General features: G+C 36.1%; 44 protein-coding genes (2 of these 44 only partly in view). 32 read left to right on the top strand and 12 right to left on the bottom strand.

What is annotated here, in order from left to right; all coding sequences use genetic code 11:
- Positions 1–131 carry the 5' portion of a hypothetical protein gene (locus M4I44_RS05630; RefSeq protein ID WP_017494620.1) on the bottom strand. It extends 421 nt beyond the left edge of the window, so only the first 131 of its 552 coding nucleotides appear in the window; it begins with the start codon at positions 129–131; its stop codon lies beyond the left edge, outside the window.
- Positions 132–247: 116 nt separating this feature from the next.
- On the opposite strand from M4I44_RS05630, the gene M4I44_RS05625 reads away from it, so the two are divergent.
- The 7 genes from M4I44_RS05625 (at position 248) to M4I44_RS05595 (ending at position 10,466) form a co-directional block, all read left to right on the top strand.
- Positions 248–3,022 (top strand): 2-oxoglutarate dehydrogenase E1 component, encoded by a 2,775-nt coding sequence (locus M4I44_RS05625; RefSeq protein ID WP_249966748.1) that lies wholly within the window; start codon positions 248–250, stop codon positions 3,020–3,022.
- A gap of 83 nt (positions 3,023–3,105) precedes the next feature.
- Positions 3,106–4,341 (top strand): 2-oxoglutarate dehydrogenase complex dihydrolipoyllysine-residue succinyltransferase, encoded by a 1,236-nt coding sequence (odhB, locus tag M4I44_RS05620; RefSeq protein WP_017494618.1) that lies wholly within the window; start codon positions 3,106–3,108, stop codon positions 4,339–4,341.
- A gap of 216 nt (positions 4,342–4,557) precedes the next feature.
- Complete coding sequence (locus M4I44_RS05615) at positions 4,558–7,023, top strand: TonB-dependent receptor (protein WP_249966747.1); 2,466 nt, start codon at positions 4,558–4,560, stop codon at positions 7,021–7,023.
- 58 nt (positions 7,024–7,081) lie between these two features.
- On the top strand, positions 7,082–7,414 hold the full coding sequence (locus M4I44_RS05610) for a hypothetical protein (protein ID WP_017494616.1): 333 nt from the start codon (positions 7,082–7,084) through the stop codon (positions 7,412–7,414).
- Positions 7,415–7,432: 18 nt separating this feature from the next.
- Positions 7,433–7,735, top strand: coding sequence for a hypothetical protein (locus tag M4I44_RS05605; RefSeq protein WP_249966746.1), 303 nt, complete (start codon positions 7,433–7,435; stop codon positions 7,733–7,735).
- 3 nt (positions 7,736–7,738) lie between these two features.
- Positions 7,739–9,298, top strand: coding sequence for a PepSY domain-containing protein (locus M4I44_RS05600; RefSeq protein WP_249966745.1), 1,560 nt, complete (start codon positions 7,739–7,741; stop codon positions 9,296–9,298).
- A gap of 55 nt (positions 9,299–9,353) precedes the next feature.
- On the top strand, positions 9,354–10,466 hold the full coding sequence (locus M4I44_RS05595) for a PepSY domain-containing protein (RefSeq protein ID WP_249966744.1): 1,113 nt from the start codon (positions 9,354–9,356) through the stop codon (positions 10,464–10,466).
- 207 nt (positions 10,467–10,673) lie between these two features.
- Here the strand turns inward: M4I44_RS05595 and M4I44_RS05590 are convergent, their stop codons facing one another.
- Complete coding sequence (locus M4I44_RS05590) at positions 10,674–11,021, bottom strand: toxin-antitoxin system YwqK family antitoxin (RefSeq protein WP_017494612.1); 348 nt, start codon at positions 11,019–11,021, stop codon at positions 10,674–10,676.
- Between the two features lie 210 nt (positions 11,022–11,231).
- Positions 11,232–12,227 (bottom strand): TlpA disulfide reductase family protein, encoded by a 996-nt coding sequence (locus tag M4I44_RS05585; protein WP_249966743.1) that lies wholly within the window; start codon positions 12,225–12,227, stop codon positions 11,232–11,234.
- A gap of 157 nt (positions 12,228–12,384) precedes the next feature.
- Between M4I44_RS05585 and aspS the strand changes: the two genes are divergently transcribed.
- From aspS to M4I44_RS05495, 18 genes are all read left to right on the top strand, one after another.
- Complete coding sequence (gene aspS, locus M4I44_RS05580; RefSeq protein WP_017494610.1) at positions 12,385–14,136, top strand: aspartate--tRNA ligase; 1,752 nt, start codon at positions 12,385–12,387, stop codon at positions 14,134–14,136.
- 402 nt (positions 14,137–14,538) lie between these two features.
- The gene (locus tag M4I44_RS05575; protein ID WP_007137066.1) at positions 14,539–14,733 is read left to right on the top strand and encodes a cold-shock protein; all 195 of its coding nucleotides are present in this window, start codon (positions 14,539–14,541) and stop codon (positions 14,731–14,733) included.
- A 241-nt stretch (positions 14,734–14,974) separates the two neighbouring features.
- Positions 14,975–15,340: an NADH-quinone oxidoreductase subunit A gene (locus tag M4I44_RS05570; protein WP_026109777.1), complete on the top strand. Its 366-nt coding sequence runs from the start codon at positions 14,975–14,977 to the stop codon at positions 15,338–15,340.
- 161 nt (positions 15,341–15,501) lie between these two features.
- A complete protein-coding gene (locus tag M4I44_RS05565) occupies positions 15,502–16,050 on the top strand; it encodes an NADH-quinone oxidoreductase subunit B (protein ID WP_017494608.1) in 549 nt (182 codons plus the stop codon).
- Between the two features lies 1 nt (position 16,051).
- Entirely contained in the window at positions 16,052–16,573 is a 522-nt protein-coding gene (locus tag M4I44_RS05560; RefSeq protein WP_017494607.1) for an NADH-quinone oxidoreductase subunit C, read from the top strand.
- A 24-nt stretch (positions 16,574–16,597) separates the two neighbouring features.
- Positions 16,598–17,836, top strand: a complete 1,239-nt coding sequence (locus M4I44_RS05555) for an NADH-quinone oxidoreductase subunit D (RefSeq protein ID WP_249966741.1) — start codon at positions 16,598–16,600, stop codon at positions 17,834–17,836.
- A gap of 148 nt (positions 17,837–17,984) precedes the next feature.
- Entirely contained in the window at positions 17,985–18,515 is a 531-nt protein-coding gene (locus M4I44_RS05550; RefSeq protein ID WP_026109776.1) for an NAD(P)H-dependent oxidoreductase subunit E, read from the top strand.
- Between the two features lies 1 nt (position 18,516).
- A complete protein-coding gene (gene nuoF, locus M4I44_RS05545) occupies positions 18,517–19,884 on the top strand; it encodes an NADH-quinone oxidoreductase subunit NuoF (RefSeq protein WP_017494604.1) in 1,368 nt (455 codons plus the stop codon).
- Between the two features lie 86 nt (positions 19,885–19,970).
- The gene (locus tag M4I44_RS05540; RefSeq protein WP_017494603.1) at positions 19,971–21,002 is read left to right on the top strand and encodes a 2Fe-2S iron-sulfur cluster-binding protein; all 1,032 of its coding nucleotides are present in this window, start codon (positions 19,971–19,973) and stop codon (positions 21,000–21,002) included.
- 3 nt (positions 21,003–21,005) lie between these two features.
- Entirely contained in the window at positions 21,006–22,058 is a 1,053-nt protein-coding gene (gene nuoH / locus M4I44_RS05535; RefSeq protein WP_017494602.1) for an NADH-quinone oxidoreductase subunit NuoH, read from the top strand.
- Between the two features lie 156 nt (positions 22,059–22,214).
- Positions 22,215–22,760: an NADH-quinone oxidoreductase subunit I gene (locus tag M4I44_RS05530; protein WP_026109775.1), complete on the top strand. Its 546-nt coding sequence runs from the start codon at positions 22,215–22,217 to the stop codon at positions 22,758–22,760.
- On the top strand, positions 22,761–23,300 hold the full coding sequence (locus M4I44_RS05525; protein ID WP_017494600.1) for an NADH-quinone oxidoreductase subunit J: 540 nt from the start codon (positions 22,761–22,763) through the stop codon (positions 23,298–23,300). It abuts the gene before it with no gap.
- A complete protein-coding gene (nuoK, locus tag M4I44_RS05520; protein WP_017494599.1) occupies positions 23,300–23,620 on the top strand; it encodes an NADH-quinone oxidoreductase subunit NuoK in 321 nt (106 codons plus the stop codon). The genes M4I44_RS05525 and nuoK overlap by 1 nt, the downstream gene beginning before the upstream one ends.
- Before the next feature lie 6 nt (positions 23,621–23,626).
- The gene (gene nuoL / locus M4I44_RS05515; protein WP_249966739.1) at positions 23,627–25,510 is read left to right on the top strand and encodes an NADH-quinone oxidoreductase subunit L; all 1,884 of its coding nucleotides are present in this window, start codon (positions 23,627–23,629) and stop codon (positions 25,508–25,510) included.
- 10 nt (positions 25,511–25,520) lie between these two features.
- Positions 25,521–26,960 carry a NuoM family protein gene (locus M4I44_RS05510; RefSeq protein WP_249966738.1) on the top strand — a complete coding sequence of 480 codons (1,440 nt, stop codon included), beginning with the start codon at positions 25,521–25,523 and terminating at the stop codon, positions 26,958–26,960.
- A 68-nt stretch (positions 26,961–27,028) separates the two neighbouring features.
- Complete coding sequence (locus M4I44_RS05505) at positions 27,029–28,420, top strand: NADH-quinone oxidoreductase subunit N (RefSeq protein ID WP_070906116.1); 1,392 nt, start codon at positions 27,029–27,031, stop codon at positions 28,418–28,420.
- Between the two features lie 166 nt (positions 28,421–28,586).
- On the top strand, positions 28,587–29,360 hold the full coding sequence (locus M4I44_RS05500) for a Bax inhibitor-1/YccA family protein (RefSeq protein ID WP_249966737.1): 774 nt from the start codon (positions 28,587–28,589) through the stop codon (positions 29,358–29,360).
- Between the two features lie 671 nt (positions 29,361–30,031).
- Entirely contained in the window at positions 30,032–32,881 is a 2,850-nt protein-coding gene (locus M4I44_RS05495; protein ID WP_249966736.1) for a T9SS type A sorting domain-containing protein, read from the top strand.
- 84 nt (positions 32,882–32,965) lie between these two features.
- On the opposite strand, the gene M4I44_RS05490 is transcribed toward M4I44_RS05495, so the two are convergent.
- Positions 32,966–33,709, bottom strand: a complete 744-nt coding sequence (locus M4I44_RS05490) for a hypothetical protein (protein WP_249966735.1) — start codon at positions 33,707–33,709, stop codon at positions 32,966–32,968.
- Between the two features lie 108 nt (positions 33,710–33,817).
- Entirely contained in the window at positions 33,818–35,371 is a 1,554-nt protein-coding gene (locus M4I44_RS05485; RefSeq protein ID WP_017494592.1) for an aldehyde dehydrogenase family protein, read from the bottom strand.
- A 181-nt stretch (positions 35,372–35,552) separates the two neighbouring features.
- Between M4I44_RS05485 and M4I44_RS05480 the strand changes: the two genes are divergently transcribed.
- Positions 35,553–36,512 (top strand): MBL fold metallo-hydrolase, encoded by a 960-nt coding sequence (locus tag M4I44_RS05480; RefSeq protein WP_249966734.1) that lies wholly within the window; start codon positions 35,553–35,555, stop codon positions 36,510–36,512.
- Between the two features lie 58 nt (positions 36,513–36,570).
- Here the strand turns inward: M4I44_RS05480 and M4I44_RS05475 are convergent, their stop codons facing one another.
- On the bottom strand, positions 36,571–37,110 hold the full coding sequence (locus M4I44_RS05475) for a 3-hydroxyanthranilate 3,4-dioxygenase (RefSeq protein WP_249966733.1): 540 nt from the start codon (positions 37,108–37,110) through the stop codon (positions 36,571–36,573).
- 128 nt (positions 37,111–37,238) lie between these two features.
- Positions 37,239–38,339: an endonuclease/exonuclease/phosphatase family protein gene (locus M4I44_RS05470; protein WP_249966732.1), complete on the bottom strand. Its 1,101-nt coding sequence runs from the start codon at positions 38,337–38,339 to the stop codon at positions 37,239–37,241.
- A gap of 228 nt (positions 38,340–38,567) precedes the next feature.
- Here M4I44_RS05470 and M4I44_RS05465 point away from each other — a divergent pair, with 228 nt between their 5' ends.
- The 3 genes from M4I44_RS05465 to M4I44_RS05455 all read left to right on the top strand — a co-directional run bounded on the left by M4I44_RS05465 (position 38,568) and on the right by M4I44_RS05455 (position 40,768).
- The gene (locus M4I44_RS05465; RefSeq protein WP_249966731.1) at positions 38,568–39,467 is read left to right on the top strand and encodes an LD-carboxypeptidase; all 900 of its coding nucleotides are present in this window, start codon (positions 38,568–38,570) and stop codon (positions 39,465–39,467) included.
- A gap of 166 nt (positions 39,468–39,633) precedes the next feature.
- Positions 39,634–39,993: a YraN family protein gene (locus M4I44_RS05460; protein WP_249966730.1), complete on the top strand. Its 360-nt coding sequence runs from the start codon at positions 39,634–39,636 to the stop codon at positions 39,991–39,993.
- 118 nt (positions 39,994–40,111) lie between these two features.
- The gene (locus tag M4I44_RS05455) at positions 40,112–40,768 is read left to right on the top strand and encodes an aspartate kinase (protein WP_068841546.1); all 657 of its coding nucleotides are present in this window, start codon (positions 40,112–40,114) and stop codon (positions 40,766–40,768) included.
- Positions 40,769–40,835: 67 nt separating this feature from the next.
- Here the strand turns inward: M4I44_RS05455 and mfd are convergent, their stop codons facing one another.
- Together mfd and M4I44_RS05445 are read right to left on the bottom strand one after the other, a co-directional pair.
- Positions 40,836–44,201 carry a transcription-repair coupling factor gene (mfd, locus tag M4I44_RS05450; RefSeq protein ID WP_249966729.1) on the bottom strand — a complete coding sequence of 1,122 codons (3,366 nt, stop codon included), beginning with the start codon at positions 44,199–44,201 and terminating at the stop codon, positions 40,836–40,838.
- Positions 44,194–44,820: a hypothetical protein gene (locus tag M4I44_RS05445; protein WP_249966728.1), complete on the bottom strand. Its 627-nt coding sequence runs from the start codon at positions 44,818–44,820 to the stop codon at positions 44,194–44,196. Before M4I44_RS05445 ends, mfd begins: the two co-directional genes overlap by 8 nt.
- 309 nt (positions 44,821–45,129) lie before the next feature.
- Between M4I44_RS05445 and M4I44_RS05440 the strand changes: the two genes are divergently transcribed.
- Entirely contained in the window at positions 45,130–46,068 is a 939-nt protein-coding gene (locus M4I44_RS05440; RefSeq protein ID WP_017494581.1) for an L-threonine 3-dehydrogenase, read from the top strand.
- A 194-nt stretch (positions 46,069–46,262) separates the two neighbouring features.
- Here the strand turns inward: M4I44_RS05440 and M4I44_RS05435 are convergent, their stop codons facing one another.
- From M4I44_RS05435 to M4I44_RS05425, 3 genes are all read right to left on the bottom strand, one after another.
- Complete coding sequence (locus M4I44_RS05435) at positions 46,263–46,610, bottom strand: helix-turn-helix domain-containing protein (protein ID WP_249966727.1); 348 nt, start codon at positions 46,608–46,610, stop codon at positions 46,263–46,265.
- 235 nt (positions 46,611–46,845) lie between these two features.
- Positions 46,846–48,726 carry a M1 family metallopeptidase gene (locus M4I44_RS05430; RefSeq protein ID WP_017494577.1) on the bottom strand — a complete coding sequence of 627 codons (1,881 nt, stop codon included), beginning with the start codon at positions 48,724–48,726 and terminating at the stop codon, positions 46,846–46,848.
- 62 nt (positions 48,727–48,788) lie between these two features.
- Positions 48,789–50,423, bottom strand: a complete 1,635-nt coding sequence (locus tag M4I44_RS05425; protein WP_249966726.1) for a S8 family peptidase — start codon at positions 50,421–50,423, stop codon at positions 48,789–48,791.
- 512 nt (positions 50,424–50,935) lie between these two features.
- Here M4I44_RS05425 and M4I44_RS05420 point away from each other — a divergent pair.
- Positions 50,936–55,054, top strand: a complete 4,119-nt coding sequence (locus M4I44_RS05420) for a leucine-rich repeat domain-containing protein (RefSeq protein ID WP_249966725.1) — start codon at positions 50,936–50,938, stop codon at positions 55,052–55,054.
- A gap of 149 nt (positions 55,055–55,203) precedes the next feature.
- Positions 55,204–57,671, top strand: partial view of a T9SS type A sorting domain-containing protein gene (locus M4I44_RS05415; RefSeq protein WP_249966724.1) — the 5' portion only. The gene runs 2,359 nt beyond the window's last position; 2,468 of the gene's 4,827 nt are visible here — the first part of the coding sequence; its start codon is at positions 55,204–55,206; its stop codon lies beyond the right edge, outside the window.

Raw genomic sequence — 57,671 nt, 5'->3', positions numbered from 1 at the left:
TGAACTTTCTCCCAAAAATGATTGCTGTTGTCTATGACATATTTTTGCTGTGCAAATGCAGAACTCGAAAATGAGACGGCCAAAATCACAAAAAAAGTTTTGAAAACGATTGAAATTTGATTTTTATCCATAGTTGGGTCTATTTTTAACAAATTTTTACGTAAAAGTACGTAAAAAAAAGATTTAAATAAATGTGATTGTTGTACTTTTGCGATTCTATTTAACAAAAAGTATATTCACTCATATTATGGATAGGTTTTCATTTTTAAATGCAGCGCATACAGAGTTTTTCGCACAATTATATGATCAGTATTTAGTAAACCCAGATAGCGTTGAGCCAAGCTGGAGAAGTTTTTTTCAAGGTTTCGATTTTGGACAAACGACTTATAATGACGAAAATCCGGTTCAACGAATCGTTGAATACGTAACAAACGACAACGTAGATTGTAGTTTAGTTTCTGATAAATTACAAAAAGAATTCAATGTCCTAAAATTAATCGATGCTTACCGTACTCGCGGGCACTTGTTTACTAAAACAAACCCTGTTCGTGATCGCAGAACATCGTCTCCAACTTTAGACATTGAAAATTTCGGATTAACAACTGCTGATCTTTCAACAGTTTTTGATGCTGCTCAGGCAATCGGAGTAGCTCCTTCTACACTACAGGACATTGTTACACGTCTTCAGACTATTTACTGCCAGCACATTGGTATCGAATACATGTACATCAGAAATCCCGGCGTTGTAAAATGGATCCAGGACAAATTGGCTGTAAACGTAAACCAGCCTAACTTCTCTTCTGACGAAAAGAAAACAATCTTAAATAAATTAAACCAGGCCGTATCTTTCGAGAACTTCCTACACACTAAATATGTAGGTCAAAAACGATTCTCATTAGAAGGTGGTGAATCTATCATCCCGGCTTTGGACGCTTTGATCGAGCAGGCTGCTGAAAAAGGAGTAGAACAATTCGTAATGGGAATGGCTCACCGTGGCCGTCTGAACGTTTTGGCTAACATCTTCGGAAAATCAACTCAGGATATTTTTGGTGAGTTTGACGGTAAAGATTACGATCAGGAGTATTTTGACGGTGACGTTAAATACCACTTAGGTCTTACTGCCGACAAAAAAACAAGAACAGGAAAAAACATCAATATCAATTTAGCACCAAACCCTTCTCACTTAGAAACTGTTGGAGCTGTAATTGAAGGAATCACAAGAGCAAAACAAGACAAATACTATCCGAACGATTTCTCTAAAGTATTACCTATTGCCGTTCACGGAGATGCTGCAATCGCAGGTCAGGGAATCTTGTACGAAATCATTCAAATGTCATTGCTTGACGGATATAAAACAGGCGGTACTATTCATATCGTAATCAACAATCAGGTTGGTTTTACCACTAACTATTTAGATGCACGTTCGTCTACGTACTGTACAGATGTTGCCAAAGTAACGCTTTCACCAGTATTACACGTAAACGCTGATGATGCTGAGGCTGTTGTACATGCCGTTTCTTTTGCATTAGACTACAGAATGCAATTTGGACGTGACGTATTTATCGATTTATTAGGATACAGAAAGTACGGTCATAACGAAGGTGATGAACCTCGTTTTACACAACCTGTCTTGTACAAAATCATTGCAAAACATAAAAATCCAAGAGATATTTATGCAGAGAAATTATTGTCTGAAGGCATAATCGATGCCTCTTATGTAAATGCTTTAGAAAAAGAATACAAATCTGCTTTAGAGGAAAACTTAGAAGCTTCCCGTAAAAAAGATTTGACTATTATAACTCCGTTCATGCAAAATGAATGGAATGGATTTGTTCAGGTAACAGATACCCAAATGTTAGGAAAAACAGATACTACTTTTGACAAGAAGGAACTGGATTCTATCATCAATACAATCTCAACGTTACCGGCAGACAAGAAATTCATCAACAAGATCACTAAAATTGTTACCGACAGAAAAGTAGGATACGACAACAACACTCTTGATTGGGGAACTGCAGAAGCATTGGCTTACGGTTCACTTTTAACAGAAGGATTTGACGTTCGTATTTCCGGTCAGGACGTAGAGCGTGGTACATTCTCTCACCGTCATGCGGTAGTTAAAGTGGAAGATTCTGAAGAAGAAGTAATTTTACTGGACACTATAGCGAACAAAAAAGGAAAATTCGGCGTTTTCAACTCGCTTTTATCTGAATATGGTGTTCTTGGTTTTGATTATGGATATGCGTTAGCGAATCCAAATGCTTTAACGATCTGGGAAGCACAGTTTGGAGACTTCTCTAACGGAGCCCAAATCATGATTGACCAGTATATTTCTTGTGGAGAAGACAAATGGAACAACCAAAACGGTATTGTTTTATTATTGCCTCACGGATATGAAGGTCAGGGAGCGGAACACTCTTCTGCAAGAATGGAACGTTACTTACAACTTTGTGCAAGACACAATATGTATGTTGCCGATTGTACAACACCGGCTAACTTCTTCCACCTGATCAGAAGACAGATGAAAACGAAATTCCGTAAACCATTGGTAGTTTTCTCTCCAAAAAGTTTATTACGTGATCCAAGATGCGTATCTACTGTTGAGGAATTAGCAAACGGAAGCTTCCAGGAAACAATCGACGATACTACAGTAAACAAAAAAGACGTAAAATCTTTAGTATTCTGTACCGGTAAATTCTACTACGACATTGTAGCTGAAAGAGAAAACAACGGAAGAAATGATGTTGCAGTGGTTCGTATCGAGCAATTGTTCCCTTTCCCTGTAGAGCAAATCAAAGAAATCATCGCACAATATCCAAATGCTGACGATTACGTTTGGGCACAGGAAGAGCCTAAAAACATGGGAGCTTATAGCTTTATGTTGATGAACTTTGACCTTGTGAAATGGAGATTAGCTTCATTGAAAGCTTACTCTGCTCCGGCATCAGGAAGTTACACACGTTCAAAACGTCGTCATGCCGATGCTATCAGAATGGTATTCGATAAAAATTTATTCAGATAAAAAACAATGTTTCAAGTTTAAAGTTTCGGGCCCCTACAAAACCTGAAACTTTAAACAAAATAAACTTTAAACAAAGAAATAAGATGATTTTAGAAATGAAAGTCCCTTCACCAGGGGAGTCTATAAAAGAAGTTGAAATCGCAACTTGGTTAGTAAAAGACGGCGATTATGTAGAAAAAGATCAGGCTATTGCTGAAGTTGATTCAGACAAAGCTACTCTTGAACTTCCTGCTGAAATGAGCGGAGTTATTACGCTTAAAGCAGAAGAAGGTGATACAGTAGCAGTAGGTGCTGTAGTTTGTTTAATCGATACTGACGCAGCTAAACCATCAGGATCTGCTCCGGCTGCTGAAGCTCCAAAGGCAGAAGCACCAAAAGCGGAAGTAAAAGCTGAGGCACCAAAAGCTGCTCCGGTTCAGGCTCCGGCAGCAACCAGTTACGCAGCAGGAACTCCTTCTCCGGCAGCAAGAAAAATATTAGACGAGAAAAACATTGCTCCGGCTTCAGTTTCAGGAACTGGTAAAGGTGGAAGAATCACTAAAGATGACGCTGTAAATGCAGTACCTTCAATGGGAACTCCAACAGGAGGAAGCCGTGGAACTGAGCGTACAAAATTATCTATGTTGCGTCGTAAAGTAGCAGAGAGATTAGTTTCGGCTAAAAACGAAACAGCTATGCTTACTACTTTCAACGAAGTAAACATGACACCAATCAACCAAATTCGTAACGAATACAAAGATGCTTTCAAAGCAAAACATGGTGGTTTAGGTTTAGGATTCATGTCATTCTTTACAAAAGCAGTTACAAGAGCTTTAGAATTATACCCTGATGTTAACTCTATGATGGATGGTGACTACAAAATTGCTTACGATTTTGCTGACATCTCAATCGCAGTTTCAGGACCAAAAGGATTAATGGTACCAGTAGTTCGTAACGCTGAATTATTAACTTTCCGTGGAATCGAGGCTGAAATCAAAAGATTAGCGCTTAGAGCACGTGACGGTCAAATTACCGTTGACGACATGACAGGAGGAACTTTCACTATTACTAATGGTGGAGTTTTCGGAAGTATGTTGAGTACTCCAATCATCAACCCTCCTCAGTCAGGAATCTTAGGAATGCACAACATCATCGAGCGTCCAATTGCTGTAAACGGTAAAGTGGAAATTCACCCAATGATGTACGTTGCACTTTCTTACGACCACAGAATCATCGACGGACGTGAGTCAGTTGGTTTCTTAGTAGCTGTAAAAGAAGCTTTAGAGAATCCATTAGAGTTATTGATGAATGGAGATGCTAAACGCGCTTTAGAATTGTAATTGTAATACTTTTCAACAATCATACAAAACCTGCTTCTTAACTGAAGCAGGTTTTTTTTCTTAATATTAACTTAAAATCGACTTAAGATGTTAAAAAATTAAACAATAAAAAATTTTACCCTTTAAAAATTGTTTTATTTAGAATAAATAAGAATAGTTTGTTTGATTTGTATTCTGCACTTAAATTTGCACTATTAAAATCAATTCTAAATAATAATGAAAACCAAATACACAACAACAATTTTGGCTTTTCTCTTTGTACTGCTTGCAACTCCAACCATGTGGGCACAGCAAAGAGCAAGCATAAAAGGACAAATTAGCCTCACTAACAATCAGGCCGCAGATAATGTGACCATTATCTTAAAAGGGACCAAAATAGGAACCAATACGGACAGCAGAGGTTTTTACGAAATTAAAAACATCAAACCGGGAAACTATGTGATTAAAGTTTCTGCGGTTGGGCATTCTTCAAAAGAAAAAAGTATTTCTCTTAATGGCGGAGACGAAATAATTGAAGATTTCACAATCAGTTCCAATTCTGAACAACTGGACGAAATTGTAATCAACGGTCACGGAAAAAAGAATCCATTAGCCCGCAAAGAAAACCAACAAGTATCAAGATTACCTCTTAAAAATCTTGAAAACCCACAAGTTTATTCTACTATTACAGGCGAATTACTAAAAGAACAAGTCGTAACCAATATCGACGACGCTCTTAAAAACGCACCGGGATTAACCACACTTTGGGCTTCTACAGGACGTGGAAATGATGGTGCAGGCTACTTTTCTCTAAGAGGTTTTGCTGTTCAGCCTACCATGATTAACGGATTACCAGGATTAACAAACGGAAGCCTTGATCCTGCAAATATCGACAGAATAGAAGTCATCAAAGGACCATCAGGAACCTTGTTTGGAAGCAGCCTTATTTCTTACGGAGGATTAATCAATATTACAACCAAAAGACCTTACGATCATTTTGGAGGAGAAATAAACTACACTACAGCTAGTTACGGATTAAACAGAGTTACTGCCGACGTCAACACCCCATTAGACGACGAGCACAAAGTAAACCTGCGCATCAATTCTGCTTATCACAATGAAAATAGTTTTCAGGATGCCGGATTTAAAAAATCATTCTTTTTTGCCCCTTCTCTGTCTTACGAAGTAAACGATAAACTTTCGTTCTTTGTTAATACTGAATTCATGAACAATAAAGCGACCAATCCAACCATGTTGTTTTTAGACAGAGGGACACCTTTAAGAGTTCACAATATGAAAGAACTAGGTTATGATAACAAACGTTCTTATACCAGCAACCAGCTTGCTATAGAAACGCCTTCTTACAATCTGCAAGGACAGATGATTTACAAGTTTAATAACGAATGGACTTCTCAAACTGTTATTTCAAGAGGATCATCAAGATCAGAAGGCTACTATTCTTACTTATACGAAGGAACTAAAGGTTATCCAAAAGTCACTGAAGGTATTGTGTTAGGACGTTTTATAAACTACCAGAATTCCACCACACTAACCACCGATATACAACAAAATTTTATTGGTGACTTTAAAATTGGTAAGTTGAGAAATAGAATTGTTGCCGGTTTTGACTACTTCAACAACGCTACAACAGACAACGGAACAGGATATATTGCCAATGGAAGCATCTATATTGGTAACGCAAGTTTACAAACCGTAAACGAAAATGTTTTCAAAATTACCGACCCTACAAAATACATTACAACCGGTGATAACGGAAATTTATCAAAAGCCGGAACTGACGATCTTTTGGCAAAGGCAAAGACAAACAACAACAAAACAAAACAGGAAGTGTACAGTGTTTATGTTTCTGACGTAATCAACTTTACCCCTGCATTGTCTGCAATGGCTAGTGTACGTGTAGACCGTTTTATGAACGCAGACAACGGAGGATACAATCAAACTGCTTTTTCTCCTAAATTCGGATTAGTGTATCAGCCGATTTTGGATAAAGTTTCTGTTTTCGCCAATTATATGGATGGATTCTCAAACGTCGCCCCGGGTGAAGACCTAAATGCCGGCGTAAGAACTCCAAGAATTTACAACCCGGAACATGCCAATCAATTTGAAGTTGGTACCAAACTGAACCTTTTCAAAGACAAACTTTACGCCACTTTCAGTTACTATGATATCAAAGTTACCGATCAGGTTTACAGCATCAGAACCGATGCCACAAACTCTACTTCTTACCAAAATGGAGGTCAGAGAAACAAAGGTTTCGAAGCTGAAATCGTTTCTAACCCTGTTGCCGGTTTAAATATTGTATTTGGATACAGCTATAATGATGCAGTACTTACAGCTGGTGATTCTGAATTTGTAAACTTCAGACCGGAAAGCGCAGGAGCAAGAAATTTAGCGAATCTTTGGGCCAGCTACAAATTTTTGGAAGGACCGTTACAAGGATTCGGATTAGGTTTTGGAGGAAATTATGTGGGTGATAACAAAATCATGAACAGAAAAACAACCGGAGCATTTACGATACCTGAATATACCGTATTAAACTCTTCTATTTTCTATGCTGCAGAGAAATTCACTTTAACCTTAAAAATGGATAACATTGCAAATGCAGATACTTATGATGGATGGTCTACGATTCATCCAAGAAACATGAGAAGTGTAGCAGCAAGTTTCGCTTATAAATTCTAATAAAAATCAAAAAAACACCTTTCTTTACAGGAAAGGTGTTTTTTAAATTTCATCAATCATGATCACAATTGCAAGTCTTATTGTTTTTTTAGCTTTTTACACGCTGTACTACACCTCGAAAAGAGCCACATTATCGTATGATTTAGGCTTTGAAAAATGGATGAAAAGCAATCCTAAATCAACCAGGTTTTTAGGCCTGGGGCTTCTTTTACTGGCTTATGCGCTCTGGCTGTTCACACAATCTTTGTGCTGCGGAACCCTAATGTTCTTTATTCAGCTCATGACCATTGGGAGTTTGATCATCATTTTGGCTCCTCTAAAAAAAATAAGCCGCTTTACTATTCTCGGTTTTTTTATACTTGCAGCTCTACTGGAATTTTATTACTACTAATTCATTTCTAATTAAAATATGCCGGCCAATCCAAAATATTTAACCCAATCCAAATGGCAAAGATTTGCCAAAATTACAGCTGCCATATTAGGCGGCTACTTTGTTTCAGTCACCTTTCATTTGGCTTTAGCAGCCTGGTTCAGCCGTGCCGATATATTGATGACAATGGCTTTTAGCGGATTCATCCTCTGGGTAGCCCTGATGGTCGTTGCCTTTCTGGCTAAAAACGGATGGAAAATATGGGGAATCTACATCCTTATTACTTTCCTTTTCTCTCTTTTAATATACCTGGGTCAAACCTACAATCCAATAGCAAAATAATCCATGAACAATCGTAATTACAACATCTATTTTCATACCCATACCGTTAGCGGAATTGTGATTAGTGTAGTGCTTTTTGTGATTTTTTTCGCAGGGTCCTTTTCTTTCTTCAGAGATGAAATCATCAATTGGGAAAGAAATGAATCTACTGCTTTAACCAAAGAAATCCAGCTCGACTATACTTCAGCTTTACAAAAACTAGACAAAGAATACGTCTTACACGGAAGAAATATTACCATTTCGAAACCAAGTACGGAACGACGAGTGGCTGTTTATATGGAAGGTACAAAAGATACTTTGGCCCCTAAAAAACAACAAGAAGGATCGTTCTTCTACCTTGATACCAAAACCTTCAAAACCTTTACTTACGAAGATTCTTATTCTTTAGGAGAGTTTTTATACCGCTTGCATTTTCTGGCACAAATTCCTTATCCGGTTGGATATTACCTTTCGGGTTTCACCGCTTTGTTTTTTTTATTTGCCATCGTAACCGGGCTTTTACTGCATTGGAAAAAAATCGTCTCTAACTTCTATATCTTCCGCCCAAAAGAAAAACTAAAAACCTTATGGACAGATGCGCATACCGCCTTAGGAATGATTGGTTTGCCTTTTCAATTTGTATATGCCGTAACCGGAACCTTTTTCATGATTAAACTCTTAATTGTGGCACCGGCAGTAATGGCTTTATACAAAGGCGATCAGGACAAATTATACAAAGAACTGGAATATAAGGATCCTGAGTACAAATTCGATAATAAAAAATTAGCAGCCCCATTTAATATTGATCAGCTTGTAGCGAAAACAAAAAGCAGCTGGAAAGATTTTGAAATTACCCGAGTTTTCATTCAGAATTACGGAGATGCCAACATGCACGTTCTGGTAGAAGGCCAAATGTTAAGTCATAAAAAATTCACCGGAATTGGAAAGATTGTGTATCGAATTGCGGACGGAAAAGAAATGGCCCGAAAAAATCCGATTACCCAAACAAGCTATTTAGATGTCGTAAAAAATGTGCTATACCGCATACATTTTGGCGATTACGGAGGTTACGCTCTCAAAATTGTAAGTTTCGTTTTAGGTATAATTACCTGTTTTGTCATCATTTCGGGAGTTATGATTTGGTTAGTCGCCAGACAAAAAAACAACTTACCCGAAAAGAAAAGACGCTTTAATGCCGGAGTCGTTCGTATTTATTTGGCCATATGCCTGAGCATGTACCCGATCACGGCCTTTGCTTTTATTGCTGCTAAAATATTCCACCCTCTTACTCAAGATCAGTTATACATGGTTTACTTTATAGGATGGCTTATTCTTACCGTATTTTTCATCCTTAAAAAGAATGATGCTTTTACCAACAAATACTGCTTAATTTCAGGAAGTATACTAGGTTTTTTAATCCCAATTACAAACGGAATTGTCTCCGGAAATTGGTTTTGGACCTCTTTCATGCAGAACAGAATTCAGGTCTTCTTTGTGGATGTTTTTTGGATATTCCTGGCCTCCATAACCCTTTATGTCGCCTATTCATTAAAACCTAAAAACGAAGCCGTTTCTAAAAAATAAATAAAATTACTTGCTCCCCATTGATTTTGCGTATAATTTTGCGTTTTACGATAAAATGGGATTCAAAACACAAATACGATTTCTACACAAATGGCTCGGATTAATTTCCGGGCTTATTGTTTTTATTATCAGTATTACGGGTTGTATTTTTTGTTTCCATGATGAAATAAAAGACATCACCCGCAAAGAATGGCGAATCGTTGAACCTCAGAACAAACCTTTTGTTCTACCCTCCGTATTAAAGGAAAAAGCCAAAGAGATTCTTCCAAATTACAAATCGAGTATGGTTTCGTATTACGGAAAAAATCGTTCTGCAATTGTTTACACCTATGCTGATATCGAAAACCGATACCTCTACTTCAATCCCTACACAGGAAAACACCTGAAAACCGAAGATCCCGATACCGACTTTTTCATTATTGTCGAGCGCATTCATTTGTATTTACTCCTACCGGATTATATAGGAAAACATATCATTGGAAGCGCAACCATCATCTTCATTTTATTAGTAATTTCAGGACTCATTCAATGGTGGCCCAAACGAAAAAGCGATCTCAAACGAAGCTTTACTGTAAAATGGTCCGCTAAATGGAGACGTGTCAATTACGACTGGCACAATACTTCCGGATTTTACATTTCGATAATTGCCGTAATTATAGCCATAACAGGTTTAACTTTTACCTACGAATGGGTAGGTGACGGAATCTATAGTACGTTCAATTTTGGGGGAGATAAAACGCTGGAAATAAAAGTCCCTGTGATCGATACCACTAAATTCAATAACAACTCCGTTACTGCCGTCGATCGCGCTTTTACAACAACCGCAAAACTTCAACCCGATGCCGAAATGTATTTTGTTACCTTTCCACAACAAAAAGGCAATATCATCGAAACAGGAGCTTATCCGCATGCTTTACGATACGACCATCAAAGCAACTATTATTTTCATCCGAACACCGGAAAACTGATTCAAAGCGAACCGTTCCAAAAGAAAACGTTGGGTTTACAGGTTGTCGAAATGAACTATGGAATTCATACGGGACAAATCTTAAACCTGCCCGGCAAAATTATGGCCTTTATCGTAAGCTTAATTGCAGCCGCACTTCCTTTAACCGGTTTTATCATCTGGTACGGAAGAAATAAAAAATCTAAAAAAAGCAGCGCATAAAAAAGAACTCTCCTCCATTTTATTGACTTATTTATCCACGAGTTTTTTTAACTCCCGGAGATTTAGCAGATTTAGATTGTTTTGCAGTATACCAAACAAAAATATCTGCTAAATCTGCGGGAGAAAACTAAAATACCGAAATACAAAGACATAAAAAAAACCGTCTCGTTAAAAACGAGACGGTTCTATAAATCATTCGAAATCTTATTAATTTCTATTGGCTAAAGCATTTTTCTGCAAATTCTTAACAGATGTTACTTTGCTGTTTTCATACGCCACTTCGCAAAGATTTTTGTCATTGAAGAAAATCCATTTTCCGGTTTTTACTCCTTCCGTGTATTCTCCAACAGCCATCTTATTTCCTTTTGTATCATACGATACCCAAACACCATCTAACTTACCGTCTTTGAAGAAACCCTCTTGTTGAACACTACCATTTTCATAGTAATACGTAGCTTTTACTCTATTTCCAACAGCTTCCAATTCCGGTTTTATCTCTTGTGCAACTAAAATTCCAGAGAACAATATTGCAACTAAAATTACACACTTTTTCATATCTTTAGGTATTAATGTTATCAAATCTTTATCAAATATAATCAATTGTTTACATTAAAAAAACTTTTACTTAACAATTTGGTAACATTAGATGAAAGCTTAACATTGGAAATTTTTCAAAAACAAAAAAACCAAAGCTTAAGCCTTGGTTTTACTGCTATTTCCTAAAAAAATATAAAACTTTTATAAACTTGTAATTTGAAACATAAGTTACTTTAATAAGGCATCTAATTGCGTCTGAAGTTCTGGAGATGAAGGTCTTTCCGCATCACTGCTCACTACTTTACCGCTTGGATCCACAATAATAAATCTTGGAATTCCGGTAACACCATAGCTAGTTACAAACTCAGATTCCCAGTCTTTATCAGCAAACAATTGAATCCCTCCCAGCTTCTTATCCGTCACAAACTTCTTCCATTTTTCATTATCCTTCGCTTTATCAACAGATACACTCACGAACTCAATATTTTTTCCATGATACTTTTCTTCCAGTTTTTGTAAATACGGAATCTCAGCTCTGCATGGCGCGCACCAGGTAGCCCAAAGATCAATATAAACATACTTTCCTTTTAAATCAGAAAGCTTTGTCTTTCCTCCTTTATGGTTTTCATAATTAAAATCAGGAGACAAAGTTCCCTTCATCTTATTGGCTTTCGCTACACTTTCATATTCACTAACCGCATAACGATTAAAACTTTCAAATTTCTTTTTCAGAGCCGTTGTAAACTCAGCATCAAAATTACCTTTCTCTAAACTTGCCAGATCCGTTTTCAGCTTTGCTTCCAATAACGATGCAAATTCTGTAGCTTCCTTAACAAAAGCCTCCTTTTGAAACTTCTCATCATTTAAAGCCTGCTGAGCCAAAAAATTACTTTCCTCAACCCCTTTACCTTTATACACAATTGTTTCATCAAACTCCTTAGCGTCCATTGTCAGATTAACATCCGAATTCGGTTTTAAATACAAGTTAGAACCTTCCGTTCCATCTGAAAACATATAAAACCCTTTAGGAGCATCAAAAGAAGCCACAAAAATTCCCTTTTTATTAATTGGAATCACCTGTTTAAAATTATCCTTTCCTTTTATCACTAAAGTATCACTGTTTCTATTCGCAATCTTAGCGGTAAATTTAATTGGGCTCTTGGTCTGACCGATCACACCCAAGGTGCTGCAAATCAACAAACCGGTTATTAAAAATTTGTTCATATCAATTAGAGTTTAGATTTTGTAATCCAAATCTAGCGAAATTAGCCTCTCAAAATTTAAGAATTAACAAAATATTTCAAATTTCTAAGCATCAAGTTATCACTTTACTATATTAATTTGAATTTTGTGTTTACTTTTGCAGTCTAAAATTTTGATCATGTATAGAAGTCATAATTGTGGCGAATTAAACGCCTCAAATATTAACACGGAAGTTACACTAGCGGGTTGGGTTCAAAAATCACGCGATAAAGGATTTATGAATTGGGTTGATTTACGTGACCGTTATGGAATTACACAACTTATTTTTGACGAAAGCCGTACGGATAAAGCGGTTTTTGAACTTGCCAAAACATTGGGAAGAGAATTTGTAATTCAGGTAAAAGGAACCGTAATTGAGCGTGAAGCCAAGAATAAAAATATTCCAACTGGTGAAATCGAAATTTTAGTATCGGAACTAACCATTCTGAATGCCGCTTTAACACCTCCTTTCACAATCGAAGATGAAACGGATGGTGGTGAAGATATCCGAATGAAATACCGTTACTTAGACATCAGAAGAAATCCTGTAAAAAACAGTTTATTGTTCCGTCATAAAGTAGCTATGGAAGTTCGTAAATATTTATCGGACTTAGATTTCTGCGAAGTAGAAACTCCATACCTTATCAAATCAACTCCGGAAGGAGCCAGAGATTTCGTTGTACCAAGCCGTATGAACGAAGGACAATTTTATGCCTTGCCACAATCACCGCAAACCTTCAAACAATTATTGATGGTGGGTGGAATGGATAAATATTTTCAGATTGTAAAATGTTTCCGTGACGAAGATTTACGTGCGGACCGTCAGCCTGAGTTTACACAAATTGACTGCGAAATGGCCTTTGTGGAGCAGGAAGACATCTTAAATATTTTTGAAGGACTGACCAGACACTTACTAAAAGAAATCAAAGGCATTGAAGTAGACAAATTCCCAAGAATTACCTACGACTATGCTATGAAAACATATGGAAATGACAAACCGGACATTCGTTTCGGAATGGAATTTGGTGAATTAAACGAGTTTGCACAACACAAAGAATTTCCGGTATTCAACGCTGCAGAATTAGTAGTAGGTATTGCCGTTCCGGGAGCAGGAAACTATACCCGTAAAGAAATCGATGCCTTAATTGATTGGGTAAAACGTCCTCAGGTTGGAGCATCAGGAATGGTATATGCCAAATGCAACGACGACGGAACTTACAAATCTTCTGTAGATAAATTTTACGATCAGGATGATTTAGGCCAATGGGCAAAAATCACGGGCGCAAAACCGGGAGACATGATCTTTGTACTTTCGGGACCTGCCAATAAAACCCGTGCACAGCTTTCGGCACTTCGTATGGAACTGGCAACCCGTTTAGGCTTGCGTAATCCGGAAGTATTTGCACCATTATGGGTCATTGATTTTCCACTATTGGAATTAGACGAAGAATCAGGGCGTTACCATGCAATGCACCACCCGTTTACCTCTCCAAAACCGGAAGACATGCAATTGCTGGAAACTGAACCAGGGAAAGTTCGCGCAAACGCCTACGATATGGTGTTAAACGGAAATGAAATTGGCGGAGGTTCGATTCGTATTCACGATAAAGCAACACAGCAATTAATGTTCAAATATTTAGGCTTTACTGAAGAAGAAGCCAAAGCACAGTTTGGTTTCTTAATGGACGCCTTCCAGTTTGGCGCACCACCACACGGAGGTTTAGCTTTTGGATTAGACCGTTTAGTAGCCATCTTAGGAGGTCAGGAAACCATCAGAGACTTTATTGCATTCCCAAAAAACAATTCGGGACGTGATGTGATGATCGATGCTCCTGCCGCAATCGATGAAGCTCAATTAAAAGAACTTGCTATAAAATTGGATTTGAAATAATTTTTATTCTTTTTTTTAGAAAATAAAAAACGACAACTAAAAGTTTCAGTTGTCGTTTTTTTATGCATTTTGTCGTCATTTTACCCTTTTTTCGTGTTAATAAAATCTTAAAACGCAAAAGGAAACCCTAGTAAATACAGGCTTTTTCCCACAAAAACAAGTCTTAAAAAAACAAACTCCGCTTAATATATGAAATTTTTGTAAAACATAAGCTACTTTTTTAACATTTAATTATAATAATTAATGATTCTCAAATAAAGTATACACATACCAAATTTGATGCAATATAAATAGCGAAAAGACTGTTAATCAATAATTTTTACAAAAATTTAACAGGTATATGTCTTTTGTATGAATTTATATGTTACATTTGCTTTATTATAAATTATTATTACAATTACAATGCGTACAGGTACAGTAAAATTTTTCAATGAGTCTAAAGGTTATGGATTCATTACAGACGAAGAAACAGGAAAAGACATCTTCGTTCACGCTTCAGGAATTAACGCGGAAGAATTACGCGAAGGAGACCGTGTAAGCTACGAAGAAGAAGAAGGAAGAAAAGGGAAAGTTGCTGCTAAAGTAGCAGTAATCTAAGAAAAATATAGCAATTTATTTTTTTTGCCTCTGAATGGTTTTCAAAACGTCCCGAAGTATCGGGGCGTTTTTTTTTGCTCAAATCTTAAAAAAATACTAAAATCCTTGGATCTTATTTATAATCAATAAAAATTAGCTGTTAACGCGGTTTCAGGGTACACTTAAATCATTTTTTAGCTTGTGATTTACAGAGTTGAAAGTTATCTTTGTGGCTTATTCTTTAAGTAAAAAAGCTAAGTTTATGCAATCTGATCAATACAGTTACATTCCTATTTTAATGCAGTTCATTTTGGCTGTGGGTTTTGTCGCAGGAACCATCGTTATTTCCGGAAAATTAGGTCCAAAAAGAAGTTCTGAAGTAAAAGATAAAAACTTCGAATGTGGTATCGAATCTGTTGGAAACGCGCGTATTCCTTTTTCTGTAAAATATTTCCTTGTAGCCATTTTATTTGTACTGTTTGACGTAGAGGTAATTTTCCTTTACCCATGGGCAGTAAACTTTAAAGAATTAGGCGTAGAAGGAATGCTTAAGATGATTGTTTTCATGTCGCTTCTTTTAGTGGGTTTCTTTTATATCATCAAAAAGAAAGCTTTAGACTGGGAATAAAGAAATTTTAGATTTTAGATTTCTGATTTTAGATCTAAGCATCTAAAATTAAAATTTAAAATTTAATCTTAAACTAAATTTAATACTGATTTAAAAAAATTGATTTTACTTTTTAAGGTTTCAACAATCTAAAATCTAAAATCAGAAATCTAAAATAAAAAATGAGCGATTCAAATGTAAATATGGTTGCGCCGCCGGAGGGAGTTACTGGTGAAGGTTTCTTCGCTACAAAACTGAATGATGTTGTAGGTTTGGCAAGAGCCAATTCATTATGGCCACTACCTTTTGCAACCTCATGCTGTGGTATCGAATTCATGGCAACAATGGCTTCACATTACGATTTAGCACGATTTGGTTCTGAGCGTGTGAGTTTCTCTCCTCGTCAGGCAGACATGCTTTTAGTAATGGGAACTATTTCAAAAAAAATGGCACCTATTTTAAGACAGGTTTACGAACAAATGTCTGAACCTCGCTGGGTAATTGCTGTTGGAGCCTGTGCTTCATCAGGCGGAATCTTCGATACTTATTCTGTTCTACAAGGAATTGACAAAGTAATTCCAGTTGACGTTTACGTACCGGGATGTCCTCCAAGACCGGAACAAATTGTTGACGGAGTAATGAAACTTCAGGAATTAGTAAAAAGCGAATCTGTAAGACGCAGAAGCTCTCCTGAATACCAAGAATTACTAGCTTCATATAATATTACTTAAGATGGCTTTAGAAAATACCCTGATCCAAGATAAACTTACAGAAACATTTGACACAAGTGTTTTTAACTTTCAACAGGAAAGAGATATTTTTTCATTGGAAACTACCGCTGATAAAATCACTGCCCTGATTCTTTTTTTAAAAAACGATTCCGATTTACGCTTCCACTTTCTAACTGATTTATGCGGTGTTCATTATCCGGACAACGAAACGGATCGTCAGTATGCTATTGTTTATCATTTGCACAACTGGTACGAAAACAAACGTATTCGAATCAAAGTATATCTAAACGGTGAAAAACCGGAGATCAAAACCATTTCAAATATTTTCCTGAGTTCAAACTGGATGGAAAGAGAAACATACGATTTCTTCGGAGTCAATTTTATTGGACACCCACAATTGAAACGTATTTTGAATATGGACGAAATGGTGTCTTTCCCAATGCGAAAAGAATTCCCAATGGAAGACAGCGGAAGAACTGATAAAGACGACAGATTCTTTGGAAGAACAACAACAAATTGCTAAAAATAAATAATTCAACATTATAAAATGTCAGAACTATTATTATCACCAGAGCATCGATATGCTAAAATAATTAAGGACAGGCTAAACGAAGACGGAAGTGAACTTTCGGTACTGAATTTAGGTCCTACACACCCGGCGACTCACGGTATTTTTCAAAATATCCTGTTGATGGATGGTGAAAGAATACTTGAGGCTGAACCAACAATCGGTTACATCCACAGAGCTTTTGAAAAAATTGCCGAAAATCGCCCTTTTTACCAGATTACCCCTCTTACTGACCGAATGAACTATTGCTCCTCTCCTATTAACAATATGGGATGGTGGATGACTATAGAAAAACTATTAGGAGTTGAAGTTCCAAAAAGAGCTCAGTATCTTAGAGTAATTGTAATGGAGCTGGCCCGTATTACAGATCACTTAATCTGTAACTCGATTCTGGGTGTAGATACTGGTGCTTATACTGGTTTCTTGTACGTTTTTCAATTCAGAGAAAAAGTTTATGAGATTTACGAAGAAATTTGTGGAGCTCGTTTAACAACAAATATGGGAAGAATTGGTGGTTTCGAAAGAGACTGGTCACCTGAAGCTTTCCGCAAACTAGACGTCTTTTTAGAAGAATTCCCTGTTGCCTGGCAAGAGTTTGTTAACCTATTCGAAAGAAACAGAATTTTCCTTGACAGAACCGTAAACGTTGGTGCTATCTCAGCAGAACAAGCAATGGCTTACGGATTTACTGGTCCAAACTTACGTGCAGCGGGAGTTGATTATGACGTTCGTGTAGCACAACCTTACTCCTCTTACGAAGATTTTGATTTTGTTGTCCCGGTTGGAAAATCAGGTGATACTTACGATCGTTTCTGTGTTCGTAATGCTGAAGTTTGGGAAAGTTTAAGCATTATTCGTCAGGCTTTGGCTAAAATGCCGGCAGGAAACGAATACCATGCAGAAGTTCCTGACTACTACCTTCCTCCAAAAGAAGATGTTTACACTTCGATGGAATCTTTAATTTATCACTTTAAGATTGTAATGGGAGAAGTTCCTGTACCGGTTGCAGAAATTTACCACCCGGTTGAAGGAGGTAATGGAGAAGTAGGATTCTATTTGGTTACAGACGGAAGCCGAACGCCATACAGATTACATTTCAGAAGACCTTGTTTTATTTATTACCAGGCTTATCCGGATATGATTAAAGGATCTTTACTTTCGGATGCAATTGTTATTCTATCCAGTTTAAATGTAATTGCAGGAGAATTAGACGCGTAAAGATATTGTAGATTTTAGATTGCAGATTGTAGATTGAAAAATCTAAAATCTAAAATCAGAAATCTAAAATTAAAAAAGATTGCAGAATATGGGTTATGGACAAAGATTGAAAAAATCTGAAATCCAAAATCTAAAATCTAAAATAAAAATGGAACGAAAACATTACAAACAAGAAATAAACATGACTGAAGCGTTGATGTCCCGCATCAATGAATTGATCAGTCATTATCCTGAAGACAGAAGAAAATCAGCTTTGTTACCTGTTTTACATGAAGTGCAGGACGCTCATGACAACTGGTTAAGCATTGAGTTACAGGATAAAGTTGCCGAAATTTTGCACATCAAACCAATTGAGGTTTACGAAGTGGTTACTTTTTATACCATGTACAACCAAAAACCAATTGGAAAATACATGTTCGAATTTTGCCAGACTTCTTGTTGTTGTTTAAATGGTGCTGAGAATTTAATGGATTATACTTCTGAGAAATTAGGCATCAAAATGGGAGAAACCACTCCGGACGGAATGTTTACCATTGCCGGTGTAGAATGTTTAGGCGCTTGCGGATACGCTCCGATGATGCAGTTGGGAGATTTCTACAAAGAAAAATTGACAGAAGAAAAAATCGATCAGTTAATTGCTGATTGCAGAGATGATAAAATAATATTACACGATAAATAAGATGTCACAGAAAATATTATTAGATAAAATCAACATTCCGGGTATCAAAACCTACGAAGTATACCGCCAAAATGGTGGATATGCCTCTGTAGAAAAAGCTTTGAAAACACTTACACCGGATGAAGTTACTGAAGAAGTAAAAAAATCAGGATTACGTGGTCGTGGTGGTGCAGGTTTCCCTGCCGGAATGAAATGGAGTTTTATTGATAAAAAATCAGGAAAACCAAGACACTTAGTCTGCAACGCCGACGAATCTGAACCGGGAACTTTCAAAGATCGTTATTTGATGGAATTTATTCCTCACCTATTGATCGAAGGAATGATTACCTCAAGTTATGCCTTAGGCGCTAACCTGTCTTATATCTACATTCGTGGAGAATATATGTGGGTTTTCAAAATATTAGAAAGAGCCATCGCCGAAGCTAAAGCTGCCGGTTGGTTAGGAAAAAATATATTAGGTACAGGTTACGATTTAGAGTTACACGTTCACTGTGGAGCCGGAGCTTATATTTGCGGAGAAGAAACTGCACTTATCGAATCTCTGGAAGGTAAAAGAGGAAATCCTCGTATTAAACCACCTTTCCCGGCGGTTTCAGGACTTTGGGCCAATCCAACAGTGGTAAACAACGTAGAAACTATCGCTACTGTGCCATGGATTGTGAACAATTCCGGTGACGATTATGCAAAAATCGGAATTGGCCGTTCGACAGGAACTAAATTGATTTCGGCTTCAGGACACATTAAAAACCCGGGAGTTTATGAAATTGAATTGGGTTTAAGTGTTGACGAATTCATGAATTCTGATGAGTACTTAGGCGGAATGTCTTCCAGCAGACCTTTAAAAGCGTTTGTTCCGGGAGGATCTTCGGTGCCTATTTTACCTGCTGAATTAATTTTTAAAACAGCAAACGGTGAAGACCGTTTAATGACTTACGAATCTTTAAGTGATGGTGGTTTTGCTACCGGATCGATGTTAGGTTCAGGAGGATTTATTGTGTACAACGACACCGCTTGTGTGGTTCGTAATACCTGGAATTTCGCCCGTTTTTACCACCATGAATCTTGCGGACAATGTACGCCTTGCCGTGAAGGAACAGGATGGTTAGAAAAAATATTATGGAGAATCGAGAACGGCCAGGGCCGTGAAGAGGATATCGAATTATTGTGGAGCATCCAGAGTAAAATCGAAGGAAATACGATTTGTCCGCTTGGTGACGCAGCCTCATGGCCGGTAGCCGCAGCGATTCGCCACTTTAGAGATGAATTTGAATATCACGTTCGTTTCCCGGAGAAAATTAAAAATAGAGATCACTTTGTTGCTGAACCTTTCTCACAAGTGAAGCATTTAGTAGGCAAACAAACAGTTTAAAAATATAGTTTAAAGTTTTAAGTTTTTTTAGTTTCAAGTGAAAGCCTGAAACCTGAAACCTGAAACTAAAAAAACAAAAGTAAGAGATGAAAGTAACCATAGACGGTCAAAGTATAGACGTAGAGCCAGGAACAACAATCCTGCAGGCTGCACGTATGATTGGTGGAGATTTAGTTCCGCCAGCCATGTGTTATTACTCAAAATTAAAAGGCAGCGGTGGAAAATGTCGTTGTTGTTTAGTTGAAGTTTCGAAAGGTAGTGAGGCTGACCCAAGACCAATGCCAAAATTAATGGCATCTTGCGTAACAGGATGTATGGACGGAATGGAAGTGAACAGTAAATCTTCTGATCGTGTAACAGAAGCCCGTAAATCGGTAACGGAATTTTTATTGATCAACCACCCGCTGGATTGCCCTATTTGTGATCAGGCAGGAGAATGTGATCTTCAGAACTTAAGTTTTGAGCACGGAAATCCAAAATCACGTTTTATTGAAGAAAAAAGAACGTTCGAACCGGAAGATATCGGTCCGAATATTCAACTGCATATGAACCGTTGTATCTTATGTCAAAGATGTGTACAAGTTGCGGATCAATTGACAGACAACAGAGTTCACGGGGTATTAGATCGTGGAGATCACGCTAATATTTCGACCGGAATTTCTAAAGCAATCGACAATGAATTCTCAGGAAACATGATCGACGTTTGTCCGGTTGGAGCTTTAACCGATAAGACTTTCCGTTTCAAATCAAGAGTATGGTTCAACAAACCTTTTAATGCTCACAGAGAATGTACGACTCCGGGATGTTGTGGTAAAACAACCGTATGGATGTTTGGAGGAGAAATTCAGCGTGTTACCGGTCGTAAAGACGAGTACCATGAAGTAGAAGAATTCATTTGCAACAGCTGTCGTTTTGACCATAAAAATGTAAGCGACTGGGTAATTGAAGGACCAAGAGAATTTGAAAAAGATTCTGTAATCAACCAAAACAACTACACTCAAAAATTAGAGAAAGTTGAAATCGATACAGAGAAAAATATCCTTTTAGGTAGAGATATTGATCGTAAAAAAATTAGTATGGCTGCAATTCCATTAACTACTAATGATAAAAAATCTTAAGAAATGGAAAGTGCATTTATTATAGAAAAAAGTGTCGTTATTGTTGTCGTTTTTGCGATTACTATGATTATGGCGATGTATTCTACCTGGGCTGAGCGTAAAGTTGCTGCTTTTTTACAGGACCGTGTAGGACCAAACCGTGCCGGATGGGGAGGATTATTACAACCTCTTGCTGATGGTATGAAATTATTCTCGAAAGAGGAGTTTTTCCCAAATACACCAAATAAATTTTTATTTATCGTAGGACCCGGAATCGCAATGAGTACGGCTTTAATGACCAGTGCTGTTATTCCTTGGGGGGACAAATTACATGTTTTTGGCCGTGATGTTTATTTACAGGCGACTGATATCAATATCGCGTTATTATATATTTTTGGTGTTCTTTCTGTTGGAGTTTATGGTATCATGATTGGTGGATGGGCTTCTAACAATAAATTCTCTTTGATGGGAGCTGTTCGTGCAGCTTCACAAATGGTTTCTTATGAAGTAGCCATGGGATTATCGATGATTGCTTTATTGATGATGACCGGAACTTTAAGCTTAAAAGAAATTTCCTTACAACAACAAGGAATGAACTGGAATGTTTTTTACCAGCCGTTATCTTTTCTAATCTTCTTAATTTGTTCTTTCGCTGAAACCAACAGAACTCCTTTTGACTTAGCAGAATGTGAAAACGAATTAATTGGAGGTTATCATACCGAATACTCCTCGATGAAAATGGGATTCTATTTGTTTGCTGAATATGCGAGTATGTTCATCTCAGCTACTATTATCTCGGTATTATTCTTTGGTGGATACAATTATCCCGGAATGCAATGGATGGTTGATAATGTAGGGGTAAACGCAGGAAATATTTTAGGTATCGTAGTCTTGTTTGTTAAAATATGTTTCTTCATCTTTTTCTATATGTGGGTACGTTGGACGATTCCAAGATTCAGATACGACCAATTAATGAATTTAGGCTGGAGAATTTTAATTCCGCTTTCCATTATTAACATTATGATTACGGGTGCTGTAATATTAAGACACGATATCGCAGCAGCTTTAGGATTCTAAGAACCGTAATGCCCTAGCCCTGATAGCAGCGGCATCCTTTTGTGGTGGGGTTCACCACAAAAGATAAAGCGGATAGCAGGATTAGCTTAAAAACAAAAATAAAACAGATTTAATTTGTATCATACAAATAGTGAATCGTAAATCATACATTAAAAAATGTCAATAGAAACTATATCATTATCGGGTAGAAAAAAGGTGGTCTCTAACAAGGAGATGACTTTTATGGAACGATTGTATCTTGTGGCGATTGTAAAAGGATTGTTTATCACACTTAAACACTTATTCAGAAAAAAAGTGACGATTCACTACCCTGAACAAGTGCGTGAAATGAGTCCGGTTTATCGTGGTCAGCACCAATTGAAACGTGATGAACAAGGTCGTGAAAACTGTACTGCCTGCGGATTATGTGCTTTATCATGCCCTGCAGAAGCGATCACAATGAAAGCCGCTGAGCGTAAGGCAGATGAGAAACATTTGTACAGAGAAGAAAAATATGCTTCAATCTACGAAATCAATATGTTACGTTGCATTTTCTGTGGTCTATGTGAAGAAGCCTGCCCAAAAGACGCCATTTACCTGACGACTTCAAAAGTTTTGGTACCTTCAAGCTATGAAAGAGAAGATTTCATTTTTGGAAAAGACAGATTAGTGATGCCTCTTGACGTGGCTATCAAAAATGCTCAACTTAATAATGCTAACTAAATGATACATATTCCCGATTTTGCACACGCAACAACTGTACAAATTATATTTTGTTTCTTAGCGTTTATTACGGTAATTACCGCTTTCCTGACTATTTTTAGCAGAAACCCAATTCACAGTGCTATTTATTTAGTGATTTGTTTTTTCTCTATTGCCGGTCATTATTTACTATTAAACTCTCAGTTTTTGGCTATCGTACACATCATAGTCTACTCGGGAGCAATTATGATTTTATTCCTGTTTACGATCATGTTGATGAACCTGAACGAACAAAAAGAAGTGCACCGCCCTAGAATTACTCGCTTAGGTGCCATTGTCTCTTTTTGTTTGATTTGCATCGTATTAATCGCAATTTTTATCAACTCTAAACCAATTGTTGGCGAATACGACTCAACCGGTGAAGATTTCCAATCAATCAAAGTATTGGGTAAAATTTTGCTGAACGAATATATGGTTCCGTTTGAATTTGCTTCAATCCTGCTTTTAGTAGCCATGATTGGAACTGTATTATTGTCTAAAAAAGAAAAATTAAATAAATAATGGGTAATATATTAAATCAAATAGGTATTGAAAACTACATCTTTTTGAGTGTTGTACTTTTCTGTATTGGTATTTTTGGTGTATTGTACAGACGAAACGCTATTATCGTTTTCATGTCTATCGAAATCATGTTGAATGCTGTTAACCTTTTATTTGTTGCTTTTTCAACTTACCATCAGGATGCGCAGGGACAAGTCTTTGTGTTCTTTTCGATGGCAGTTGCTGCAGCAGAAGTTGCAGTTGGATTGGCTATTTTAGTTTCGATCTTTAGAAATTTAGGTTCGATTAGTATCGATAATTTAAAAAATTTAAAAGGATAAATAAAAATGGATACCAATTTAGCTTTACTTTTAGTTTTATCTCCTTTTTTAGGATTTTTAATCAATGTTTTCTTTGGCAAGAGCTTAGGAAAAACCGTTTCAGGAATCATCGGAACTGCTGCTGTAGTGGTTTCTTTTGCTGTTACTCTTTTCTTTTTCAATCAGGTGAGCCAAACCAAACAAGCGCTTCAGGTTACTTTATTTGACTGGATTCAAATTAGTAATTTAAAGATCAATCTTGGATTTTTATTAGATCAGTTGTCTTTACTTTGGTTGCTTTTCGTAACCGGTATCGGATCGCTGATTCATTTATACTCTATCAGCTATATGCACGACGATGAGAATATGCACAAGTTTTTTGCTTATTTGAATCTGTTCGTTTTCTTCATGATTACTCTTGTAATGGGAAGTAACTTATTAGTTTTATTCATCGGTTGGGAAGGTGTTGGACTTTGTTCCTACTTATTAATTGGATTCTGGCACAAAAACCAGGATTACAATGATGCTGCGAAAAAAGCATTCATCATGAACAGAATTGGAGATTTAGGTTTATTAATCGGAATGTTCATACTAGGTTCAATGTTCTCAACTTTAGATTATGCTACTTTAAAAACCGCAATCGCAGGAGCATCGAACTTAAATATCCCATTGCTTTCATTAGCTGCTTTATGTTTGTTTATTGGAGCTTGTGGTAAATCAGCACAAATTCCATTATACACCTGGTTGCCTGATGCGATGGCAGGACCAACTCCGGTATCTGCATTAATTCACGCTGCGACAATGGTTACAGCAGGTATCTTTATGATTACCCGTTTGAATTTTGTATTTGATTTAGCTCCGGATGTTCAGTCTGTTATCGCTGTTATTGGAGCTGTAACTTCATTAGTTGCTGCAACAATCGGTTTGGTTCAGACCGATATCAAAAAAGTATTGGCTTACTCTACCGTTTCTCAATTAGGTTTAATGTTTTTGGCCTTAGGATTTGGTGCTTATGAAGTAGCCGTTTTTCACGTAATTACTCATGCTTTCTTCAAAGCTTGTTTATTCTTAGGTTCAGGATCTGTAATTCATGGTTTACATGGAGAACAGGATATGCGTAAAATGGGTGGTTTGCGTAAAGCGATGCCTATCACTTTCTGGACAATGTTAATTTCATCATTAGCCATTTCAGGTGTTCCGTTTTTCTCCGGTTTCTTCTCTAAAGACGAAATTTTATTAACGGCGTTCCATCACAATATTCCTCTTTATGTAGTAGGATCTATTGCTTCTATCATGACAGCATTTTATATGTTCAGATTAATGTTCCTTACTTTCTTTAAAGATTTCAGAGGAACCGAAGAGCAAAAACACCACTTACACGAAAGTGACGGATTGATTACTTTTCCATTAGTGATTTTAGCTATTCTGGCTACTTTTGGAGGATTGATCAGTTTACCTGGAAACAGCTGGTTAAATGGTTACCTAGCCCCTCTTTTCACTAAAGTAGCAGGCGAAGAACATCATTTAGGCACAACAGAATACACTTTAATGGGTATTGCTGTTTTGGGTGGATTGTTAGGTATTTTAATTGCTTATGTGAAATACTTCAAACAGGATAATGTTCCGGAAGCGGACGAAAACATTACCGGCTTGACAAAAGTATTGTACAACAAATATTATGTAGACGAAGCTTACGATGCTATTTTCGTTCGCTCTATCAACGGATTATCAAGATTTTTCAGAGATTATATCGAAACTGGTCTATCTGCCCTTGTTTTTGGATTAGGAAAAGTAGCCAACGAATTGGCTTTTCAAGGTAAAAAATTACAAAACGGAAGTATCGGATTATATCTTTTTGCATTTGTTTTAGGGCTTTGTGCCATTGTTTCCTATATATTTTTAGCTAAATAATTTTACAACTATGAACGTTTCTCTTATATTAATTATTCTTCTAATTGGTGCATTTGCCACTTATTTTGTTGGTGACAAGCTAGCATCAAAAGTAGCTTTGTTCTTTAGTTTGGCGGCTTTAGGTTGTTCAATTGTTTTATTAAATCATTTTTCAGCTGGTGAGAATATCAGTCTGATCAATACCTGGATTACTCAGCCTAAAATTTCATTTGCCCTAAACGCAGATGGTTTAGGTATGGCGATGCTTTTGCTGACAGTAGCTTTAACTCCAATTATTATATTCTCTTCTTTTGGTAACGAATACAAAAATGCCAAAGGTTTTTATGCTCTAATTTTATTTATGGCTTTTGCTATGACAGGAACGTTCCTGGCAGCAGACGGTCTTTTATACTATATTTTCTGGGAGTTGGCGCTTATTCCAATTTACTTTATTGCCCTTATCTGGGGTAATGGTGATGCTGAAGAACGCAGAAAAGCAGTAGTTAAATTCTTTATCTACACACTGGCAGGTTCCTTATTCATGTTAGTTGCTTTTATCTACTTGTATCAAAAAGCCGGAAGCTTCTTAATTGAAGATTTGTACAAATTAAATTTATCAGCTTGCGAGCAATTATGGATATTCTTAGCCTTCTTTTTAGCGTATGCTATTAAAATTCCAATCATTCCTTTCCATACCTGGCAGGCAAACGTGTACCAAAAAGCACCAACGGTTGGAACAATGCTTTTATCCGGTATTATGTTAAAGATGGGATTGTACAGTGTTATTCGTTGGCAATTACCCCTTGCACCATTGGCTGCAAAAGAATACATGAACATCTTTATCGCTCTTGGAATTGCTGGTGTGATCTACGGATCAATTGTAGCTTTAAGACAAAAAGATTTGAAGAAATTATTGGCTTACTCGTCTTTGGCGCACGTTGGTTTAATTGCTGCGGGAACTTACACCCTAACTATTGATGGTTTACGCGGAGCTGTATTGCAAATGATTGCTCACGGTTTTGTGGTAGTAGGTTTATTTTATGCTGCCGAAATTATCTTTAGAAGATATGAAACCAAAGAAATTTCACAATTAGGCGGTATCCGTACACAATCTCCAAAATTCACTTCAATGTTTTTAATTTTGGTATTGGCTTCTGTTGCTTTACCAAGTACTTTTAACTTTGTTGGAGAATTTACTGTTTTGTATAGTCTTTCTCAAATTAATATCTGGTTTGCTGTTTTAGGCGGAACTACTATTATTTTAGGAGCTTATTATATGCTTAAAATGTTTCAAAATGTAATGTTGGGAGAAACCAATTCGAAAACTTTTGCAGATGTTTCTGTTAATGAAGGAATTTCATTAGTAGCGATTATTGCAGTGTTGATTTTCTTCGGATTCTATCCAAAACCAATTACAGATTTGATTACACCAAGTTTAGAAACGATTCTGAACGTTATCAATAAAAATTAAAAAATATTTTAAATAAAAATAAATTAGGGCGTCATTAGTTTTAGATTTCCTAAATCAAAAAAACAAAAATGAATACATTAATAGCTATAACAGGATTGGGTATTTTTTGCCTATTGTTTGAAATTCTTAATTTAAGAAAGGCCATTGTTCCTATTACCATCATTGGTTTACTAGGTGTTTTGGCGCTTAACTTTTACGAATTCGGATCAACAGCAAGTTACTATAACAATATGATTACAGTGAGTAAGTTCTCTGTGACATTTTCATCGTTGTTTATTGTGTTGACCATTTTCCTGGTAGCATTAAGTCATAATTTTTACGAAAATCATCCAACCAAAATCTCGGATTTTGTTGCGATCAAAGTATTTTTATTAGCCGGTGGAGTCGCTATGGTTTCTTTCGGAAACTTAGCAATGTTCTTCTTAGGAATTGAAATTCTGTCTATTGCTCTTTACGTTTTGGCTGCGAGCGATCGTTTGAATCTAAAAAGTAATGAAGCGGGTATGAAATATTTCTTAATGGGATCTTTTGCATCAGGAATCATTTTGTTCGGAATTTGTTTGATCTACGGAGCAATGGGAACTTTTGATGTAGCTGAAATCCACGAAGTCTCTTTATCTGCCGAATTGCCAATCTGGTTTCCAATCGGAATGATTTTGATGATTATTGGTATGTTGTTCAAAGTAGCAGCGGTTCCTTTTCATTTCTGGGCTCCGGATGTTTACGAAGGTTCTCCTGCGTTGACTACTGCTTTAATGAGTACTTTGGCAAAAGTTGTAGCAATCGCTACGCTTTATAAATTGGTTTCTGCATTGAATTTCATTCCATCACTAGACAATCAGGATCTTTTAGGAACTTTTGAAACTATTGTTGTAATCGTTTCGATCGCTTCTATGACTGTTGGAAATATAATGGCATTGCGTCAGGTAAATGTAAAACGTATGCTGGCATTCTCAGGAATCTCGCATGCCGGTTTTATGTTAATGACTTTGCTAACGATAGCAACCTCAGCAGGTGTTTTATTGTACTACACAGCTGCTTATGCATTGGCCGGAATCGCTGCATTTAGTGTTGTTTTATATGTGTGCAAAAATCAGGATAACGAAGATATTACCAATTTCCACGGTTTAGGAAAAACAAATCCTTTATTGGCGGCAATCCTTACAGGTTCGTTGTTGTCTATGGCCGGTATTCCTATTTTCTCTGGTTTCTTTGCTAAATTATTCTTGTTCAACCAAACCATTCAGGCAGGATACATTGCTTTAGTAATTGTAGCGGTTATCAACTCCATTATTAGTGTTGGATACTATTTCAAACTAATCTTAGCGATGTACTCTAAAGAACCGAATCAGGAGCGTACCGGAAAACCTTTCCTTATTTATGCGGTTGCAGTAATTTCAATTGCTTTAAACATTGCTTTAGGTTTATTCCCTTCTTTAGTTTTAGATCTTTTAAAATAAAAATTTCAACATCAAAATACGAGCCGTCAATTTTCATTGACGGCTTTTTTATTTACAGGAATAAAGCTTCAGAACAATCGCCCCGAACTGTTAAAAATTCCATAGTATTAAAGGCACATCAAAAAATATCGATTATATTTGATGAGTTTTTAAAACCAATTATATTATGAACTTTAATTCAAAAAATCCATTTTTAAGCAACAAGCATTTTTCCTCTAATGCTGTTTCAAAAGCTGAAGAAGTACATCAGGCACAAATTATCGACTACAATCAGGAGATGACTTTGTCCGGTACGATCAACAAAACGGCCATCTTGTTTTTAATTTTATGCGGATCGGCTATGGTAACGTGGTGGATGGCATTTAATGGTATGAATGTGATGCTGCCTGCTATTGGTGGTGCCATCATTGGACTAATTTTAGTTGTAATTTCAGCCTTCAAACCTCAGGCTTCTCCTTATTTAGCTCCTGGTTATGCTTTGTTTGAGGGATTATTCATTGGAGGAATTTCAGCCATCTTTGAAGCCAAATATCCCGGAATTGTAATTAACGCCGTTGGAGCAACTCTGGTTACTTTTTTAGTATGCCTTGGTTTATATAAATTCAGAATTGTAAAAGTAACAGAGCAATTTAAGTCAGTAGTTGTTGCGGCAACCCTAGCAATTGCTACCTATTATTTAATTTCATGGTTAGTTTCTTTATTCACAAGCTGGACTCCTGTTCACTATGGAAATTCAATGATGAGTATCGGAATTAGTGTTTTTGTGATTATTATTGCTGCGTTAAACTTATTCTTAGACTTTGATCAAATCGAAAAAGGAGTACAACAAAGAATGCCAAAATTTATGGAATGGTATGGTGCAATGGGACTAATTATCACACTAGTTTGGTTGTACATTGAATTCTTACGACTATTATCAAAATTATCAAGCAAAGATTAATTCTTTCCTTTTCTCATAACCAAAGCCTTTTGAAATATTCAAAAGGCTTTTTTTTATACTCTTACCTCTTCAGGATAGTACCAACTCCAAGTTAAACTATACTACTGTTTTTAAGCTTTCAGCCTGCTTTAAAACTTTATCTAATCAATACTGCGGAAGTTGACAGACACCCTTTCTCTACTACTTCCTTTTTTCATCTCAAAAACGATTAATATGGATTGTATATTCAATATAGTCCAATTGTATTGTGCTATTTTCATATTACATTGGAATAAAATAGAAGTAAAATCGATACAATTTTCAAACTCAAAAGGCATCAACAGACATAGAAAAGACGCCTTTTTTATCGCTATAACATAAATTACTCAAAATGTTATAAATCTATATTTTGGTTTTATTGCATTTGCTTTCTTCTCTCCATTATGCTCTCAAATGCAATAAAAATGCTACTTCACAAAATCTATCGTGTTTATGCAATAAATTACAATTAATGCAATTTATTACATTATCAATATTCAAAAGTATAATTTTTTATCATTTTTACTTTTTTATAACAAATATTTTACACATATCGAAAAATAATATATTTTTGTGTAATCGATTACAAATTTGTTTGTTGAATCAATACCCAAAAAATCACAAGAAACTTTATTAACCAAAAAACCACAATTATGAAAAAAAACCTACTTATTCTGCTGCTTTTACTGCTTACAGTTCCCTTATGGGCACAACAAATCCAAATTACCGAATCCTCGGGTTGGCTTGAATCGGCATTTGTTAAATGGCAACCTGTAAGCAATGCACAAACCTACAATGTGTATTACTCCGGTAATGGAGTCACCGATAAAAAAATTGACGACCAATTGATCAGAAGTTACGGGAGTTATTTTCGTGCAGACATTCCAGGTCTAAAAGCGGGATCTTATACCGTTAAGATCAAACCAGTCATTTCGGGTGCTGAAGGTACTGGTTCAACAACAGGTTCGTTAACCGTTACTGCCCAAGATCGTAATGGATTTGCTTTTGAGGGCGGACGCGTTCCGGGAGGATACAAAGCTGACGGAACTCCGAAAGACAATGCAGTTATTTTATACATCACGCAAAATACCAAAAACACTATTTCGATGAATATCACCGGAGCCAGTGCAAACCCTTGCGTTGGTTTACAAAACATATTGTATGCCATCAAAAAAGGAAAAGATACACGTCCGTTTATCATTCGTTTAATTGGAAATATTACCGACATGTCTGTGATGGAAGGCGGAGATGTTGTTATTGAAAATGCCAACAATGCAGCCAGTTATCTTACGATCGAAGGAATTGGAAATGATGCTGTTGCCAATGGCTGGGGCGTACGTTTGAAATCGGCATCAAACATTGAAGTAAGTAATCTTGGATTTATGAACTGCAACAGTACCGCAGGTGACAATGTTGGCATGCAGCAAGACAATGACCACGTTTGGGTGCACAACTGTGATTTGTTCTACGGAAATGCGGGAAGCGATGCTGATCAAATTAAGGGAGACGGAGCTTTAGACAATAAAACATCAACTTACATTACTCTGTCTTACAATCACTTTTGGGACAACGGAAAAGCAAGTCTTTTGGGTCTAAGCGAAGGCACTACAAGCGGTTTGTACATCACCTATCACCACAACTGGTTCGATCACTCTGATTCGCGCCATCCCCGCGTTCGTTATTATTCTGCTCACATTTACAACAATTATTTTGATGGTGTTGCCAAATACGGTTCGGGTTCTACATTAGGATCTTCGTTATTCGTGGAGGGAAACTATTTCCGAAACAGTAAACACCCCATGTTAACTTCTTTGCAGGGAACTGATATCTGGGACGAAACCAATCAGGTAAACAATGCCGGAACTATGGGAACCTTTTCAGGTGAAGCTGGAGGATCAATTAAAGCTTTCAACAATACCTTTGACGCTTCAAACGGAACTAATAACATGCGTTTTGTAGCCTACAATGATCCTAATCCGTTATACAATATTTCAGGAAAAATTAGCTCCACAACCGACTTCGATGCTTATGTTGCCACGACAAGGGGAGAAACAATAAGCAGCGCTGTTAAATCTAAATCCGGAGCAAATACGTATAATAATTTTGATACAGACGCTACACTATACGTAAAAAATTTAACCATCGAACAACCGGCGACTGCTAAAACAAAAGTAACTCAATACGCCGGACGTGTTTCAGGAGGTGATTTAAAATGGACATTTGACAATAGTATCGATGATACTTCTTCAATAGTAATCACGGCACTTAAATCGGCACTTACCAATTACACAGGGGCTTTGGTTGCTGTACAAGGGGAAGGCAATCCGCCTACAAGTTCTCAAACCCTAACTTCAACTTCCAATAACAATCAAACTGTAACCAGCGGTACTGCTATTGGGACAATTGTTTTCACTTGGGGAGGCGACGCAACGGATGCAACGGTTACCGGTTTGCCGGCATCAGGAATTAGTTTTGTAAAAAATGCAAGCGCCAAAACAATCACCATTACCGGAACTCCAACGGCTAATGTTTCCTACTCTATCGCAACTACCGGAACAGGAACTCCGGCAACGGGTACAGGAACTATTACGGTAACCACAGCCGGCACGCAAACACTCACATCCACAAACAATAACAGTCAAACGGTTGCCAGCGGAAACGCAATTGCAACGATTGTTTTCACTTGGGGAGGAAATGCGACAGATGCTACAGTTACAGGATTGCCTGCTTCAGGAATTAGTTTTGTAAAAAATACCAGTGCCAAAACGATCACGATTACAGGAACTCCAACTGCTAACGTATCCTATTCGATAGCTACAATAGGAACCGGAACACCAGCAACAGGTTCGGGAATTATTAGCGTTACTACCGGAACACCTGCCGGAGATGAGATTCATAACTTTACAACATCCGGAAAAACAAGTTCCTTTTATACCATTACCGGAAATATGAATTCAACTAACGGATCCGTAACCTATGCGGGATTAACTCTTACAGCACGTCTTAAAATAGAATCAAGTACTACCGTTACCTATACTACTACGAGTCCTTCTACTTTGACCCTAGTTTTTGATGCTAACTTTACTGGAACCGTTAAAGTAAATAATGTCTCGTACACTGCATCTGCCGGAATTGTATCCGCAACTATCCCTGCGGGTTCCAATACCATTACAAAAGGTTCTGTTGCTAATTTGTTCTACATCAGCACGGATTACAATAGCGGAAGTACGTTAAGAACGGCACAAACATCATCAGAAATCACATCAGAATCAAAAACTTCAAAAGTGATTTTATATCCAAATCCGGTTGCTGATGTTTTATACTTCTCCGAATCAGTACAAAGTATAGAAAAAGTTCAGGTGTACAATATGTCGGGAACTTTAGTAAAAAGTGTGAGCAAAAATGTGGAAAGCATTGATGTAAGTAACTTAATTTCGGGTACCTACTTGGTAAAAGTTTATACTAATGAAGGCTCGTTCAATCAAACTGTACTAAAAAAATAAAGCGCTCAATAGTTTAAAATTCAAAAAGGCTTCCAAATTTGGAAGCCTTTTAATTTTCAAAATCTTAAATAATATACTTTTAATTTACCAACTGGCCTGCGGAAGAGTCTCTACAATTGTATCCGGATTATCTCTTGCAAATAACATTTGTCGTTTCAATTTAAATTCTCCTATTTGATGTTCACTTGGCATACTATCATGCAATGTATTCGTAACTTCATGATCATATTTGCCTGAAATAAGATCATATTCACTCGTAAGCCACGAACCTGCACCTGAATGAAAAGTACCAATACTAATAAGAACTAATTTATCATCTATATACTTATATACAGCTTCTCTATTACCAGCTGGTCCCATTCCCTCAAGCAAAATATGCAATTTCTTTTCAGAATCTATAGAAATATCACCAAGTCTAAAATAATCTGGATATTCCGGACCTACTGCTTCCCATGAAAGGTCTTGTAATTTATATCCTCCGCTTTCTTGCTGCAAAAGCACCAAAGTTGGACGTGAGTCTGCGCTATCATTAGTATTCTGCAAAACAATTACAACATCTTTAAGGTTGTCATCATTTAAAAATCCTTCCGCTTGCATTTTTATTTCGCAAGGTTCTAAAACAAAATCCTGGATACTTTTTCCAGTTTTTGGAAACTGAAGTTCTTTTAAAGTTACTATAGATTCATCACTTTCATACCCGTCCTCTTCTCCTTCAAAAGTGTTTTGATTCAACGTATCTTTAATCGCTACTGCCGTTTTTTCATCTGTTTTTTTACTACAACTTATCATAAAAGCTGTCAAAAACAATAAAAGTATTTTTCGATTCATTTAATACCAATTTTCAATCAAAAATAAACAAACTACTACAAATCGAACATAAAAAAACGCTTATTTCATTTATCTGAAACAAGCGCTTTTTAAATGAGTTAAATTAAATTACAAATCAAATTTAATTCCTTGTGCCAAAGGCAGACTCGTTGTATAATTGATTGTATTGGTCTGACGACGCATGTAAATTTTCCAGGCATCGGATCCTGACTCACGACCGCCTCCGGTTTCTTTTTCTCCACCAAAAGCACCTCCAATTTCAGCACCAGAAGTTCCGATATTTACGTTGGCAATTCCGCAATCAGAACCCACTACTGATAAAAATCTTTCTGCTTCACGCAAATTATTTGTCATAATTGCTGATGATAATCCCTGTGCAACTCCGTTTTGAAAATCGATCGCGTTATCCACCTCTCCCGAATATTTAATCAGATACAACACCGGAGCAAATGTTTCATGTTGTACAATTTCAAATGAATTTTGTGCCTCCGCAATTGCAGGTTTTACATAACAGCCGCTTTCGTAACCTTCTCCAGAAAGAACTCCACCTTCCACGAGGATTTTTCCTCCTTCGGCAACTACTTTGTTTAATGCTTTAGCATACTGCTCCACCGCATGTGTATCAATAAGTGGTCCCACATGATTGTTTTCATCCAATGGGTTTCCAATTCTTAATTGTTTGTAAGCCGCCACCAAAGCATCTTTTACTTTATCATAAATACTTTCGTGAATAATTAGTCGGCGTGTTGAAGTACAACGTTGTCCGGCTGTACCCACAGCTCCGAAAACAGCACCAATAACCGTCATTTTAATATCGGCATCCGGAGTAACGATAATAGCATTGTTTCCTCCTAACTCTAACAATGATTTCCCTAAACGTCCGGCAACAGCCTGCGCTACAATTTTCCCCATACGGGTTGAGCCTGTAGCTGAAACTAATGGGATTCTGGTATCGGCTGTCATTAATTCTCCTATTTTATAATCACCGTTGATCAAACAAGAGATCCCTTCCGGTAAATTATTTTCTTTGATCACCTGAGCGATAATGTTCTGACAGGCAATCCCGCAAAGAGGTGTTTTTTCAGAAGGTTTCCAAACACAAACATCTCCGGAAATCCACGCCAAAGCCGTGTTCCAGGACCAAACTGCTACCGGAAAGTTAAACGCCGAAATGATTCCCACAACTCCTAAAGAATGGTATTGCTCGTACATACGATGTCCCGGTCTTTCTGAATGCATCGTTAATCCGTGAAGCTGACGCGATAAACCCACTGCAAAATCACAAATGTCAATCATTTCCTGTACTTCACCGTAACCTTCTTGCAATGATTTACCCATTTCGTAGGAAACCAACTTACCAAGCGCTTCTTTATTGTCACGAAGCTTTTGTCCAAACTGACGCACAATTTCTCCACGTTGTGGTGCAGGAATTAAACGAAAACTTTTAAAAGCTTCTGTAGCTGCCTGCATAACTTTTTCATAATCCTCAGGCGTCGACATTTTTACTGATGCTATTAATTTTCCATCAACCGGTGAAAAGCTGTTTAAAATTTCTCCTGAAGAAAAATTCTCCAGCCCCGTTGATGTTCCTTCGTTTATTGATTTGATGCCCAATTTTTCCAGAGCCTCATTCATTCCAAACTGTGATGCTATTGTTGTCATTGTAACTTTTTTTGTTAAAATTGTTATATTTTTATGTAAAGATATTATTTCGGACCGAAAATAGACCAAACTAATTTGTTAAAATCAGGTAAATTTAGCTTTAATTAAAATGAATTACAGCTTTCTATCATGATTTATTCGTCTTAATTGATGAAATTTGTGGCACTAAAATTACTCTAATATGTCTATTCTTAACCGGTTTTTAATCTGTTTCCTTTTAATTTCAGTTCAGGCCTTTTCTCAAAAAGAACAAAAATCTTCCTTTCAAGTGGTTCCGTTAGGCATAAAAGGAGGAATAGATGAGAAGAATCTTTCTGCTTATTTAGTTGCCCCTACTCATACCAATGATTTTATCTGTTTAGATGCCGGAACTGTGAATGCCGGAATTGAAAAAGCAATTGAAAACAAGGTTTTTAAGGTTTCAACCAGCGAAGTATTGCGAAAATACATCAAAGGGTATTTTATTTCTCATGCACATTTAGATCATGTTTCAGGTTTAATAATCAACTCTCCCGCAGATTCTTCCAAGACAGTTTATGCCACTGAAAAATGTATGGAAATGATGGAAAGTCACTATTTCAACGATCAGACCTGGGCCAATTTTGGAGATAAAGGTCCCGGAACTCCATTAAAAAAATACCATTTTCAGACTTTAAATATAGGAGAAGAAATTCCGATTACCAATACCACGATGATGGCAAAAGCATTTCCGTTAAGTCATGTGAATCCGTTTGAAAGCACTGCCTTCTTAATTAAAAATGGAGAATCGTATATTCTCTATCTGGGCGATACCGGTCCTGATGCTGTAGAGAAAAACGACAAATTAAAGTCGCTCTGGACTTCAGTTGCGCCTTTGGTTAAAAGCAAACAATTAAAAGGTATTTTTATCGAGGTTTCCTTCCCAAATGAACAGCCGGATCAATTTTTATTCGGACATCTTACTCCAAATTATCTCATGAAAGAGCTTCATGTTTTAGAAGAATTAGCAGGAAAAGGTACTTTGAATGGTTTCCCTATTATCGTGACTCATCTCAAACCACCTGTTAAGAATATTACAAAACTAAAAGAGCAGCTGCAAAAACAAAATGACTTAAAGATTAAAATTATTTATCCTGAACAAGGAAAAAGATTTGAATTGTAGTATCTAAAATTTAAACCCGACAGGTTTTGAAAACCTGTCGGGTTGAATAAGTATACTTTTATTTCTTCGCTACAAATCTGGGATCCGATTCCATTACAGTTCCACAGTTATTGCAGGTTCTCAACTCTAACGAATTATAAAAATGTTCGAAATGCGGCAGAAAATCTTTTTCAATATTATGCAATTCAAAAAGCACTTCATACAATTTATGATTGCAATGATCACAATGCCAAAGCAATCCGTCAGTATACCCTAATCCTGCACGTTTGCGTTCGATTACCAATCCTATTGAACCTTCGGAACGAACAGGTGAATGGGGAACTTTAGCCGGATGAAGATACATGTCACCTGCATGTAAATCCATTTCCTTTCGTTCTCCATCTTCCTGAATAATCACTTTTATACTGCCTTCCAGCTGATAAAAAAGCTCTTCGGTTTCGTTATAATGATAATCTTTTCGGGCATTCGGACCTGCAACAATCATCACGATATAATCACCGGAATCAACATAAAGATTTTTATTCCCAACGGGAGGTTTTAGTAAATGACGGTTCTCATCGATCCACTTTGTTAGATTGAAAGGTTTTGCTATTGCCATTTTTAAAGGTAGTAAGTTTCTAAGTAGCTAAGTTAAGGAAAAGTTTTCAGTCTCAGTGTCCGTTTTTAGTCGCAGTTTACAGTGACCAACTAAGACTGCGACTGAAAATTGGGACTATAAACTGAAACTTACTTCACTTCTTTAACCAAATAAATATAAACGGGAAAATGGTCACTAAATCCAACTTCTGTCAAACTATGTCGCAGCGGATAACCTTTATACGGTCCTGAGCTCTGAACCAGAAAAGTTTTATTGAAAATTCCCGCTTTCCAAAAGTTAAAAGTCAAAAAATCAGCTTGTATAAGTGACTTTGTAATGATGATCTGATCAAAAATATCCCAGGAATCTCTAAATGCAATTGTCCCTAAACCTTTATCGAGCATTGCCGCAAAGGGATTAAAAAGCCCGTATTCCTCCACTTCTGATTTTTTTGTCTTTGCCCCCAAAACAGTTTTTACACTTTTATTAAAGGGCCCATCATTCAAATCGCCCATTGTAATCACTTTAGCATGGGGATTTATTTGCTGTAGCGAATCGATAATTCTTCTGTTTAAACTTCCGGCAGCTTCCCGAAAAATACTGCTTGCTTTCTCCCCTCCCGATCTGGACGGCCAGTGATTGACGATAATATGAATTTCCTCTCCTTCTAAAAATCCTGAAATTAAAAGCTGATCTCTGGTAAAAACCCGATTCTTATTATCGGTTTTAATTTCGATATCATCATCCTGCAGTTCGACTTCCTCTTTTTTATCAAAAATCTTTTTTTGATAAATACGCAGCGGAATATTGGAATATGACGTGGGTCTAAAGTATTTTCTCTGATATAAAAGTGCAACATCTATTCCTCGTTTATCCGGCGAATCAAAATGAATGATTCCATAGTCAAAAGGAAGTAAATTTGGTTGTTTCACCAAATCTTCGAGAACTGTGCGGTTTTCAATTTCGGAACCACCAATGAGTACGGGAGCATTTGAGTTATCCGGCCTTCCAATTTCAGATAAAACTCTGGATAGGTTTTTTAATTTCTGTTCGTATTTTTCCATCGTCCAATGCTGAGTCCCATTGGGAGTCCATTCATCATCGTTGGTATTGACATCATCATTAGTATCGAAGAGATTCTCAAAGTTGTAGAATGCAATAGTATGGATAGCATATTTTTTTGGCTGTGCCTGCAGAATTGTAAAAGATAAAAAAGCGATACTACAGAATTGAAAAGAAATTACTCTCATAAACTTAACTCTTTAAAAGGTTCAATTTAAACAATTAAAACAAAATGTAAGAATTTTCTAATATTTTTATTTTTTAAAATATTTATATTTGTTTTATCTTTACGAATGAATCAGCAGAAAAACATGAAAGCGAGCGCCCGTCAATACCACATAAACTACTTTTCTATTTATAAACTTGCATTTCTTATTTTTGCGTTACAATCCATCCACTGTCAATCACAACAAAACATGATAACACCACCTTATTTACAAAAAGGAGACACTGTAGCCATTTTAGCAACGGCTAGAAAAAATATAGACGACAATCTAAAACCTACTATAGATTTATTACACAGCTGGGGACTTGAAGCTGTAGTTGGAAGTACTATTGGTTTGGATTTTAACCAACTGGCCGGTACCGATGAACAACGTGCTTCCGATTTTCAAAAACAGTTAGACAATCCAAATATCAAAGCAATATGGTGTGTTCGCGGTGGCTACGGAACGGTGAGGATGATCGATTTACTTGATTTTACCAAATTCAAACAACACCCAAAATGGATTGTTGGTTTCAGTGACGTTACCGTTCTGCACAATCATTTGAATACGATAGGCTATCAGTCCATTCACGGGATCATGCCTGTAACGGTTCCAAGAGCAACTCCCGCTGCCGTCAGTTCAATGAAATCTGCCTTGTTTGGCGAACCTATTTCCTATACTATTGCTCCGGATAAAATGAACCGCTTTGGAACAGCAACCGGTGAATTGGTGGGCGGTAATTTATCTATTTTATACAGTTTGTTAGGTTCTCCTTCGGCAATTGACTGTAAGGATAAAATTTTATTCCTTGAAGATCTGGACGAATATCTTTATCATATCGATCGTATGATGATGAATTTAAGACGCAATGGATGTATCGAAAACCTAAAAGGAATTGTTGTTGGAGGTATGACCAAAATGAAGGATAACGAAGTTCCATGGGGGAAGAATGCGGTAGAAATTGTAGATGATGTAACCAAAAAGTACAATATTCCCGTAATTTTTAATTTCCCAGCCGGACACATTCAGGACAATAGGGCCTTAATTATGGGAAGTACTGTTACTATTGATGTAAATGCATCCGGAAGTTCTCTTACCTTTAAAAAATAATAGCTTCTGAGATTTTTCTCTAAAGAATTCTAAATACCACATATCGTAATCTCGCAAAAACGCGAAGTCGCAAAGTTATATTCCTTTCTTTGCAACTTCGCGTCTTTGCGTGCAAATTACCCATTACAGCATAAAAAAATCACAACTCGCAATTCATAATTAAAAAATGGCAGAACACAACGAACTTGGAAAAAAAGGTGAAGATCTCGCTGTGGAATATCTCGAGCAAAATGGCTATAAAATTCTCGATCGAAACTGGACCTTTCAAAAGGCCGAAATTGATATTATCGCAGAAAAAGAATCTATTTTGGCCATCATTGAAGTAAAAACAAGATCGACTCTGGATTTTGGTTTACCACAGGATTTTGTGAAACCTAAAAAGATTCAACTGCTGGTAAAAGCCGTAAATGCCTACATAAACGATAGGGAAATGGATATTGAAGTCCGTTTTGACATCATTGCGATACACAAAAACAAGGAAACATTTGCAATTGAACACATTACAGATGCTTTTTTCCATTTTTAACATAATTTTACCTTGTTATATTTGTAACAAATTGTTCTTTTATTTATATTCGCGAAGTTTTATAACACAAAATTAACTACAACAAACCAATTAAGTTACAAAAAAAAAGAAAAAAACTATGAAAACCGTTTCTTCAATCGTCGAAAATTACATTAAAACAAAACCCTTTTTATTAAATGCGTTATCGCTTGGAATTATCAACCTCACTTCTCTTTCACGGAACATTATGACCGAATTAGAAAGTGAATTTGGTAAAGAAGTAAAACAAGGCGCTGTTGTAATGTCATTAAAAAGACTCACAGAAGAACTGGATTTTAAACTGAATCATAAAATCAATAAAGTAATTAAAAATATAGGCGAAATCACTGTTCGATCTGAATTGACGGATTATACTTTTGCCGCTTCCGAAACTGTTTTGAACAAACAGGCTGATTTAATTTCTGATATCAATAGTTTATCTGACATCTTTTATACCTCATCACGTGGCGTAAATGAAACCAATATTGTGGTAAGCAGCAGCGTAAATCATTTGGTTGAAAAACACTTTATGCGTGAGAAACTTATTCAGAAGTTAGACAACTTGGCCTCTATAACTGTAAAATTGCCAAAAGAAAACATCGTGGTTCCCGGAATTTACTATTTCATTTTCCAACGTTTGGCGTGGGAAGGAATTATCATCAATGAGGTAATTTCGACTTCAAATGAATTTACTATTTTAGTTGGAGAAGATCAGGTTGACGTTGCTTTTAAAGTAATTAAGGACCTGAAAAACTAAATCTAAAAATAAAACCCGACAAGTTTTGAAACCTGTCGGGTTTAAAATATTATACCTTTTAAAATTGTTATTCTCCCAGTAACTCCATCAACTCCAATGCTCGTTTGGTCGATTTCACATTATCAAAAGTCAACAAAAGTCGTAAACCGTTAGGTGTTTGTTTTTCTTTCATTTGGCAAAGATTACTATGAGTCTGTACAAATTTGATCACCTTATGGAAACGCTTCGATTGATAATAATCAGATTGTTGATCTGAAACAAAATAACCAATCATTTTGCCTTTCTTCATCACTAATTTTTCAATACCTACACTTGTTGCAATCCATTTGATTCGAATACTATTCATCAAAGCATTGGCACGCGGAGGCATCGGACCGAAACGGTCAATCAATTTATTTTGAAAGATTACTAGTTCTTCCTCATTTTTCACACCGCCCAGCTCGTTGTATAAACTCAAACGTTCGGTGACATTGTTGATGTATTCATCAGAAAACAATAGCTCAAAATCAGTATCGATTTGCAGATCTTTTACATATTCCTTGGTTTCAATATCGTTCTCTTCCGGATACAAGTCTTTGAACTCATTCTCCTTCAATTCTTCGATGGCCTCGTTCATGATTTTTTGGTAGGTATCAAATCCAATTTCATTAATGAAACCACTTTGTTCTCCACCCAATAAATCTCCTGCACCACGAATTTCAAGATCTTTCATCGCAATGTTAAAACCGCTACCTAATTCGCTAAATTGTTCTAAAGCCTGAATACGTTTTCTGGCATCTTCGGTCATAGAGGAATAAGGCGGACAGATGAAATAACAAAATGCTTTTTTATTGCTTCGGCCTACCCTGCCGCGCATTTGATGCAAATCAGACAATCCGAAATTATTGGCATTGTTGATGAAAATCGTGTTGGCATTTGGTACGTCCAAACCACTTTCGATAATTGTAGTGGCTACCAGAACATCGAAATCGCCGTTCATAAAGCCCAGCATCAATTCTTCGAGTTTCGCACCTTCCATTTGGCCGTGACCGATTCCAACTCTGGCATTTGGTACCAAACGCTGAATCATACCGGCAACTTCTTTTATATTTTCGATTCGGTTATTGATGAAGAAAACCTGACCGTTACGCTGAATTTCATACGAAATGGCATCACGGATTATCTCTTCATTAAACCCAACAACATTGGTTTCTATAGGATATCGGTTTGGCGGAGGAGTCGTAATAACAGACAAATCCCTTGCTGCCATTAATGAAAACTGAAGCGTTCTCGGAATTGGCGTTGCCGTTAATGTTAGGGTATCGACATTCGCAGCAATGGTCTTAAGTTTATCTTTTACGTTTACTCCAAACTTTTGCTCCTCGTCGACAATCAATAAACCAAGATCTTTAAAAACTACATTTTTGTTGACTAATTGGTGTGTTCCAATCACAATATCCAGTTTCCCTTCTGCTAAATCTTTTAAAGTTTGTGCTTTCTGTTTGGCGGTTCTAAAGCGGTTCATATAACCAATGGTAACCGGCATGTCTTTCAAACGTTCTGAAAACGTACGGTAATGCTGGTAAGCCAAAATGGTGGTCGGAACCAAAACAGCCACTTGTTTACTATTGTCTACTGCCTTAAACGCTGCACGAATCGCTACCTCTGTTTTTCCAAAACCTACATCACCACAAACTAAACGATCCATCGGACGATCGCTTTCCATATCCGCTTTGACTTCCTGAGTCGATTTAGTTTGGTCAGGCGTGTCTTCGTATATAAACGAACTTTCTAATTCATTCTGCAAATAACTGTCCGGTGCAAACTGAAAACCTTTCTCCAGACGTCGTTTCGCATACAACTGAATTAAATTGAAGGCAATATGTTTAACCCGCGCTTTGGTTTTTTGTTTTAAAACTTTCCAGGCGTTTGATCCCAGTTTATAGATTTTTGGAGGAGTTCCGTCCTTTCCGTTGTATTTTGAGATTTTATGAAGCGAGTGAATACTCACATACACAATATCATTATCGGCATACACCAATTTTATAGCTTCCTGCGTTTTACCTTCAACCTGAATTTTCTGCAGGCCACCAAATTTTCCAATTCCGTGATCGATATGCGTTACATAATCACCAACCGAAAGCGCGGTTAATTCCTTAAGCGTAATATTCTGCTTTTTCGAATAACCGTTTTTGATATTAAATTTATGATAACGCTCAAAAATCTGGTGATCGGTATAAGCTGTAATCTGACTTTCTTCATCAATAAATCCCTGATACAAAGGCAATACAACAGTATGGTATTGTTTTCGAATGTTCTCGGAATTAGCTTCGTCTAAGGTTTCGAAAATATCATGAAAACGCTTGGCCTGAGTTTCATTCGAACAGAACAGATAATTTTTATATCCGTTAAAGTGATTATCACTCAGATTATTCAGCAGCAAATCAAATTGTTTATTGAAAGAAGGCTGCGGATGAATATGAAAATCGAATGTTTTGGTGGTCTTGAAAACAGGTTTTGAAGCCAATTCGACTATTGAAAAATCTAGAGCACGTTTGATAAATGAGCTCTGATTTAAGAATAGTTTCTCAGGTTCAGCCCTTTTTATTTCTTTTGAAAGTTTCTCGAAAGCTTCTTCGGCTCTTACGAATTGTTTGTCTAACTGAGTGAAAAGTCCTTCGGTATTTTGAATAAACAAAACGGTTCTCTCGGCAATATAGTCTAAGAAACTCTCTCTGTTTTCCTGAAAAAGTTTGTTCTCGACATTCGGGATTATCGTGATCTTTTTATGGGTTTCTACTGATAGTTGTGTTTCGACATCAAAACTTCTGATGCTGTCTACTTCATTACCAAAAAACTCTATTCGGTACGGATGATCGTTGGAAAACGAAAATACATCGACAATTCCGCCTCGAACAGAAAACTCTCCCGGTTCTGTGATAAAATCGACTCTTTTAAATTCATATTCAAACAAAACTTCGTTGATAAAATCTATCGAAATTTTATCGTTCAAAGCGACTTTCAAAGTGTTTTTATCAAGTTCCCTGCGTGTCACTACTTTCTCGAAAAGTGCTTCGGGATAAGTAACAATTACGGCAGGTTTTTTACGGGAATTGATTCGGTTTAAAACCTCAGCACGAAGTAAAACATTGGCATTGTCTGTTTCATCAATTTGATACGGACGGCGAAATGACGCGGGATAAAACAACACATCTTGTTCTCCGATCATTTGTTCGAGATCGTTCAAATAATAAGCCGCTTCCTCTTTGTTATCTAAAATAACTAAAAAAGGCAATTCTGATTTTTTGAAAACAACACGCAAAACAAATGAAACTGCTGATCCTAACAATCCGTTAAGATGCATTTTTATTTGTTTCTGTTCCAGTAATTGTGTAGCAATCTGCTGATTTTTTGGCAGATCATCATACAGGGTATATAAGGCGTTTTTACTCAACTTTTGGTGTGTTTGGATCTATATTTTTCCCCGGAACCGGAGCTGTGGTCTCGTTTGGAATGGCACGAGCGGTATCTAACATTCTTAAGAAATCTTCCTCACCTTCTTCTTTCGGAATTTTACTTTTTACAATAACAACATCCATCTGTCTTTCTAATGAAACCAATTCTTTATTGATTTCACCAATTAAAAATGTTACTTTCTCTGAAGGAATCTGATTCAGATGAATGAATAAATCCATCATTCTGACTTTTGTAATCAAAATAGAAATTCGGCTTCTGATCTGTGGAATATTGAATTCTGCAGGAATATTACTATTTAAAGCCATTACTTTTTTTGAAATCGCAGTTGATTTCTTTTGAAAGGCTCCAATTGTTTTTCTGGGTTTATCTCTGAGTTCGTTCAAAAAGTCACGCCACTCACTCCATGAATTCACTTTTTGCTCCGAGATTTCATTGATTGGCTCATCGATAAAAGACCAGCTTTTATTGATTTTATTAAAAATGACTTCATTTTTTTTGGCTTCCTTTTCGTTTTCAGCGCGACGTTTTTCATCTTCATTCTGACATGAATTCAATACAAAAACAAAAAGCAAAAAAAGAGATATCTTATATTTCATTTGGTAAAACATTAAGCTACAAAGTTACAAAGTAATTTTACAATTACGAATTCTGATTTTTGATACAAATTACATTATTTACCCACTATTAGACTGAAACAGGTTTAAAAATTTTACTTTGTAAGACTTATAGAAAAATCCTGAATTCCTGATCGAAAATACTTATAATTTATGACTTGAGTTCCACATTCAACAACGAATAATCTAAAAAAGAATCTTTATCATTGTTAAATTTACAATTTGTTCTCCTTAAAAGCGAAAACATTTGCGAAAACGTTATATTTGTCTCTCAAAAAAACTATTCAAAAAATGAATCCAAAAATATTAATCATTGGTGCCTGCGGTCAAATTGGGACGGAACTGACTCAAAAACTGCGCAAACTATACGGAACAGACAATGTAATTGCTTCTGACATTAGAAAATTAAATACTGACGTTGTAAATTCTGGTCCGTTTGAAGTAGTCAATGCTTTAGATTTCAACCAAATCGAGCATCTTGTTGAAGTGCATCAAATTACTGATATATATCTAATGGCTGCACTTTTATCGGCTACAGCCGAGAAAAACCCTGCATTTGCCTGGGATCTGAATATGAATTCATTATTTCATGTTTTAAATTTAGCAAAAGCCAAAAAGATAAAAAAGATATTCTGGCCTTCCAGTATTGCGGTTTTCGGACCTACTACACCTAAAGAAAACACTCCTCAATATACCGTAATGGAGCCTTCTACGGTTTACGGAATTAGTAAACAAGCGGGAGAAAGATGGTGCGAATACTACCATAATATCTATGGAGTTGATGTTCGAAGCATCCGTTATCCTGGCTTAATCAGTTGGTCGACGCCTCCTGGTGGCGGAACGACAGATTACGCTGTTGATATTTTTTACAAAGCTATTGCCGATAAAAAATACGAGTGCTTTTTATCTTCGGAAACAAAAATGCCAATGATGTATATGGATGATGCTATTGATGCAACTATTAATATCATGAAAGCACCTGCGGAGAAAATTAAAATACACTCTTCCTATAATTTAGCTGCAATGAGTTTTACTCCTACTGAAATTGCTGCAGAAATTAAGAAACACATTCCTGAATTCGAAATAACTTACAACCCTGATTTCCGCCAAAAAATTGCGGACAGCTGGCCGGCTAGTATCGACGATTCTCAGGCAAGAGAAGACTGGGACTGGAAACACACTTTTGATCTTGAAACCATGACAAAAGACATGTTAGAGCATTTAGGATAAGATCTGCTTACAAAATATAAAAACGCGCAAATTGTGCGTTTTTTTTATGCTTCTCCTTTGCTCACCGATATTACTTATTAAACAGATGAATGGAGATTTTTCTATTCTTCTCCATCTGGTTGTTTTTTGAGAAAATAATCTATTAATTAAAAAGTCCCTTTTAAAATTTATTTCTAAAATTAAACGGGACTTTTTCATTCTCCTTCTTTCTCCGGGATCTCTGTTTGCCTTTCGATCAATAAAACGGTCTTTTCTATTCTTTTCAGGAGTTTAAATATGGTAATGAAAGATACCGGATCCGGGCTCAGACTTTCCGAAATTAAAATCTTACCCGCTTTTCTTTTGTCTTTAACGTCTACCAGCGCATCTGTACTAATATTGTAAAAAACGGCTATTTTCTTTAAGTTTTTATACGTTGGATAAAAGATATCGCTTTCCCATTTTCCATAAATCGTTTGTGAAACTTTCAAAATAGTCGAAATCTCCTTTTGCGACATCCTTTTTTCTCCTCTTAATTTTTGCAGCTTTGTACCAAAAGTCATTTTATTATATTTGAAGCGAATATACTACAAATATATCTTTTGTCGCTGATTTAATCGTTTAAAATTAGAAGAAAATTCTTAGTTTTATCTTTTATGAATTTTATGGCTTAAAAACTATTGATCCCTCCTCTTCATCACGCGTCAAACCATAATAAAAACTCTAACTGTAAAAAAGCAAAAAAGCCAAAGCTAGCAGAAAACTAACTTTGGCTTTTTTTATATTTTTAAGTGATTATTATTTCACCTCATAAACATTATTTGCTGCTTTTACATCGGCCATTAATCCGCTTGGATCAATCGTAATTTTCTTGATGGCAGTTTTGTTTTTGTCTATTGTAAAACTATAATTCGATTGTGCCCATGCCCAGTCGTCTAAAACGGTTCTTTTTACATTCGGGTTTGGATTTGGCTTGATGAAATTCATCATTCGTAACGGAATGTAGAAACTTTCAGAAGTACCATCTGTGTATTCCACTGTTAAATCAATCGGCATTGGCATTCTTCCGATTCTTTCTAAAGTGATATTGGTTTTTCCTGCGTTATCCGCTACTTCTTTGATACCATAATCAATTGTATTAGTAGTTCCTGTCCAATCGATTAAATACCAATCTAATTCTGCTCCTGAAACTCTCTCTGCTGATCTTTTAATATCATTTGGAGTAGGGTGTTTGAATTTGAAATCATTGTAATATCTTTTCAAAGTAGCATCTACATTGTCTTTTCCAATTACATACTCTAATTGCGACAAGAAAAGGCTTCCTTTTACATAAGAAGAAATACTATAAGGTCTGTTTTCATCGTAACGGTCTCCATGAGTGGTTTGTGGCTGCTCTTTTCCGGAATTAACCAGGCTGTAATAAGCAGCATAATTTCCTTTAAACGGATTCACTTCTTTTTTATCGCCTTTCAATTCATTCAAAGCACTGTCTTCGATGTAAGTAGTAAAACCTTCATCCATCCAAGGGTGTTTTGATTCGTTTGAAGCTAAAATATGCTGAAACCAGGAATGTCCTAATTCATGAGTTGCTGTTCCTAAAATTCCTTCAAGAGTTCCGTTTCCAAGCATTAGGGTACACATTGCATACTCCATTCCGCCATCTCCACCCTGAATAAAAGAGTATTGTTTGTACGGATATGCTCCCACTCTGTGGTTGTAATAATCCATTACTTTCACCATTAAAGGTTCTAATTGTTTCCAATTTGCAGTTGTTTTTGGATTGTTTTTGTAGAAGAAGTGCAAATCAACATCATTGGGCCCCTTTACAATATCATGCGTGTATTCTTTATCTGCTGCCCAGGTAAAATCATGAACGTTTGGTGCAATAAAATGCCAGGTCAACGTTTTTGTTTTCTTTGGATAAGTAACGGTTACACCTGCATCTTCATAACCGTGACCTATTTGATTCTTATCTTGTAAATATCCTGAACCTCCGATAGTATACTCTTTATCGATTGTAATTTTTACATCAAAGTTCCCCCACACTCCATGAAATTCTCTGGCGATGTATGGATCTGCATGCCAGCCTTCGAAATCAAATTCGGCTAATTTTGGGTACCATTGTGACATTGACAATTCTACTCCTTCAGAATTATTGCGCCCTGTACGACGAACCTGAACCGGAACTTGTCCGTCAAAATCTAAAGTAAAGGTTGTTTTAGAATTTGGTAAAATTGGTTTCGCCAAAGTCACTTCTAAAATAGTTCCGGAAACTCTCGTTTGTGCCGAAACGCCATCTTGTTTAAAGTCTGAAATTTTTAAATATCCAATTTCATTTGGTTTTAAAGTTTCAATTCGGCTTTGTTTGGTTTCTTTACCATCTGCGCCTTTTACTTTATTTACCATTCTTCCATCAGGATCTTTTATAGAATGCAGACGAGCATCCATTTCACTTCCCGGCTGAAATGCATTTAAAAATAAATGGTAATACACTTTCTTTAAAGTATCAGGAGAGTTGTTTGTGTACACTAACTCTTGTTTTCCTTTGTACTGATAGTTTTTTACATCCATGGAGACTTCCATTTTGTAATCGACATGTTGTTGCCAATAAGGAGCGCTTTGTGCAAATGCTGAGTTTAAACTCAAACTCAAAAAAGATAGTAGTAAAATTTTTCGCATGGTTATTTCAATCAAAATGGAAGAGCGCGAACTCTTCCATTACATTAGTATTCTGTTTTTGTTTATTTTTTAGACATTTTTTCGGCCATCAATAAAGCATTGTAAGCGTTAACCATTTTAGCTGTTCTTGAAGATTCTGTCGAAGAAACCGCTACCGGTTTTGCTTCAGGATTTGGATTCGTTCCCAAAACAACCATTGATGGAAGCGCCACTCCTGAGTCCATTAAAATTTGTTTTACCTGAGCTGCTTTTAATTTTGGATAGTACGAACGTATCAGTGTTGCCACTCCTGCTGCATTTGGAGCAGCCATTGAAGTTCCTTGCAGGTATTTGTACTTATTGTTGGGTACTGTTGCATAAATTTCTTCACCCGGAGCAAAAACATCTACGTTTATTTTTCCAAAGTTCGAAAATCCTGCTACAACAGTTTCTCCATATTCTTTATTAAGTGCCCCGATCGTGATTACATTATCAGCAAACTCTTTAACGTTATCTTCTGAGTCGTTTGGATAATTGATGTTTTTGGTCTCATCAATATTGTATCCGTCATTTCCGGCTGCATGCACTATTAGAACATCTTTTTTTGCTGCATATTTTATTGCATCATACACCCATTTTTTATGAGGAGAGAAACTTTTTCCGAAACTTCCGTTAATTACTTTTGCTCCGTTGTCTACTGCATAGCGAATCCCTAAAGCAATATCTTTATCGTATTCATCACCATCCGGAACAGCTCTTACGGTCAGGATTTCTACATTATTGCTAACTCCGTCTCCTCCTAAATTATTCCCGCGAACCTGCGCAATAATTCCGGCTACGTGTGTTCCGTGAAGCGCTTCCTCTTTATCCGGACCAAAAACAATATTATTTCCATAACGTGTGTTTTTAATATCCTCCGGATTATCACCTACTACTTTTCTTCCGTCGAATTCTTTATTTAAGTTGTAATTCAACTGACCGTAAACCTGCTTACTATACTCTTTTAACTCAGAGTCAGGGTCAAAAGTTGGCCCTGCATTCGTTAAAATTTGAGTCATGATCTCTTTACTCTGGGCAACTTTTGGATCTGTAGAGGTTATAGTATTTAGATCCTCAATTTTATAAGTGGTTTTATTAAGTTCTTTTTGTATTGTTTTATGAACTTCTAACAAAAAGTCAGATTGTTGCTTGTCTCTTAAAGCGTCTTCGTATTTTTTAGTATACTGCGCCAAAGCCTCTTTATATTCGGGAGATCCGTCATCACCTTTTTTAACGACACGTGTTAATTCAAGATTTTCATGAACAGCATTTCCTAAGAAATTCCATCCGTGAACATCATCAATAAATCCGTTTTTATCATCGTCGATTCCGTTACCCGGAATTTCTTTGGGATTGGTCCAGATCATCCCTTTCAGATCTTCATGTTCGATATCGACACCTGAATCTACAATTCCCACGATCACCTTCTTTCCGGTTTTTCCTTGCAATAATTCAGCGTAAGCCCTATCGACACTCATTCCCGGGATCGAATCTTTAATTAAATCAAGGTGACTCCATCTTTTTAATTCATTTTCGCTAACAGGAGCTTTCTTAACAACGGCTAAAGGAGCTTTGATAAAATCTTTTCTTGCCGATTCCTGCGCTTGCATAGTGGTGGTGCAACCTGCTAAAACGATTAATGCAAAAGCAGATAATTTGAGGGGTTTTATATGACTCATATATCTAATATCTATTCTAAAGTTAAATTATGGGTCTAAATTATGATTTTTTGTTACATAAAGCTAACGATTAACACTGTGTTATGATTTTTTGTTTCTGTTTTAAGAAAGTGTAAAATATAATTAAGATTCTTAACTTCAAATATTTACACAAATCCTTACATTCAAAAAATAGTTGCTAACTATTTTTTATTTTAATGAATAAAAAAATATGGTTTACGTCTTTCCGTAAGGAAAATTCGTCTAAAACTATTATCCTTGCGTCAGAAACCTCAAAAACATACTTTTATGAAAATAAAACTACTTTTTTTGCTTCTGTAAAATGTATCTCCCAGATATACCAAACTATCGGTAATATCCTGAAGTACAATTCTTAGCCGGTTTTAAAACAACAATAAAAAAAGGTATCCTTTTTTTGTTGTTATTACTATTACTAATCAAGCTTAAAGGCTCACTCAATAAAGCATATTCCAACCAAAAAACACACTATTAAATAACCAAATTTTTATCGTATGAGAAAAATTTTACTTTTATTTTTAATACTTTCTTGTTTTCAAATTAAGGCTCAATGTATCCAATCTATAGCTGCCGGATACAACCATAATATTATAATAAAGCCGGACGGCACCATGTGGGCATGGGGCAATAATGGTAATGGTCAATTGGGAGATGGTACAACAACTCAAAAAAACGCTCCTGTAAAAATAGGGACGTCAAATGACTGGAAAACAGTAAGCGCCGGATGGGGACATACCGTTGCAATGAAAGCAGACGGAACTTTATGGGCTTGGGGTTACGGTTCATTAGGACAAATAGGAAATGGTCCGGGCACTGTTGCCGGTTATAATGCTGTCCAACAAATCGGATCTGCAAAAGATTGGCAAAGTATATCTGCAGGAGGAAATTACACCATGGCAATAAAAACCAACGGCACTTTATGGGCTTGGGGATATAATTCTACAGGACAATTAGGCGATGGTACTACTGTTAATAAAAATACTCCAATACAAATAGGAACCGATACTGACTGGCAAACTGTAGCAGCAGGTGGAGAACACACCATTGCCTTAAAAAAAGACGGTTCTTTATGGGCATGGGGAGAAAATTCTAAGGGAGCTCTAGGAGATGGTACGTTAGTTAGTAAAACCATTCCAACGAAAGTAGGAACTGCTAATGACTGGAAAACAATTTCTTCAGGATACAGTCATTCAATCGCTCTAAAAACCGATGGAACTTTATGGGCTTGGGGAGAAAATATAAATGGCGGAGTTGGAGATGGAACCTCTCTAAATAAAAATTTACCAACACAAATTGGGACATCTACAAATTGGAAAAGTATTTCTGCCGGATGGAACGCTAGTTATGCGATCCAAACCGATAATTCATTATGGGCTTGGGGTGAGAACTTATTCGGAAAACTGGGCAATGGTACAACTGTAGGAAGTAACACTCCTATACAAGTAGGAACAACTACCAAATGGTCTTTAATTTTAGCAGGTAACTATCACACTGTTGCTGTTGATACAGGCGGAGATATATGGACTTGGGGTAGAAACCAAAGTGGACCATTAGGTGACAATACAACCATCGATAAAAAAGTGCCAACAAAAATAGATTGCCCATCATCTTTAACAATCACAACATCCTTTACTGCTATAACCTGCACCGGTTATGCTAATGGTTCAGCCTCAGTAACAGCTGTTTCTGGCGGTACGATGCCGTATTCATATCTTTGGTCTAATGGATATACAACTTCAACAATTACAGGATTATATCCGGGAAATTACACCTGCACGGTAAGCGATGCTACATCGTCAGTATCCAAAACCATCACGATTATAGAACCAATTCCTATTGCTGTTAATGCAACTGCAACATCTGTTTGTAATACTAAAAATGACGGAATTATAACCGCTATGGCAACTGGCGGAACGCAACCTTATCAGTATGCCATGTATCCTGCCATGAATTTCCAGTCTTCAAATATATTCTCTAATTTATCAGCAGGCACATACTCGATTATTGCAAAAGATGCCAAAGGATGTACAACCAATCCTTATACAATAACCATAAACTCATCCGCCACAGCTGCTCCAACTGCAAATGCACAGTCTTTTAAAAGTGGAGCTACTATTGCCAGCTTACAGGCTACGGGATCTAATCTTAAATGGTATAGCAGTGCTATTATACAGAGCAACTTAAATTTATCTACTTCTTTACAAACAGGTAAATACTACGTTTCTCAAACTGTTAATGGATGTGAAAGTACCAGAACTGTTGTTGATGTCACTGTTATTCCTGCTTTGATAGACGGGCAAGTACCAACAAATGGTTTAATTGCTTATTTCCCTTTTAATGGAAATGCGAATGATCTTAGCGGAAACGGATCAAATGGAACTGTTACAGGCGCTACACTAACATCAGACAGATTTGGAAATAGCAATACAGCTTATAGTTTTGATGGTACAAACAGTTATATTGATGCTGTTCTGCCAAATATTCCTAAAAACAATTCTTCGAGAACAATTTCAGGATGGTTTAAAACAAATGATGCTTTTTCTGATCCGAATAAATATCAAGTCTCCATTTTTAACTATGGGACTTTAGTAAAATTACAAAGATTGTCTCTTTCTGTTTATAGTAAAGGGTACCTTGAAGCAATAACTGGTTCTGATTTTTCTAATGATGATTTTTATGTAAACAACTTTAATTATTCTAACAACGATTGGTATTTTTTCACTGTTACCTATGATGGAACTCAGCTTTCGATATATGTAAACGGCAAATTTGTGGATCAAAAAGCGGTGAATTTAAATACTGTCGGCACTCTTTTTAGAATTGGACAAAGAATTTCCGGAGATAACACAAAAGAAGGCTTTAAAGGAACGATCGATGATATTGCTATTTGGGATCGTGTACTTACACCGGAAGAAATTTCAGCTTTATATACGCCTGAAAATGCAGAAAATTACACTTTAATTCCGGACCCTAATTTTGAACAAAAATTAATTGATAGCGGGATTGATAACGGGACTATCGACGGTAAAGTTTTAACCTCTAAAATCAGTAATGTAAAAATCTTAAATGTTACCAATCGTAATATTTCAGATTTATCAGGAATTGAAAATTTTGTATCATTAACTGATTTGTATTGCGGTCAAAATTCATTATCAGCATTGAATGTGAGCAAGAATAAAGCTTTGACCACTTTAGATTGTAACAACAATAAAATAACTTCCTTAGATGTAAGCAATAATACTGCCTTACTTAATTTAAGCTGTTACGCAAACCGATTAACCTCTTTAGATGTTAAGGTAAATACAGCACTGCTAAAATTAGATTCAGGTTCAAATCAATATACTTCTTTGGATGTGAGCACCAATACTGCTTTAACATTTTTGGGCTGTAATACCAGTCAATTAACTTCTATAGACGTGAGCAAAAACACTGCTTTGACTCTTCTGGATTGTCGTGAAAACAAAATAACCAACCTGGATGTTTCTAAACTCACTACTCTAACAGAGTTATATTGTCAGTCTAATCAATTAAAAGATTTGAACATAAGCAAAAATAAATCCCTGGAATTTTTAAATGCTGCAAAAAATCAAATAACCACTTTGGATCTAAGCATAAATACGGCCTTAGTGGGTTTATATGCTCACACTAATCAATTAACCAGTCTAAATTTGAAAAATGGAAATAATGTTAACTTTCAATTGCCATTTCTAAATATTACAAACAATCCAAATTTAAGCTGTATTCAAGTTGACGACAAAGCCTATTCTGATACAAACTGGACAGCAAAAAAAGATACAATTGCAAGTTATAACACCAACTGTATCTCCGGTTTTGCTCAGATTCCAGATCAAAATTTTGAGCAAAAATTAATTGATTTAGGAATTGATACCGATGGCTTAAACGGAAAAATCTCTGTTGCAAACATAAGCACCATTACGTCTTTAGATCTTTCAAACAGTACTATTAAAGATCTGTCAGGCATCGAGAGTTTTACAGCACTAACATTTTTAGATTGCAGTAATAATCAATTGAGGGCATTAGATGTAAGCAGGAATCTTGCTTTAGAAACACTAAATGCTTCGACAAACCAAATCACTACATTGGACTTTTCCAAAAACAGTAAACTTAAAATCGTATATGTAGCAAATAATCCATTACTATCATTAAATCTTCAAAATGGTAATAATAGAAATTTTGTTTTAGCATCTCCAACAAATAAAAAAGCGGCCTCTTTATATACCAGCTTTTTAGGACTTAAAACTCTTGGTTGCATACAAGTTGATGATGCCAATTATTCGAATGCTAACTGGTCCGGAATCAAGGAGCCCAACACAATTTATTCTAATAGCTGTAAAAATTTAGGAATAGAAGATTCTGTTTTTGATAAAGTAACAATGTATCCAAACCCAACAAGCGGTGAAGTGAACATTAATAATATAGCTTTAGAAAAAGCAACCGTTTATAACTCATTAGGACAATTGGTAAAAACATTTACTTTAAATTCAAGTGATACAAACAATACAATAAGCTTATCCGATTTACCAAAAGGAGTTTATTACGTATATTTAATCCATCAGGATGCCGCTTCTGCGAAAAAAGTTATCCTTAAATAATACCATTTCTTTAAGCTAAAAAATCCCATTCGCCGCGGCGAATGGGATTTTTTTATTATTCAAAAGTTCAGTCCTTTCATTACGTCTTCCCGTAAGGAATATTCAATTTTATTACTTACTCTTGCGCGATCTAATTTTAAACTCGTTCTATGAAAACAAAACTACTCTTGTTACTATTTCTATTAAATTTTTCTTTATACGCCCAGACCACCAAAATTCCGGACTTAAACTTTGAAAAATTCTTAATAAACGAAAAATATGACTCCGGAGTTCCGGATGGTCAGGTTTTAACTGCAAATATCTCGTCAATAAAGACATTAAACCTCACAGGATTAAACATTAATGATCTAACCGGAATTGGTGATTTTAAAGCATTAACACAGCTTATTTGCTCGTTTAATAACTTAACATCAATTGATGTCTCGGGCAACACTTCACTAATTACCCTGAATTGTTTTTCAAACAAATTAACAAGTTTAAATATTAGTAAAAATACGGCTCTGACCAATTTAAATTGTGCGACCAATCTAATAACCAGTCTGGATTTAACTGCTAATTTAGCTTTGAGTACTTTAAATTGTTATGACAACAAATTAAAAAACCTGAATATCGCTAAAAACTTATCGCTGAAAGAAATTAACTGCAGCGCTAACGATTTTACAAACGGATTAGTTCTATCCAACAACACGGCATTGACTTTTATAAACTGTAATTTCAGTAACTTAACCACTCTTGACGTTTCTGCCAATCTGTATTTACAAAGTTTAAATTGCCAGGGTAATAGCTTAAAAACATTAGATGTTTCTAAAAATACCAATCTTACGTTTTTAGATTGCTCCTCAAATAACCTAACTACTATCAACTTAAAAAATGGTAATAATACTCGTTTAACCACTACATCAACTTTTAAAAGAAACCCCAACTTAACCTGTATTCAAGTAGACAATGCCTCTTATTCTAATACTAATTGGGCAAATCTTAAAGATGCAACTCCAAATTATGCCATTTCATGTGATGATCAAAAATATACTCTAATTCCTGATGCAGATTTTGAGAGACAGTTAATTTATCTTGGTTATGACAAAGATGGCGTAAACGGAAAAGTTCTTACAAGTGCAATCTCAAATGTAAAAACATTAAAGATTACATATACTGCTATCAATATCAAAGACATCACAGGAATACAAGATTTCACAGCTCTCGAAAGCCTGGCTTATGGTGGTAATACATTTAAATTGAGTTCTATAGATCTTTCGAAAAACGTAAACTTAAAAACACTTGATCTTACTTCTAATAGTTTAACAACTCTGGACTTGTCTAAAAATGTCAATCTGGAGAATTTAACTCTTGGCAGCAATCAACTAACAAAATTAGATCTTTCAGATAATACTAAGCTAAAGACCCTGGTATTAAACAATAACTTACTTGAATCTTTAACCATAACAAACAATAAGGATTTAACACTACTTAATTGTTATAACAATAAATTCACAACCGGGATCGATCTGTCTCAAAACACTTTGTTAACCTCTCTGGACTTAGGTTTCAATAAAATTACAAGTTCAAATTTTGACAACAACACTTTATTAAAAACTCTAAGGTTGAGTGGAAATAAACTAACATCTTTAAATCTTTCTAAAAACACTGCATTAGAAAGCTTAGATTGTTATAATAATGTTTTGACGAATTTAGATCTTAGTGCAAACGTAAATTTAAAGACTGTTGTCTGTCGTGACAACCAGTTAACGAATATAAATATTACCAAAAACACCTTATTGCAAACACTTGAATGTGGCAGTAATAAACTAAAGGAATTAAACACGTCTGAAAACAAAGAGCTAACCTATTTAAGCTGTCTTTCTAATAGCTTACAAAGCTATAATCCTTCTAAAAACTTAAAACTAACCGTTTTAGATTTAGGGTACAATAGATTGAATAATCTTGATGTCTCTCAGAATACCTTATTAAAAAATCTAAGATGTGATGTTAATAGTCTTAACGCTATTGATGTTTCAAAAAATTTAAACTTAGAAGCTTTAAGTGTTAGCAATAATAGTATTGAAAGCATTGACCTGACAACTAATTTAAATTTACAAAGTTTTTATATTGAAAGAAACAAACTTACAAGTCTTGATCTTTCAAAAAACAAATTACTGACTTCAGTAAATGTTACTAATAACTTGCTTTATGATTTAAACCTGAAAAATGGTAATAATAAAAATTTCACACAATACACAAAGTTTAACAACAACCTTTCTTTATCTTGTATTGTGGTTGACGACGTGACGTATGCAAATCAAAACTGGGTGACATATAAAGATTCTTGGGCAAATTTTTCTACAGATTGCAGAGCTTACACTACTATTCCGGATGCTAATTTTGAAAACAAATTAATTGCTCTTAAAATTGATACTGATGGGGTAAACGGAAAAGTATTAACACAAAGTATTGCGAGCGTAAAATCTTTAGATGTTTCTGGCAGTTCAATCGCCAACTTGACAGGAATCCAGGATTTTGCAGCTTTAGAGACTTTAAACTGTAAAAACAACCAATTAACATATTTAGATTTTACTAAAAATCCAAACCTAACCTCTTTAGATTGTTCAAACAATAAGCT

The organism is Flavobacterium sp. B183 (assembly GCF_023539155.1).
Classification (GTDB): domain Bacteria; phylum Bacteroidota; class Bacteroidia; order Flavobacteriales; family Flavobacteriaceae; genus Flavobacterium; species Flavobacterium tructae.
This window is presented reverse-complemented; position numbering and strand designations above follow the sequence as displayed.

What these genes read in the sequence shown, in the direction of transcription:
- M4I44_RS05625 (WP_249966748.1), top strand. Translation starts at nt 248, where the DNA reads ATGGATAGGTTTTCATTTTTAAATGCAGCGCATACAGAGTTTTTCGCA.
- odhB (WP_017494618.1), top strand. Translation starts at nt 3,106, where the DNA reads ATGATTTTAGAAATGAAAGTCCCTTCACCAGGGGAGTCTATAAAAGAA.
- M4I44_RS05615 (WP_249966747.1), top strand. Translation starts at nt 4,558, where the DNA reads ATGAAAACCAAATACACAACAACAATTTTGGCTTTTCTCTTTGTACTG.
- M4I44_RS05610 (WP_017494616.1), top strand. Translation starts at nt 7,082, where the DNA reads ATGATCACAATTGCAAGTCTTATTGTTTTTTTAGCTTTTTACACGCTG.
- M4I44_RS05605 (WP_249966746.1), top strand. Translation starts at nt 7,433, where the DNA reads ATGCCGGCCAATCCAAAATATTTAACCCAATCCAAATGGCAAAGATTT.
- M4I44_RS05600 (WP_249966745.1), top strand. Translation starts at nt 7,739, where the DNA reads ATGAACAATCGTAATTACAACATCTATTTTCATACCCATACCGTTAGC.
- M4I44_RS05595 (WP_249966744.1), top strand. Translation starts at nt 9,354, where the DNA reads ATGGGATTCAAAACACAAATACGATTTCTACACAAATGGCTCGGATTA.
- M4I44_RS05590 (WP_017494612.1), bottom strand. Translation starts at nt 11,021, where the DNA reads ATGAAAAAGTGTGTAATTTTAGTTGCAATATTGTTCTCTGGAATTTTA.
- M4I44_RS05585 (WP_249966743.1), bottom strand. Translation starts at nt 12,227, where the DNA reads ATGAACAAATTTTTAATAACCGGTTTGTTGATTTGCAGCACCTTGGGT.
- aspS (WP_017494610.1), top strand. Translation starts at nt 12,385, where the DNA reads ATGTATAGAAGTCATAATTGTGGCGAATTAAACGCCTCAAATATTAAC.
- M4I44_RS05575 (WP_007137066.1), top strand. Translation starts at nt 14,539, where the DNA reads ATGCGTACAGGTACAGTAAAATTTTTCAATGAGTCTAAAGGTTATGGA.
- M4I44_RS05570 (WP_026109777.1), top strand. Translation starts at nt 14,975, where the DNA reads ATGCAATCTGATCAATACAGTTACATTCCTATTTTAATGCAGTTCATT.
- M4I44_RS05565 (WP_017494608.1), top strand. Translation starts at nt 15,502, where the DNA reads ATGAGCGATTCAAATGTAAATATGGTTGCGCCGCCGGAGGGAGTTACT.
- M4I44_RS05560 (WP_017494607.1), top strand. Translation starts at nt 16,052, where the DNA reads ATGGCTTTAGAAAATACCCTGATCCAAGATAAACTTACAGAAACATTT.
- M4I44_RS05555 (WP_249966741.1), top strand. Translation starts at nt 16,598, where the DNA reads ATGTCAGAACTATTATTATCACCAGAGCATCGATATGCTAAAATAATT.
- M4I44_RS05550 (WP_026109776.1), top strand. Translation starts at nt 17,985, where the DNA reads ATGGAACGAAAACATTACAAACAAGAAATAAACATGACTGAAGCGTTG.
- nuoF (WP_017494604.1), top strand. Translation starts at nt 18,517, where the DNA reads ATGTCACAGAAAATATTATTAGATAAAATCAACATTCCGGGTATCAAA.
- M4I44_RS05540 (WP_017494603.1), top strand. Translation starts at nt 19,971, where the DNA reads ATGAAAGTAACCATAGACGGTCAAAGTATAGACGTAGAGCCAGGAACA.
- nuoH (WP_017494602.1), top strand. Translation starts at nt 21,006, where the DNA reads ATGGAAAGTGCATTTATTATAGAAAAAAGTGTCGTTATTGTTGTCGTT.
- M4I44_RS05530 (WP_026109775.1), top strand. Translation starts at nt 22,215, where the DNA reads ATGTCAATAGAAACTATATCATTATCGGGTAGAAAAAAGGTGGTCTCT.
- M4I44_RS05525 (WP_017494600.1), top strand. Translation starts at nt 22,761, where the DNA reads ATGATACATATTCCCGATTTTGCACACGCAACAACTGTACAAATTATA.
- nuoK (WP_017494599.1), top strand. Translation starts at nt 23,300, where the DNA reads ATGGGTAATATATTAAATCAAATAGGTATTGAAAACTACATCTTTTTG.
- nuoL (WP_249966739.1), top strand. Translation starts at nt 23,627, where the DNA reads ATGGATACCAATTTAGCTTTACTTTTAGTTTTATCTCCTTTTTTAGGA.
- M4I44_RS05510 (WP_249966738.1), top strand. Translation starts at nt 25,521, where the DNA reads ATGAACGTTTCTCTTATATTAATTATTCTTCTAATTGGTGCATTTGCC.
- M4I44_RS05505 (WP_070906116.1), top strand. Translation starts at nt 27,029, where the DNA reads ATGAATACATTAATAGCTATAACAGGATTGGGTATTTTTTGCCTATTG.
- M4I44_RS05500 (WP_249966737.1), top strand. Translation starts at nt 28,587, where the DNA reads ATGAACTTTAATTCAAAAAATCCATTTTTAAGCAACAAGCATTTTTCC.
- M4I44_RS05495 (WP_249966736.1), top strand. Translation starts at nt 30,032, where the DNA reads ATGAAAAAAAACCTACTTATTCTGCTGCTTTTACTGCTTACAGTTCCC.
- M4I44_RS05490 (WP_249966735.1), bottom strand. Translation starts at nt 33,709, where the DNA reads ATGAATCGAAAAATACTTTTATTGTTTTTGACAGCTTTTATGATAAGT.
- M4I44_RS05485 (WP_017494592.1), bottom strand. Translation starts at nt 35,371, where the DNA reads ATGACAACAATAGCATCACAGTTTGGAATGAATGAGGCTCTGGAAAAA.
- M4I44_RS05480 (WP_249966734.1), top strand. Translation starts at nt 35,553, where the DNA reads ATGTCTATTCTTAACCGGTTTTTAATCTGTTTCCTTTTAATTTCAGTT.
- M4I44_RS05475 (WP_249966733.1), bottom strand. Translation starts at nt 37,110, where the DNA reads ATGGCAATAGCAAAACCTTTCAATCTAACAAAGTGGATCGATGAGAAC.
- M4I44_RS05470 (WP_249966732.1), bottom strand. Translation starts at nt 38,339, where the DNA reads ATGAGAGTAATTTCTTTTCAATTCTGTAGTATCGCTTTTTTATCTTTT.
- M4I44_RS05465 (WP_249966731.1), top strand. Translation starts at nt 38,568, where the DNA reads ATGATAACACCACCTTATTTACAAAAAGGAGACACTGTAGCCATTTTA.
- M4I44_RS05460 (WP_249966730.1), top strand. Translation starts at nt 39,634, where the DNA reads ATGGCAGAACACAACGAACTTGGAAAAAAAGGTGAAGATCTCGCTGTG.
- M4I44_RS05455 (WP_068841546.1), top strand. Translation starts at nt 40,112, where the DNA reads ATGAAAACCGTTTCTTCAATCGTCGAAAATTACATTAAAACAAAACCC.
- M4I44_RS05445 (WP_249966728.1), bottom strand. Translation starts at nt 44,820, where the DNA reads ATGAAATATAAGATATCTCTTTTTTTGCTTTTTGTTTTTGTATTGAAT.
- M4I44_RS05440 (WP_017494581.1), top strand. Translation starts at nt 45,130, where the DNA reads ATGAATCCAAAAATATTAATCATTGGTGCCTGCGGTCAAATTGGGACG.
- M4I44_RS05435 (WP_249966727.1), bottom strand. Translation starts at nt 46,610, where the DNA reads ATGACTTTTGGTACAAAGCTGCAAAAATTAAGAGGAGAAAAAAGGATG.
- M4I44_RS05430 (WP_017494577.1), bottom strand. Translation starts at nt 48,726, where the DNA reads ATGCGAAAAATTTTACTACTATCTTTTTTGAGTTTGAGTTTAAACTCA.
- M4I44_RS05425 (WP_249966726.1), bottom strand. Translation starts at nt 50,423, where the DNA reads ATGAGTCATATAAAACCCCTCAAATTATCTGCTTTTGCATTAATCGTT.
- M4I44_RS05420 (WP_249966725.1), top strand. Translation starts at nt 50,936, where the DNA reads ATGAGAAAAATTTTACTTTTATTTTTAATACTTTCTTGTTTTCAAATT.